We start from the raw sequence: 57671 nt of genomic DNA, 5'->3' as shown, positions 1-57671 counted from the left end.
GCGGGCGCTTGCGGTGGTAACCGCGCGCCAGGAAGTGCCTACGAGCCGGCCAGTGGGTCAACCATCATGGGTTACACCGGCATTTGCGATGAGCAGGATCTGCAAGCCAATTCCGACCCTTATTTTCATATCCATTCTCTGGACCAAATGAACCGCTATGCGCGGCTATCATCGGGTAAAAACTGTGGGGTTCATACTGAACGCAGCAACGTCAAACCACAAGTGAACGCCGGCGCAGATCGCACTATTCCGGCGCGCACGCCTTTTACTTTAAGCGGGACTGCTACAGACAAAGAACAAGATACGCTCAGCTACAGTTGGCATCAGTTTGACCTGGGCGAGGCGTCTGCGGACAAAGCCCAGGACAGTATTGATGATGGTAAAAGACCGCTGTTCAGGACTTTTAATCCAAACAACACGCCACAACGCACATTGCCAAAAATGGCAGATATCTTGTCAGGTCAACCAAGTTTTGGCGAAGCCTATGCCACCACGACCAGAGCGCTTAACTTTCGCCTGGTTGTCAGGGATGGTCAGGGTGGCGTGAGTGATGATGCGGTGAAAATCGCCGTCATTGGCAATGAGCAGGGATTTGCCGTGACCCTACCAGACGGGTCGAGCCAATGGCGTGGCAACACACAGATAGTGAAATGGCACACTGCCGACACAGAAAACGCCCCGGTATCGTGCGAAAATGTCGATATTTTACTTTCCGAAGACGGCGGCCAGACATTTGCAACCGAGTTGGCAAAGCAAGTACCTAATTCCGGTCAATATGAAGTGCAACTCGGCAATATCCGCACCGAGCAGGCCCGCATTCAGGTCAAATGCCATGACAACATCTTCTTCGCAATCAACCAGGGTAACTTCAGTATCAATAGCGAGTCTGCTGGTGACACAACGCCTGAGATCACAGGGCAAAAACCGCTTAGCCTCGACGAAGATGGCAGCTTGCAGATAAAACCGGATGATCTGATCCTGGCACAAACAATGACCATAGACGCAATCACTTTAGCCAGTGGCGCACACTACCAGGTCACGGGTACAACACTCACACCTGCTCCGCACTTTCATGGCAAACTCAGTGTGCCGGTAACGGTAACCAGCGGCACACTCACCAGTGCGCCTTACACACTCACCGTCACAGTAACACCAGTCAATGATGCCCCTGAGGCGAACAATGACACATACAGCGTTGACTTTGCATCGCAAAATAATGCGCTCACTGTAATCGAGAACGACCAGGATGTGGATGGTGATACGCTGAAGATAAGTAGCGTGGATTATCGTGGTGCAGGCCAGGTGACCATCAGCAATAATCGGTTAGTGTATACACCACAAGATGATTTTTCCGGCACTGAAGTCTTTCGTTATGATATCGAAGACGGACAAGGAGGCAGCGACTATGCAACCGTAACGGTGACTGTTAAAGCCAATCCCAATCCCGACGATGGCGGTGATGACGATAAAGACGACAACAGCTCAGGCTCGTTCGGCCCATGGGCAATGCTGAGTGGATTGTGCTTGTTGCTACGCAGGCGACGCCGCTAAGCGATCAGGCCAGGGGTCGGCGTATTAAGCCTGCCACCTGGCCATAGTTATGAATCTGAGCGTTCGTTAAACCAGTCTGTCCAGAGCACGAGTCAGGTACTGACCCGATTGCACATCCGCTTTAACTCTTTGCACATTCTGCTTCATCTGGTCGATTTGTTCAGGTGTCAGCTCCGCAAGGCGCGTTTTGATGTCACGTAACGAGCTGACTTTAAAACCAATCCCCTGCTCCTCAACAAAGTCAGCCATGGCTGCCTTGTCCCAGATGATGATAGGCATGTCACACAACAAGTACAAAGACAGTTTATGTGGGTTATTGTACTTAAGGTACTGACCCGTCACGCCATCACAGGTATCGAGCGTGTTGCCATACCAAACCAGACCAAAGTCTCCGTCGATATGATCGATCACCTTGTCCGACGGGAAACACCCTTTATAGTCCAGTATCGTATTGTTGATGTTTTTGACTTTCTTCTCATCATAACCAACACCATACAGGTCAAACTTAAAGTTGCCGCGCTCCAGCCCATCCAGCTCATATACAAATGGACCCATGTTACCGGCAAACACCACCCGAATCTGATCATAGTCGGTTGGTGTACGCTGGGCATTCGGGTTATCGCTATGCAGATAGTCGAACGCTTCGATGTTGGTAATCTCAGCTTGGATGTTCTGCTCTTCAAACCAGGCGCGCATTTTGTCGTTATGCACAATCAACTGATCTGATTTATTGAGCATATTGATTTCTTTCTCTGAGTGGCCGTACTTACCTTTAAGGCTGCGCACGTCGTGCACCAGTGTCAGCACTTTACTGTTTTTCAGTTTTGCGCCCCATAAACAGTAACCGTAAAACTTGTTAAACGGGTACTGCAAACACACCGTACTGCCCGACTTCAGTCTCAACAGCGCCCAGCTTACGCCCAACGCACTGATCAGCGTACCCAGTATAGAGTTTGCAATCCAGGTCTGCTTAAAGCCGATATTTTGCCAGCCGTTATTCTGCAAAATAGTCTCACAGTCCATCTTTGCCTTACCGGCTGCATCAAACTTAGAGCGGTAATTTCTTGCGATATAAACTTTACGACTCATGATGTTATGCCAATTCCTTGCTCGTTAATGCCAGTGCTGCTTCTATGGTGTCGTCCATATCATAATATTTATAGTCGGCAAGACGACCACCAAAAATAAACTTATCAGCATACGGGGCTGTTTTTGCCAGCTCCTGATAACGTGCTAACAGTGCATTATTAGTTTCGTCGTTAATTGGGTAGTAAGGTTCGTTGTCTTTACTGAACTCATGCGGATATTCTTTGGTGACAACGGTTTTTTCCTGCGTACCAAACTCAAAGTGCTTATGCTCCAGAATACGCGTATACGGCACATCGCGCTCGGTGTAGTTCACCACTGCATTGCCCTGGTAGTTTTCCTCATCCAGCACCTCTGTTTCAAAATGCAGGCTGCGATATTCTAGCTTGCCAAACTGACAGTCAAAGAACTCATCAATTTTACCTGTGTACAATACTTTGTCTGCCAGCTTGTTGAGGTTTTCAGCATCTTCAAAGTAGTTCACACCCGTTCTGACTTCCACACCTTCAAACAAGGCGTCAGTCAGGGCATTGTAACCGCCGATCGGGATCCCCTGATAACGGTCGTTAAAGTAGTTGTTGTCGAAGGTAAACCTGAATGGCAGACGTTTGATAATAAATGCCGGGATTTCAGTGGCCGGTCGACCCCATTGCTTTTCGGTATACCCTTTGATGAGCTTTTCGTAGAGATCGCGACCACCCAAGTACAATGCCTGTTCTTCGAGGTTTTGCGGTGTCAGGTCAGCATACGGCGCACGCGCTTCAGCGATTTTCTCTTTTGCCTCTTTTGGTGTGGTCACGCCCCACAGCTGATAAAAGGTATTCATATTAAAAGGCAGGTTATAAAGCTTGTCTTCGTGTCTGGCAACCGGCGAGTTGACATAGTGATTGAATGTCACGTAACGATTTACGTAATCCCACACCTGCTGGTTGCTGGTATGAAAAATATGTGCACCGTACTTATGTACGTTAATCCCTTCAACCTGTTCACAGTAGATATTACCACCAGTATGGTCGCGCTTATCTATCACCAGGACTTTCTTACCCTGATCGGTTGCTTCTCTGGCGAATACAGCACCAAACAGGCCTGCACCGACAATCAGATAATCGTATTGAGCTTCATTCATTGAAATTTGCCTTTGTGAATCGTTCATGGCTCTATCGTAAGCGCAAAACTATATCAGAAAAAGTGAAGAAATGATTATTCATCATGCCGTAAAGCACAAAATAGTCCCCGAAATATGCGCAATTTAAGCTTTTTTTACACGCCCCGAAGGTAAGCCAAAAAGACAAGTAATTTTTTGTTATCAAGTCGAGGAATAAATGAACGGCATTTGCTCATAAATCGACTATCTGAGAAAACAACCAGCACGTCGGTTTCAACAAAAATAAGCGAAGCGGTTTAACGGATATCTTGTTAGCCTGGCTTTTGACGCGCAAGGATGTGTTTATCCAGGCCGACTGCCATCAGGATCCCCAGCGTATAACACACCAGATCACTGACTTTAAAGCCAAAGCCCAGCACCAGTGCGCCTAGGCGTGTATGACGGATATCGTTAAGCCATTGAGCCTGATAAAGCTGAGAAAACTCAATCGAAAAGGCAAACCCTACAGCCAGCAAAGCAACCACAGTGGTGCGTGCAGCTGGCCTCACGCAGCAACATAGCCAGAAAACCATCATTGCCCACAAGGTATCACCGGCATAAAGAGAGAGCAGCCTGGGCAACTCAATGAGCGAGGACCTGCTGAGCAGGCCGAGCAATATCGTGACTAAGACTAAGCCTGGATACAGAATAAGACTACGTCTGATAAAAACCATAGATGCCATACCTCTTCTAACAATATACGCTAGTATGCTTCGCGCGCTGTTAACTCGCTAAAGTCGCTCATAATTCAAAACGACCACCGAGTTCAATATGGGTATAACTTACCGCTAGCTCTTCGAGTAACCAGCGCACTTTCTGGACGTTAAATGACGTCATGCGGCCATACAGTTCCATGGCAATTCCTTGTTTTTATTATTAAGAAAGATGAATAAGAAACGCATTAGTTCCCATAGTGAAACCATGTAGTAATATCAGAAAACGATTTAACCGACAAAGCCCCTTAATCACCGCCCGTATACACCTGCAAACTAGCTGATGACACAATTCCATCCAATGACAATACTTAACGATCAAAACTAGACTAAAGTCTAAGCTGCTCCTCCCGTTTTTCCATTATGTTGGATAGGGTCTGTTGACAATTTTACAGGTTATTTATCAAAAAGCAGATCAACAGAGCCAACACATGTAAAGGAGCAAAATTATGAATTTTAAGCACTTAGTCGCTATTTCACTCACCGCCGGACTGGGAGTCAGCCAGGCTTATGCAGCAAGCTGTCAGGGAGTTAATACTTACCCCGACTGGACACAAACAGACTGGCAAGGCAATCCCAGCCACGCCAATACCAATGACAAAATGCAGCATCAGGGCAAACTTTATCGCGCAAACTGGTGGACCCGCTCAGAGCCTGGTAGCAGCTCAGCCTGGCAATATCTTGGCCGCTGCGATACCGGCAATCAAATCACACCGGTTGAACGTTATGGCAAACTCAGCGTATGCGGCACCGGACTGTGCAGTGAGCAACAACAACAAATTCAGCTACGTGGCATGAGCAGTCATGGCCTGCAATGGTATGGACTGAACAAATGTCTAACTGGTGCATCACTGGATGTACTGGCTCAGGACTGGCAAGCCGATATTGTTCGCCTCAGCCTGTACGTGCAGGAAGGCGGTTATGAAACCGATCCGGCCGGGTTTACCCAACAGATGAACACCCTGATCGACATGGCCAGTCAGCGTGGATTATATGTTCTGGTGGACTGGCATCAGCTAAATCCGGGCGACCCAAACTATAACCTTGACCTGGCTAAGCAGTTCTTTACTGACATAGTCACTGCCAACAAAAACCGCAACAACGTGATTTACGACATCGCCAATGAGCCCAACAATGTAAGCTGGCCTGAAGTGCGCCACTACAGCGAGCAAATCATCCCGGTTATCCGGGCTATCCAGCCTGACGCATTGATCCTGATCGGCACCCATGGCTGGTCTACGTTTGGCGCATCGACTGGCGGCAGTGTGCAGGAGGTACTGAACGATCCGGTACCGTTCGACAATATCATGTACACCTTCCACTTTTACGCGGCATCACACAAAGACTATCATCGCTCCGTACTCGATCAGGCCTCTGATGTACTACCCGTGTTTGTCAGTGAGTGGGGCACGCAAAACTACGATGGCGATGGCCCGAATGATCCAATCAGCTCACAGAAGTATATCGACCTGATGAAACGCAAAAAAATCAGCTGGACCAACTGGAATTATTCCGACGATTTCCGCAGCGGAGCAGTCTGGCAACGCGGTACCTGTAACACTCAGAACTTTGTCGACAGCCAGCTCAAAGAGGCCGGTACCTGGGTCAAAGGCTGGATCAGTGAAGGCAGATAATCATTAAACCAACGCAAAGGGCGCGCAAGCCGTGCCCTGATGATATTTAAGCTGCCACCGGCCCTGTGCCAACACCCAAATGGAGCAGCGCTTTGCAAACTCGCTGACTGCTCCATGTTGGCCAACCAATGCGCATTGATAACGCAACAGGTACACATCCGGTGCCAGCTTGTCACAACTGTAATTCTGCGCGTGTACACGCAGCTGAGTAGGCGATTCCTCGTCCATCATGGCAACAATGGAATCAAAGTTGTAGCTGGTGCCCGACATGCCAACTTCCGCAAAGTCAGCATGCAACAGACGCTCAATGGCATCACGATTTTGCCGGGTCTCATACTGATGTAGCTCAGTTTCTTGTGCTATCAAAACTTCCATTTTTACGCTCCTGAGTAATGTGCTGAACTTACAGCAACCTGAGCTAACTAAAGTAACGCTGTGAGCGGTATATAGTCAAAGCCCAGGTTGTACTGCGCCCAGGCTTTCATCAGTGTTTGATTGGCTCAATACCTTTAAGATGGCGTAAAAAATAATCCCAACGCAGACGCACAAAATGCGGATGCTCGTCGAGTACATGGCCCATATTGGGATAAATCATCAGGTCAAACTGCTTATCCGCTTTTATCAGCGCAGAGACCAGCTGCATGGTCGCAGCAGGATGTACATTGGTGTCCAACTCGCCGTGAGCCAATAACAGTTTCCCTTGCAGGTACTTTGCCCAGGTCAGATTAGACTGCTCATCCCACTCTGGTGTCACTGGATAACCCATCCAGATTTCATTCCAGCCCGCTTTATCGACCCGGAAATCATGATTTCCCGACGCCGCGACACCAACCTTAAAGAAATCCGGATATTTAAACAACGCATGCGCAGTATCATAACCACCGGCACTAAAACCAAAAATCCCGACCCGATCACTGTCTATGAAAGCATGTTGCTGTGCCAACTGACGAATGGCCGCCACATGATCGTCCGCGCCCCCACCGAGGTTCTTAAATGAATACTCATGGAATGCCCGGCCGCGTTTATTGGTGCCCCGCCCATCCATTTTGATCACCACAAAACCCAGTTCAGCCAGCGCATTGGCCTGACGTGAATAGGTATTAAAAGATTTAGGTGTAAAGAAGTTATGTGGTCCGGTATAAATGTCATCAATGACCGGATAACGCTTGTTGGGATCAAAGTTGGATGGCAAGTACATTAAGCCATACAGCGACGTTTTACCATCCGCAGCCAGCACCTCAAATGATTGCGGCGGACGCCAGCCTGTCGCCTGCAAATCACTGATATCCGCCCGTTGAATTTCTCTCACCACTTTCCCCGTGCGGCTATCTCGCAGCACAGTCACAGGTGCCTGTGACGCCGTCGAATAGGTGTCTATCACATAGTTAAAATCGGGAGACAATCGCGTATCATGTTCAGCAGGCTCTGGAGTGAGCAGAGTCAGGTCGCTGCCATCCAGGTTAACCCGGTATAAATGTCGGAAATAGGGATCCCTGTCAGGCTCTCTCCCGGACGCTTCAAAGTACAGCTGCTTGCGCTCGGTATCTATGCCTCGGATCACCCTTATCGTCATCTCACCTTGCGTGATCGGATTCAGTAATGCGCCGCTGCTGGCCTGGTACAAGTACAGGTGCTGATAACCACTGCGTTGCGAGCTCCAGATAAAAGCATCCAGCTCCGGCAATGCCCAATATGTTTGTACCCAGGGATCAATATATTTATCGTCACGCTCTTCAACCAAAACCCGCACCTTAGCCGTGTGCGGATCCACTTCGCGCATAAAATACTGACGATTGCCCCGGCGACGGTCATGATACACATAGCGACCATTGTCTTGCCACCAGCCCCACAGTGCGCTGCCATAGTAAGTCTGCATCACAGGCGGAGCATCCAGCTTGATAGCCTTTTTCTTATCGGTGTCCACCAGCACCAGGCTGGCTTGTGGTAACGTCTCTTGCCCGGCTGAAGGATAGTAATAACGGACCGTTTTCGGTCTCAAACTCGCCTCATGATCAGACTGAACCAAAGTGTATAAGTCAGTACCACTGCGATCCAGCTGATAAGTGATTAGATAGCGGCTATCTTTGGACCACGTCAGTGAGACGCCTTCACGCTGATAGTCTGTGCCTGCCTTAAAGCTGCGCGCCGGATTTGGGTGCGTTGCAGCATAAGGGCGCTTCTCAGTGCCGTCCCGGGTGAGTGCAGTGCGCTCCCCTGAATACTTATTGACCAATATCAGATTATGGTTTTCGACCACCACTTGCCACTGCCCATCAGGAGAGACGCCTTGTTCTGGTTCTTCGGTCTGTACACGCACCTGATGATCACAGGTATATGCAGGCAGGGTGCAGGACCATTGCGTCTGTTCAATAGTAAAAGCCAGCCGGGATCCGCTCAGCGTAATTTGCTTGAACGGTAGTCCCGCTGCTGACACCTCGGTCAGACCTTCTGCGCGCAATACATCGGCAATTTTCTGATGATCAAACGCCGCAGACTGTGTGTTCTTGCTCGGATCAACCAGCACAAAGCGGTGACCATGGCCGTGCTGCTGAACAAACCAAAAACGACTCCCTTCATCCAGCCAGTTTGCAGTCAATTTATCGTTTTTGACTAACGGGGCGAGATTGTGCGGCAAGAATTGTTCAGCCCGTAAATAGAGCTTCTGACTATCTCTTTGTTGCTCTGCCTGTGATTTCCCGACGGGAAGACTCTGACAGGCTGTCAGTATTAAGCTTGAGCTGAATAATAGTGCCAGTGTGCGCTGCAACATAAACGGTCTCCTAAACCAAAAAAAGCCCACTGCGCACAATGCGCAAGTGGGCTGGGGGAAATAAGGGATCAAAAACGAACTTTGGCCTGTAAGAAATACTCCATACCGACCGGGTTGTACTTATTGATATCGGCGAATGGCCACCACTTTTCAGATTCATGCTGGTGCGGCTTTTTATCGAACAGATTGACCACACTCAAAGACAGACTAATGTCTTCGGTCACGTCATAGCCCGCTTTCAGGTTCACTGTGGTCCAGGCCGGATAGCGCTCTGGTTGCTCTGCGTCTTCAACCGGCGAAGTACCCAGACGATTAATGAACAAAGAGGCTGACACTGCTTCTTTATGCCAACCCAATGTCAGGTTTGTTTTGGTCCGGAACGTGTTATTCCAGGGTAAATCACGAATGTCTTCCACCTCATCTTCAGGCAGGAACCGAAACGGCGATTCAAAAATATGGCTGTAGTCGAGCTTGGCTTTGAAAGTACCAAATTCATGGGTGTCAATTTTATAACTGGTACTGAAATCAACACCGGTTTGTTGGCGGAAACCAATGTTATACGGTATGGTCGACACACTGGTGACGCCGTCCTTTGGGCCGCCTCGCTGAACGCGCGACAGAGCATCCTGACACTTAGGTGAGTTTTTATCTATGTTGCTATCAAACTGACCAAAGCCCAGTAAGCACTCAGCCTCATAACGGAACAAACCATCCATAGTCATCACGCCAATCTGGTTTTCCAGATGAAGTTTGTAAAAATCCAGGGTCATTGACCAGTTATCTGTGATGTCTGCCACCATACCTATGCTGGCACTGTAACCCGTTTCTTCTTTGAGCGATAAGTCGCCTTCTGTGTATCGGCGAACACTGCCTGAGTTATAATCTTCAGAACAGAATTTCCACCCCTGTCCGGCGGTTAACCCTTCTTTGGTTGCACACTCATAAAAATCAGTGCCCGACGCGAAGGACGAACTGCGCTCAGCATTCATCACGTGCATATCCGGCGCACGAAAGCTGGTTGCATAGTTTGTGCGTAACATGAGCTCCTCCATTGGTCGCCAGGTCAGCCCTAGCTGATAGGTTGCAGCACCATTGACATCAGATTTATCGTCATAATGGTCATAGCGTGCGGCCAGTGTTGCATCCAGTTTGCCAGCACCACTGCTTTCATCCAGCAACGGGATAGCCAGCTCGAACCCGATGGCGTAGTGGTCACGATCTCCTTTACCCCGGATCCCACTCCAGCCGTAAATATCCCCATCTACCGTTGGCTGATCGGTGATAAACTCATAGCTTTCCTGAATAACTTCGGCCACAGTCGCGAACTGCAAAGGCCCGCTATCCAGCTCCATCAGGGTGCCCGACAACTCAAATGCCAGGTTATACATAGAAGAGTCCCCTTTACCGACTGAGGTGTGCGTAACGTCGTTAAACATGTCTGGCGTCAGCTCACCGAGAATGTCGAAATTTTTTGGGGTGTAGTCACTGTTAAGCTGGCTGGCGTTTACCGTTACCCAACGGCTGCCTTCCCAGGGCTGGTCCCAGTCTTTGCCTTTTTCGCCAAAAATTTTTGCCAGCATCTTTTGATCATCAAAACGCACGACACTGTCTTCATAATCATACTGACCGCCAGAAAAACTCACACTGTAATCATACTCGCCCGCGATCACACCGCGGATCCCGGTGATAAAAGTCAGAGATGTTTCATCAAAAACCTGATTGGACGTGGGTACTTCGTGGCTTCTGAAAGTGCGATAAAAATGACGGCTGCCCAGCCAGGAATCCCCATCGGCTAACTCACCTCGCACGTCGTAATCCGCTTTGAAGCTATATCGGTAAATCCCTGCCTCCCCCTCGGATTTCATCGCAATGATATCCGCATACAGAGATGTATCAGCATTCAAGTCATGATCCAGGTGCAAAAACATAGAACTGCGGTCCCTGTCATTCCTGACGGTGTAAGTCTCATAGGTATTATCACCACAGTAATGGGGCGTATCCGTGTCTGAGCCAGTTTGCTTGAACGGCGTGCGATTGACGTTGTACACCGCTTCATACCCGACTGCTGCGCACTTATCTTCAATGTCGATTAGCATGTAGGGGTCCGGCTGATATCGGGCCCAGTAAGACATAACCTGAGTAAGGCCATGGCGGGTTTCATCCGGGCCATCCGTTGGTTCATCAAACCAGCCCCTGTCATCACCATGAATGGGCTTTCGTTGGTCAAGTTCCAGACCCAGGGTAAAATTGGTATCACCAAAAGACCCACCGGTTGTAAAGCTCAGCTTGTTTGAAGCGCCCCCTCCATCTTTGGTATCGCCCCGACGATATGTTAAGGTGGATTCATCCACATCATCCTTTAAAATCACATTGACCACCCCGGTCACCGCATCCGAACCATAAATGGCAGAGGCACCACCGCTGAGAATTTCAATCCGCTTGACCGCATCGCTGGGAATTGTAGCCAAGTTTGTGACGTTGCCACTCACGGTGCCTGAGGGTTTAGGCAATACAGGAATGCGACGACCATTGATTAACACCAGGGAATAAGAGGAACCAAATCCCCGTAAATTGAGCGCCTGGGCATTGGCATTGAAGTTATTGGAATTAGCTTCACCAATGAAAATACCACTGTTTGACGAAATTGCGCTCAGCGCATCAAAGACATTGGCATGACCCTGCATCTGAATGTCTTCGGCCGTAATGGTCACCAAAGGAGACGCCCCTTCAAGATCTGCACGCTTTATCCGTGAGCCTGTTACTTCAACCACATCCATGTCCTGATTTTCAGATGCTTGCTGCTCGGCATAAACCGGAACAGCACAACCCATAGAAACGCACAGCGCCACCGCTGACTTACGAAAATTTAACATACCGAATTTCCTGTTGTTATTTATTGCTTTTTATTGAAGATCGGTACGACTATAGCTCAACGGTAAATTGTATACAATATTTAATATCCCATTATGAAAAATGTCATTTTTATCCAAATCAGTGACCACAGTGCTAGCAAAACTTCTTCGGCCAGGACAAATGGTCCGCATTCTTCCAGTCAGATAATCAGGAAAATCAGGTTTTTTACTCGAGACAATGGTTCATCAATCAAGCCAGCCATACATACACGTTTGACTGACATAAAAGGTTGAGTAGACTACAAAACCGAACAACACATTAATCCGATGCGTCGCGCATCGGAATGGTGATCAAAAAAGCCGTGCCCATGTTGTCTTCTGATTCCACCGTAAGCTCACCTCCTAATGCGGATTTAGTCAGGTTGTATACGACATTGAGCCCCAGGCCGGTGTTGCCGCTGCCGCGTTTAGTGGTGTAGAAGGGAATGAAAATCTGTTTCTGGATGTCGTCATTGATACCCACGCCATTATCTTTAAACATAATGGTTGCCTGGTTTTTTTGTGCACTCACCTGGATGTCAACACGCTTGTCCAGCGCTTCGGGCATGTCCGACTGATACTCAAAGGCATGAGCCACCACATTGTTGATTAAGCAGCCGATAATCTGACTGATAACCCCAGGGTCGGTCATCAGTTTTGGGTCATCTCCAAAGACTTCAATCGCTATGCTGTTTTGCGCCAGTGTGAACTCAAATGCCTGCATCAGCTCTTGCAGGTAGGTTTTAAGCTGGATCTCTCTGGGTTCCGATACGCTTTGCTCCGCAGACAGCTTTTTAAAGTCCTGGACCAGGCGCGAGCAGCGCTCCAGTGAGCTTTGTGTCAGAGATTCCGTCTCAAGGCTTAACTGCGCAAAATCGCTGATATCACATTTTCTGATCTTATTTTCTGCCAGTTTCTGCAAAATACTATTGGCGCCTGCCCCCAGTCCGGTTATCGCAGTTAAAGCAATCCCTAACGGCGTGTTAATCTCGTGCGCCACCCCGGTAACCACATGGGTTAATGAGGCGAGCTTTTCAGACTCTATCAGTCGCTCCTGCGCATTGATCAAATCGGCATGTGCCTGCGCATTTTCGATTGCCACAGCTGCATAGCTTGCGATTGTCGCCAGTGTTTGTAAATCAACGCTACGAAACGCTTTTTTACGATGGCTTTGCACGCTGAGACAGCCAATTACTTCATCTTGCAGCCAAAGTGGCATATAAATAATGGATTCAGTCGGGCTGCCAAACACCGGGGGTTTGAGAGACTGACCCAGCAACGCTTGCAGCGCGTCCTGACTGGGCACACATATCTCTTTTTTGTGTGTCACACACCAACAGGCCGGCCGCGACAAGTCGTCTAAAGGATAGGAAAAGCTTGCCTGACGTACACCATCTTCAAAACAACCTGCAACATGCAGTTCATCCTGCTCATGATCAACCACGGCAATTAAAAAGACATCACAATGCAGCAAACTGGTCACTTTTTCATGCATCATGCCCATCACTTCATCTAAGTCCAGCGATGTGGTGAGCTCTTTACCTATCTCCGCCAATTGTTCCAGCCGCCGGGTTTTGTCTTTCACCAACCTGTTCAGCAGATGTGTCTGCTGTTGTAAACGACGCACTCTGAACCTGACGATACCCCAGATACCTAATACCAACAGCAACACGCACCCCAGGTAGAATGCATGAGTCTGATACCAGGCAGGTAACTGCCTGACTTGCAGCAGTGTTTTCTCCTCTCCCCAATTACCAAGCGCATTGGTACTTTTCACCAGTAACTGATACTCCCCCGGCGGTAAATTGGTGTAGGTCGCACGGCGTTCTTTGGTATCCTGCCAATGCTCATCAAACCCCCGCAACTGATGCATATACTTCAGGTCCTCGGTTTGTTTGTAATCTAATGCACTGAACTGTATGGTAAAATTTTTAGACGCAGGTGGCAGGTCTAACTGTGTATCACTGATAATGCGCGTCTCACCATTCACCTCAGCGCTCGTAATCGCAATGTTGGGACGATACACCCAGGGCTGCCACTGCTGTGTATCAAACATGAGCACTCCGTCCGGGCAGCCAATCAGCAACAGGGTTTGAGCGACCAGATGCCCACCTTCGCCATAGCACAGCGCATAAATGCCCAAAGCTGAATTGATATTGTCCCAGCGCGATAACTTAGGGTAATAAATACTGCTGTCGTTCCAGATGCGCTGACGCTGATCAACCCAGATATTGGCACCCGCTCGCACATCGGCACGCTCAGACGGCAGCTGCTTGGCCTGAACAGGCCAGGTTTGAGTATCCAAATAGTAAAACCCCTGTAGTAGCTCATTGGTCACGATTAACTGGCCATTTGGATGAAATGCCACCCCGAAAGTCGCGGCTTTACTAATACCGCTGGCCGTCTGTGCTTCCTCATTAACCGCCAGCAAGGCCTGCGCTCCTTTACGCAGCACATACAAACCCGCTCGCGACGCAATCCACAAATTACCCTCGGAGTCTGTAAGTAACACATTTGAAAATGTTTTGTATGAGGCGGCCTCATTGCCAATTGTCTCAATTTTTTCTATTGAAAAGTCGTCCAGGCTGACGCGAAACAGATGGTCTGAGGTACTCAAAAATGCCTCATCTGTTGAAAACGCCATGCGTCTGACGGCGCTGCCAGCAAACTGCCACGGCATTTTAGTTGCTTTTTGTGTGGCCGGTTCAATCACAAACACCCCGACATTTGTGGCAGCCCACAACTGCCCGTCAGGCCCAGTGCGAATTGTAAATACAGTGGCCGCATCCAGCTCAGTGCCAGTTTTTAGCGGAGCAAAGTCATTATCCAGCCAGGAATACAAGGTGATACCCGCGCCCACGGTCCCAAACGCCAGATAGGCCTTATTGAGTGCAGCAATGGCACGAATGTTGTTGGTATTAAACGTTTTACTGAGAGAAGACCCCGCAACCAATCGCCTGATCGCAGTATGTACAGGGTCAAGCGTAAACACACCATCTCCCCATGTCGAAATCCAGATCACACCAGCGGCATCACGAAACAATGACTTTGGGTTAGTAGAAGCCAGAGCATGCGCAAACCCAGCTTCTGTATGAATAATGCTTTTGACCTGCAATGATTGTGCGTCTATCACCAAAATGCCCACACGCAGTGCAACAGCCCATATTTCCTGATCAGACACCTGCAACCAATCTTCAACATCCACAGGGGTTTCAGACACACTATCTGAAATTTGAGTTAGTGTATCCTCCGCTGTATTAAGGCGGTACATCCCCGCTGATGCCGTGCCAACCCAGACCATCCCGTTACCTGAAGTGAGTGATCTGACGGGCAGATCAGCCAGGGCTGCAATTTGCCGTGCTTGATATACCTTTGCTCTGCCTGGGATGGCGAGTTCACACAAACCAAAATCGCCCCCAACCCAGAGCGTTTGTGCATTTTGCCAGTGTAACGTATGTATGTATTGAGTACTAAACTCAGCACCGCACTCACCTTGCAGGGTGACGGCTTGCACACTAAACCCCTGACTGTCCTCGAAGATCAGGTCCAGCCCGGATGTGCTGGACACCGCAACGGTGCCCTGATTATTTCCCTCAATAGCAACCACACCATTACCAGCAAGGCCGTTTGGCGGCGTACTCGCAGCATTAATGCGAACAGCAGACTCGGTTAACGTGTTGAAGATACTGATCCCTTCTGAGGTGTGTGATAACCACAATCGGGACTGGCTGTCCATCCAGAAACCGTTAACCAGATTGCTGGCAATACTAGTCTGATCATCAACATCCAGATTGAAAGGTTTAAAGGTGTGTCCGTCGTACCGGTATATGCCCATATCTGTGGCGAACCAGATCAGGCCGCGTTCATCCTGCGCTATCTGGTAGACCCCCCACAGGGGCCACTTTTTAGTGTCTAACTTTTTAAAGTGACGTAAGCCTTTTTCAAATAAAGCGGTGTATTCGTGTTCTGGCGAGGCACCTGCAAACCCGACGCCCCCTGTCAGAAATAACACCACCACACCAATGAAAAAAAGCCTTTTCATTAGCTGAACTCTTCAGTCGATAACCCACAAAGCGTAGTCTGCTATGGGCCTCAGTGCAAAGTAACGCCCGGCATGACTAAACCCGTCCCTTATATTGCGTGGGTTCAAATCGGCCCTGAGATATATACTCAGGGCTCTAATTTGATTGCAGTTATGGTTAGCTACTCTTCAAAAACATGAATATAGCCATCCAAATCCGGCACGATCACTTTGCCATATCCGACCGCTGGCGCACCGTAAACACCACCATGAACAAAACCATTAATCTTCTCAGGCTGGTACTGCCATTGCTGCTCACCTGTGTGGCCATCTATCGCAAAAAAGCCTCTTTGGGTTGCAAACCAGCCTGGTTCATCATGGCCTGTTGCGCCGATGTACACAGTGCCATTTTGGGCAACTGGTTGGCCCCAGCTCCATCCTCCGGTTTCGAATTGCCAGATCAGGTCACCGCTCTGGGCGTGATATTTATTGAGTAAATTGGAATCTGAACTGCCGATGTAAAAATGTTCACCATCCGCAGCCGCTGTTGCCGACGACTCCACCCAGGAGCCACCCGGATAAGCCTGCTTCCACAGTAATTCACCATTGAGTGGATCAAGCCCATATAAATGGGTGTCACGGGAGCCAATCACCAGTACGCCATCGACAATGGCCGGGCTGGACGTCAATGCCCCCTGCGTATCATATTGCCAAACCCGTTCACCTGTATTCGCATCCAGCGCATAGACAGATCCATCCCAGCTGCTGATAAATACAAGCCCCTGGTGATGCACAGGTGTAGCGCGAATTTTACCTTCCGTTTTAAAGCGCCACAGCACCTTACCGGACGATCTGGCGATGGCATAAAGGTGACCATCACCACTGCCAATAAAGACTTTGTTACCCTGAACCAAAGCACTGGATTTACTGTAGTCAAATTCCCACGGTGCATGGTTAGCAGGCAAAATGCGCTGTACGTCCGCATCATTCAGACTGGTGCGCCATAACAACTTACCCTGCCAACGATTGAGTGCATATAAATAGCCATCATCGCTACTAAAGAAGATCTGATGATGTTTTATCGTAGGCTTAGATCTCACCAAACCGTCGGTTTTATAAGACCAGGCCAGCTTAGGCTGATCCACATTCAACGCATACAGATGGCCATCATCACTACCAAAATACGCGGTATGATCGCGCAGTGTTATGCCACCCCAATTTTCTCCTTTAACCTGATAACTAAACAGATAATCGCCACTGGCAGCAAATGCCGTCCGAGCGGCATCATAACTGAGCCCGACTGCCAACATGCTGATTAGTCCAAACTGTTTGAGTGTTTTAGTTGAGTTCATGGTGTTCTCCTTATGTAATTTGTCATCACAGTGGCGCAAACTACGCTTAAAGGTCCTGAAAACACTCTGAAACCTTCTTAAAGATCCTTAATGACGGCTTCACACCTTCATTTCAATCAACAAAAAACCATTAACCCAATGATTTAATTACTTTTAATATTAAACACGGTATTGAGCTCACACTTTTAGTGACAAAAATATGAAATAATTTATGCAGCTCCACATTCTTTGCGCATTTCCTTTCTAGCTTTAAAAGAAGCAAAGCGAACGAGCGCTTTGGCAACATTTTGGCACCGTTTCACGACACATTAGACCAGATGAGGCAGTTCTGGCAGCAGTGACTAAACGGCCAAGGCCACAGAAGGAAATTTGAAATGAACGAGTTAACCACCAAACAACAGGCATTGAACGCGTTTAAATCTCGCGTTGTCTCACAACTGGGCTGTCACGAGCTGGTGCATGAACAGTTACAAATCGCCACCGACAGCGCCCTGAACCCCGACACCCTGAAATACCACATCGGAGGCCTGTTTCATTTGCAGGGTGATCTCTGTGCCCGGGATCTGATCAGGCAGGTGACCTTAGTGTTTAACCACCTGTGCGGTCAAAGTGAGCTGGACTTAGATATGGCCCCGGAGCTTACGAGCCTGACACAGGCCAGAGCGTTCGCCGAGCAGTGCAAGCAACAACCGTTTGATTTAAAGCACGGTGCCCTGATCCGCATAGCACTGCGGCGAGCCGCACAGGGCGGGTACTACCTGGTCTTGATTGCGCACCACATTCTGCTCGATGGGCTGAGCCTGTACCGATTGTTTTGCAAAGCGCTGGCCATGTTGTCTATGTCTGTCGAGGAGATCACCACTGAGCTGGCACAGATGCGCTACGACAATACCCACAAACACGCTGCCCGCCACCTGACATTCTGGCAAACATACTTGCAAGACTTACCTGATTTTATGTTTGACTATATCCCACCAGCACAAGCGAGTAAGCATACTCTGAGCACACACTTTTCGGTGCCCAATGCTCAGATAGATGCCCTGGTCGATCTCTGCCAGCAACACAAAGTGGGCTTTCACGTTTACATTGCCCATCTACTGGGGGAGTTTTATCAGCATCACTTTAAACAGTCGGTGGTCGTTGGATACGCACTGAATCATCAACGCCGTGATCAGTACAGTTATGGCATGTCATCTAAAGTACTGCCACAAATAGTGCCGCCTGCCGCAGACACTTTTGTTGAGTCGGTAAAATCGCTGCAAGCCGACTTCAATCAGTTGTTCAGAAAAAGTCAGGTGCCAATTGGCGAAATTAATCAATGCGCTGCGGTATCGGCCAGTGCCCGCACTCTGGTATACGATGTGATGATCAACTACCTCAACCCCGGTGCTTTACTCAACATAGAAGACGTGCACCTGGCCAGTGAGATGCTGGTGCAATCCGACCATGATCATCCCATATCAGTCAATCTGGTTTACAACGAGCACAGTACAATGGAAGTGATGCTGAGTGCCAACCCCGCGTACATTACGTCTGCACACTTACAACAGCTTAGCGAATTACTGTCGCATGCGCTGCATCAGGGAGCACAACAAACTTTGCAATTTAACCGGGCTAAAGAAATCCACTCTCAGCCGGAGTGGCATATTATGCGAGGTAAATCACAGCCGTTGACTCCCGCAGATCTGCCCGCCCGGATAATTGATACCGTGATCGGAGAAACACCTGAAAACATCGCTATCCGTGATCACCAAGGTCGCACGTTCAGTTATCTGTGGTTGCAAAAACGCCAGCAAAGTATTGCTCGCTGGCTGCGCGCAAACACCTTACCACAACACAATGTGGCGGTCCTGATGGAGCACACTGCTGAAATGGTCGCAACCATGCTGGCCTGCTTACACACAGGCCGAGTGATAGTCCCCCTGAATGCCGACGCCGAAGCCAGCTATGCCCAAGACATACTCACCCGAGCCAAAGCGGACTGTGTCCTTGTCGACGACCCACACTGGGCCAGTGCGCTCAGCCAGTTTAAGGTTGTCACCACAGAGTCTGTTAGTAATGTGTCCCACCACCCGTCTGACGACACAGATGGCCATACTGTGTGCCTGGATTCACTGGCTTATCTGGTGTTTAGCTCAGGGACTACGGGTGTACCCAAAGGCATTATGCTGGCACAACGCACCCTGGCAAACTTGTGTTTGCATCACCGTCTGGACCCCAATTTATCTGCGCCGGCACAGGTGCTGAACACCACAGCACTCGGGTTTGATGTGGCTATCCAGACCATACTCATCACCTTGTGTTGTGGCGGCACCCTACATCTCACCACATCTAATGTGCGCAAAGAAGCGGCCAATATTCTCGATAATGTCGTCACCAATCGAATTTCAAGGCTCATAGTCACTCCCAGCCTGCTGCACATTCTGGCAGCGCAGGCCAGCTTTAGCGAGCATGCATTTAGCACTTTGCAACAGGTGATTGTTTCCGGCGAACAAATGGTGATGAGCGAGCAGGTACGCACATTTTTAGACCGCTCAGGCGCGACTTTAATCAACCAATATGGTCCTGCCGAGACACATGTGGTTACGCAACACAGCGTCCATGATTTGGCCTCACTGGCCAATGGCGATGCAGTGCCCATCGGTCGGCCCATATGCAATGTCAAACTGGCGATCCGCCAAAATAGAGCGCTGAGCGGAGATAACCTGGGAACCCTTTATATTGGCGGGTCCAGCGTGGCACTCGAATATATTCAGGCACCACAACTCAGTGCAGAACGTTTTGTGCACTTACCAGCGTCCGCCAGCTCTGGCTTGTTTTTCAACAGCCGGGATCGTATCGCCACGTTGACCAATGGCAGACTGCTTTTCAGTGGCCGGGAAGATGACTCAGTCAAAGTTCGCGGCCGCTTTGTTAACCTTAAAACAGTAGAAAAGCTGCTTATGGCCATCGATGGTGTGGCAGATGCCTGTGCGACCACGTACCGCAGCCACGGTGTTATGCGTTTACTGGCCTTTGTCACCTTATCTGGCCATCGAGCTAATCTGAGTTCACTGAATGTCAGGCAAACCTTGCTCGATGACGCCCCAAACTGGCTGGTCCCGGACACTCTGGTACCACTCGACAGTTTTCCAAGAACCGCCAACGGTAAGGTCGATACCAGAGCGCTGCTGGCCGAGTTTGAGCAAATGCAGCAGATCTGCGCGCCTGAACAGGATAATCATGCTCATCAGAGAAGTCAGGTTGAGCAGAAGGTTTTGCAAGTACTGGCGCAAAAATGTGGTGTTCACCCCCGCACCCTGGATGAGGACCTGCGCACTTGCGGCATGGATTCGCTGAGTATCATTATTTATCTGACCCATCTGTCCGAAACCTTTGGTCTGCAACTGAATACCGATGATTTTATTGCTAACCCCAGCGTAACGACTATTGCCGCCTTTATTCAGGCCGGACAGAGCTCGTCTTCAATGCCTGCCGCTCCGGGTCAGAAAGTCAGAAAACTGGGCAAAACCAGTGCGCCAGCAACCTTCACACAAAGTAATATTTTTCGACAGTGGCAACAGGGCAATCTGTACAATATGTTTCAGTGCTTTGTTGTACAGGGCGCCGTTTGTCCAAACCGCATGCGTCAGGCCTTTGCGCAACTGGTGTCAGGCACTGAGCTATTTAACAGCCGCTTTGAGATGCGCGATGATACGCTGTGGTGTTGCAGCAATGACGTCGACGTGAGCAATCCATTTGAGCACATCGATCTGAGCGATCTGGACCAACAAGCAGCACTTGATGAGCTTGAATTACTCTGTAGTGCACAAAAAAGTCATCGTTTTGCGCTCGAACAGGGTGAGCTTATCCGTGTACAGCTACTCACCTTAGGACACCAGCAGCAGTATCTGCTGTTAAACATTCATCACATCATCACCGATGCCGTTTCCAACATTAATATCATAAGTGAGCTAAAGCGGTATTATGATCAGCATGCAGACAATACGCCCGACGCACAATCGGTGGACTTTTTTGACTATGCCTGGGAGGAACAGCGTTTCTTCGCATCAACTGAGGGTAAGCAAATTGTCAGTGACTATCAGGCCGAGTTTAAGCGCCATTCACCTTATCCCAGGTTCAAACACCTGAACGGTGCCCTCTGGACACCCTCGCTTTACCATACCCAGTCTTGCACGCTGGCAGGATTCTTTGAGCAATCCGCCACACAAACCGGGGTCAGCCAGATCCAGTCACTGATCGGCGCCCTGTGTCAGGTATTTTCAGCACACCTGATAACACCCGAGATCCTGATGGCGGTGACCTTCACCGGCCGTACTTCCCGGGAAACCCGTGACATGATAGGGCCGCTATATAAAGTTGCCCCTTTGCTGGTTAAGCCCGATGAAACGCTTGATTTCAGTGCCTCAGTCGCCTCAGGCGTGGCCAAAATCTACAATGAATGTGTGCCCGAGTTCACCCAGGTTATTGACCAGCCCTCGCTAACCGAATATCTGCCCTACTTCAAACTCAATTACATTACCAACAGTAATCAACTGCTGGCGCTCGATTTTGATGGCTTTACGCTGCAACCCGAAGACCACGGTGATCAGGAAGATGTGATAAAAAATATGGGGGTTTCACGTCGGGTGCCACTCAATATCGTGGCAGTGCAATCTGGTGAGAACCTGGTGATGAACTGGCATTATGTCGAAGGCGCTTTGTCTGACGCTATGATAACCACCATGGTAACCCGTTTTTCAGCGCTACTCAGCCCAACTGAACAGGACGGCGCATTGCGGTGCTATGGGGACTAACTGACCCAGCGAAGTGCGCTAATTTCAAAGCGCACTTCGCAGCACACTGACCGCCTGGTCAGTGTGTTTTTGTCAACTTGTGCTATCGCGAAACCACCGAAACAAGTATCTGATCCCGACTAAAGAAATGGCAATAATGTTAAGTTAATGCTGACACAATATTACAAACCATAATAAGTTGAAGTAGCAATCATTGATCTTTTGGTGTTTGCATCACCTTCCTGCATCACGCTGGATGGTGTTTAATTTTGCAAAACAAGATGCTGCCGCCTGGTCTCAGCAAGCTTTACTTTGGCAGTGCCCAGGGTGGCAAACTAATTGAGATTTAAAGGAATTAAAACAATGAAATTAAAGCTGAACAAAAACCATATCAAGGTCCTGTCCGGAAACTCTAAAACCCTGCCAATAATGCAGACGCCCAATGTGGCAGGTGGCAAGTACATGCAAATTACAGACGAAAAAAATACTGTGGCACTAACGCTGAAAACAATGCTTGTACCGGTGCTGGTTGCAGCAACGAAGTCTGATCGCTTCCAATAGCGCTCATCCTTTTTAGTACCACTTTAAACGGCCTTCGATGCACTGATAAATCAGTCAGGGGCCGTTTTCTTTTGCCTTTTGCCTGCTTCCAGATCCAAACCACAACCAGAATCGCAGGGCATGACTGTCATTCTGTCCTTACTTATCAAGCCAAAAGCGCTAAGAATTTAACGGAGCGACTGCATGTTGCAGCCGCTCTGGCTCATTACACGTCAGACACTGTGCGAGGGGTGGCTTTTAGCTTAAGTTCGGCCACTTTATAAAACGCCAGGGCCGCGAAGGAGGTGAGCGTTGTCAGCACAAATAACATTACCCCGCTCGATAAATCCAGCACCAGGCCGCCTAAAATGGGCGCAAACGCATACCCTAATGAACACAAACCTGCCGCACCAAAATAGCTTGCCTTCAGGTTATCAGGCGCCAGCCTGTCTACATACACATTGATATTGCTGAACATAATCGCTTCGCTCAGGCTCAGCACAATCATCGCCGTTATCCAGCCCCAGGTATTGTGCACATCATTCAGGGCCATCATCACTTGCGAGACTACCAGGATCGCGCCGCCCAGATACAGCCTGTGCTCTATGCGCCAGTTGCGCATCAGGTGTAACAGCGGAAACTGGCAAACAATGATCACGGTGGAATTAGTAATGATCACCGCCGAGATCAACCAGGCAAGCTCAGGGACCTCAGCGCGGGTAAGGTATTGCACCAGGCTGGTATCACACTGCGCATAAACAAAGTACACCAGCGTCGTTGCCACTAATACCACCAAAAAGGTACTGTCTTTATTGAGTATTTTCAGCCATTGAGAGAACTTAGGCGCAGACTGAGTAGCCTGCACGGTACTGCCACTCTTAGGCCGGAAATACACCAGCGCCACCAGCAGCCCCAGATAAGACACCGCAGTATAAATAAAACTAAACTGCTCACCATTGAGGCCCGCCCACAGGCCATAAAGCGGGCCCAGCGCAGCCCCTACATTGACCAAAAAGTACAGTAAATGCAGTGCCAGCTCCCGGTCTTTGGGGTTAGCCAGCTCCTCAGTTAGCAAAGCTTTGCTCGGTGCTTCCCATAATGTACGTGGCATACAAGCCAGAAACACCGCGACGGCAAACAGCCATAACGCATTAGCCAGGGCCAGCAGGGTAAAAGACCCCACCCCTACCAGCACTGCCACATAGAGCATTTTAGTGCGGCCAAATCGATCTGCCAGATTGCCAGTATAAAACCCCAAAAACACGGCCAGTGTGGCTGAACCCGTTAACAACAGCCCGACCTCAGTGGCACTCAGGCCATAACTTTCATACAACATCACCGCCAGAAACGGCCACACCATATAGTAACTGGCGCGAACAAAAAAATTGCCAATCAACATCACCCAGACTAAAGGCGTAAAGCGCGAAAACTGCATTGGTAAACTACTTATATCCATATTTTTCCCTAGTATCGTTATTTTTATTGCGGCCAGACTAATTCCTCAAGTTAAGTTTAGGTCAAACTTAATTTAGTCTTTTTTAATATTGTCATCATACCATCACGCAAAATTGTGCAAATAATAATAAAGACTCTGGGTATCAAGTTTCGAAATCAAAAATGCGGCTGTTGTGGCCGCATAATCAGGCTCTCATAAACAACTGGATGACCCAATCTTAAAGAGCGCGGGATGCATTCAGCGCTGTGGCCACCCATTGGGCTTTACTCAGGCCCTGCTGAGCAACCTCAGTATCCGGTTGTACTGGTGTCATTTGTTTTTTACCTGACGGACGGTCCAGGATAAAGCGCGGTGCAACGGCACGTATCCCGGTATGCTTGAGCGTCAGAAACTGGATCCCGCCACTTTGCGAGCTGCGACCACCGGTTGGCGTGCCCACCAAAGTCGCCAGGCCATAGTCCTGAATGGTGTTTGCAAACAGTACGGATGATGAGTAGGTCAAAGGTCCGGTCAACACACTCACCTTACCTTTAAAGTGCACACTTTTATCCTCTTCTGGCTGCGTCATCTTGGTCAACTCCCCTGACACGACGGAGCCGACAACCTCACCCGGATCACGATACTTCTGCAGAATTCGCACCTGATAGGTCGAGCCATGACGGTAAGGTTGAGTGGCGATATATTTCAGTACGCCCTGTTTCCAGAAAATATCATCCCCGCCGGTATTGTCAGAAATATCTATCATCAGATGCTGAGTCTGCGCTTGGTTCAACTGAGCAAATGTGTCCGCCATAAAGCGAAAATAGGTATCCGGGTCGTCCCAGCCAAACTGCTTAATGGTTAAAATGGCCTGCTGATTGTCGAGCAGTTTGAGGTTAAAGTTTTCTTCGAATGTGCGTTGCCTGATACTTTTGGGCGCCTTATTCAGTGCGGCAACCTGCACCGTCTGGCCCGTGCCGAGCGTTAGTGTAAATGCGTCTGCAGCACCGTACATCAGCCGGTAGGTCATAGCAAATCGGCGTGCCAGTAAGGCACCGCGAAACGCCAGGTTATCACCTTCAATCCGCTCCAGCAAAGTTGCCACCACTTCAGTCGCCGGTACGCCATTAATTTCGGTGATGTATTTTCCGTCATGAGCCGATGGGGCACCACCCAGTTCACTGACAACGCTCAGACCATGCTCACTCACAGAAACCTCAAACGGAAACAAGTTTATCCCCTGCGTGACCCACTTTCGCCACTGTGCATTGGTACCATCTCCAATGCTCAGGTGGCCATCCGCCATCATACCGTTGAGGCTGGCAAACTCACGCCATACCTGTTCACCGGTCATCGGTTTGTCCAGCGTGTCACGCAATGCGTCCAGCCGGGCATAAAACGCATCAATATCATGAATACTGTGCGTCAGGTTCGGGTGTGTGGCATGCACCCAGTGCGTCCATTGATCAATATCCGCCTGAATTTGTTCTGCACTGTATCGCTCAGAGAAATGCCCCAGTGTCTCTTGTGCCTGAACAACCTGGGTACCAAGCATCAGCACCACGGCTTTAACCAGTGAAGAACTTAACCGGCGTCGGAACCAGGCAACTACGCCCTTAGTGTGCTGTTCAGGAGCCTGGGCAGAAATGGGCGCGGTATTCGTATACATATCGGTATCCTTTGTATTGTATTTGTTGTTTGTCGTCATGGTTACTGATTGCAGTTTACATACCAAAATTAACCACAATAAAATCAATGCATTATAAAAATCATATCAATCCCGGACGGACAGCGGACAGTCCGCGGACGCTTCTTGCTTGTACCCATTTTGGTTGATGTTATCTTTTCATACTGTAATATGGTGTGGAATTTTTTATGGAGAAATAAAATGCAGTATTTCGCGGTTGGCATGCTAAGCATGCTGGGTATGATAGGAACAACCCACGCAAACCTAGATATCAGTCAGCTCAGTGCCTATAAAGTAGCTGAGCATGAATACGTGACTTACGAGGGGTCTATTGGTGTCTCAAAACTTGCAGGCACAACCCTGTTTGATGAAGGTACTGAAGGCATTTCGCTTTACCACGTCGACAACCAGGGCATTACCTTTAAACGCCAATACCCAAAATCACATTTCGTTGAACCGACAAACATTGTTGTTGAATATGAGCTATCTGACGATGGTAACAAACTACTGTCAATTGACAGACATAATGAAATTGCAAAAATCTGGCAGATCAACACAGACTTTTCACTTGCGCTCATAACAGAGATCAACTTCAATACGCCACCCGAAGCAATGACATTTGTCGAACTTGATTTTCAGGATGGCCATTATATTTTGTATGGTCAGACAGAGGAAAACACCTTTGTTCGCACCGTATTTTACTGGGATCAAGCCAACGACCGCTTTTCGCAACAAAGCCGCTCAACCCTCAACAACCCAACCCCACCTCACGAAATCGCATTTCACAGCTACCCAGAGCAGGAACTGATAATCGCGATATCACCACAAACCCTCTTTGTATATAAACAAAGTGCACAAGGGTTTGAACTCACGCTACAACAGGACTTTGATTTTGGCAGTCAAGACCGCATAATGAGCAAGCTGGACACCATTAATCATCGCCTGCTGGTACATAACTGGACAGAAACCATCGCGTTAGACCTGGATGCAGATAATAACGTCAGTGACGTCACCCTCCTTGCGAATGCGTCTATGTTTGGACTTAATATCACGGCTCATAATGTACATCCGACTGCGGATCACATCATTGCCCGTACTTTGCACTGCTTACATACCCTGAATTTAAACGACACCAATACCTATACGGCCACGCCATTGCTGTGTAACTCTGCCATCGACACAATCAACGATATCAACCCGGACGGCAACAGGCTGCTTGTTTCTGGCGGAGATATCAGTGTTGTTGATCTCTCAAATATCAATGACGTTGAGATCATCACTCGGCCAATAGAGCAAGGGCGCGTAAAAACAGCAGGCAATGGCAATGTGAACCTGCCTTTAGGAGAGCACAGCAGTCTGAATTACAATCGCACACTGCTGACACACACCCATTTAACCCCTGAGCTTGGCCAGACTTTCGTGTCTGAAAGCCCGCTGACATTAGATACAACCGCTGAATGCAGATTCGCTTGTCAGGCCTGGTTCGCACTGGGCAAAGAAGTGGTGGCGCTGAATGAAGACCAATTTATTCGTTACAGTGTAGAGGGCGATGAGGAAACCCTGCATTCGACCAGCGGCACGCTGACTTTGGCTGACAAACTCCCTCTTGAGCGCTGGTATAAAGCCATTGCACTGAATGATACAGACTTTATACTCATTGACGGCACCTCTATGTTTGTCTTCACCAGAACGGAAGCGGGCTTTGCACATAAGTTTACTCAACCGCTGGAAACGCCAATTGATTTTAGGTTCTTTGGTGATAGCGGGGCCGACTTTATCTCTAAAAATAACCAGCTGCATATCTTCGACAGAGACAACAAGCAATTGGCACACTATGAATACACTGGTAATGAACTCGCTTACACCGCCACACCTTTTGGCCCACTTGACTCGGGCGCCCTTTTTGAACGTAACCTGGCGGCTTACATGCTCAACGATCGCCTGATTGTGGAAACTGTCCGCGGCTATCTGGACACAAAAACCATTAAACTATTCAAAATTGAAGACAATACACTGATTGAAGAAGCCAGTCTGCCAGGTGCACTACTCGCACCGCCACACTCACTCAGTGCCGAGCAGATGGTCCTTTTTGTCGATCAAAGGGACGATAAGGTCTTTGTATTCGATGCATCGGTTGACGACAGCCTGATTGAAGTGGGTGACTATACTGGCTACGATGGAAGTTACACAGCAAAAGACCAGCTGCTGCATTTTTATGGTCAGGGCAGTGTCTTTATCGGTGAAGCACTTAAACCACTTTCCGGTACACTGGACATTACCACCTTGCAGGGTGTTGAAGCAGAATTTGACCTCAATGAGCTGTTTAACGCCGCACTCCAGGGCAAACTGACGTTTGCAGCGGAGAATTTACCACTAGGACTGACCTTATCTGAACAAGGCATTATGCACTTTGACGGCACTGAGCTGTACGACACGACGATTGCGGTTGATGTCATGGATATCCATCAGAGAAGCGTTACTTTTTCTGTGCTCAATAGCTATGTCCCGGGTCCCCAGGCCATAGACAGCTTGCTGATTGAAGTCACGCAGAATGAAGCACACACCGTGGATCTGAAAACCCTGGTTACCGACGCTCTGGCAGTCGCAGTCAATGACGTTGTGGGAGACATGACTTTGTCTGACTCGACTCTTACCATAACATTCACAGAGCCCGGTGAGTATCAACTGCCTTTCAGTGCAGTCAACGTGCAAGGCGCCATCACAACCCACATTCTGCAATTTGATGTGTCAGAGCAAGCCAGCGATCAGGGCGACGACTCAGATGCTGAAAAAAATCCAGACGATGGGGAACAGGATAGTGGCAACGGTGACAGTGAGGGTGGAGAAACGGAAACTAAAACCGACGAAAACACCACATCAAACACTGGCAATGCCAGCAGCACGACCAACACCGCCAGCACTGCAAAAAGTGAGGGTGGCTCAGGTGGTAGTATGGCCTGGTTACTGATGGCAATGGCTCTGCTGTTACCAGCTCGCAGTCGCACCAGATTAATGCGTTAAACCACACTGCTTAGGCAAAAAAGGCGCCATCGGGCGCTTTTTTTATACCAATTTGCTAAATTAAGTGGTCTATTTTGAGGCGAGAAAATAGGGTCGATAACAAGGCAAAAATTTTGCTATTTAGTTGCTCTAAATGAGAAATTTTTAACGCTGTTAGCGTCCTATTTGCTCCTTCAAATAGACCAGGTATTAAGTGAAATTGGTATTATGTGTTTAATGGGCAATGATCCCCAGTCGCTGGACGAACTGCTGATACGGGGGGTACTCATGCAATGGCGTAAACACCGGATCCACCGCTGCCCACAGTACGGCGTACTGACGCGCCTCAAAAGCCTGATTCAGGTAATTCACAGCGATTTCAGGCTCACCCGCCATGACCGCGTAACGTGCCAGGGAAATGGGCGGCGTGTAATGACCAATCTCTGCACGCAGGGGATCTTCGGTTAGCAACCAACGATACACACCGGGCAAACCCTCACGCCTGAATACCGACTCAACCTGCAACATGAGCTGTGAGCTGTAACCTGCGTCTTGCATAACCCATTTCATCTGCGCAAATGCGTCATCATGCTCTCCGAGTTGTTCGTACACAGTACGTAAACACGTGTGATAAAAGCGATTGCTGTCGCTGTAAGGCTGTAATTTCAGCAGTGCATCCAATGCGGCTTCGTGACGCTGGCTCATGGTATAGACCCAGGCTACACTCTCACTGGAATACCCGTTTGGCTCCAGCAACCGATACTGCTCAATGTGTTCCAGCGCGCCCTGAAAATCCCCTCTCGCCAATAGGTATTGCCCGTACCAGTGATGCCCTTCGGCATGGGGTAAAGCAGCCCTGAAGTAACGCCTTGCAGCGTGCGGGTCAAAGTCGATCAGCATGACCAGTTGAGCCATCAGCAAATTGGCTTTCAGATGTTCAGGTGACTTGGCCAGCACTGCTTGGAGCAAGGCATTGGCACGATTACGATTACGGGCATGGCGTTGCGGGTCGTCCAGTAGCTGACGTAAATAGGCATCTGCCAGCCACACTTGCGGCTCCGTCAGATCAGTGCGCCTGAGTGTCAGTTGCTGTAACAAAGCGATACTCTGGTCAATGGCAGCGGGATCGTGATTCAGTAAATAGCGTGCTTTTTTAAATTGCTCTGCCTGTTCGGGCGACATGGGCTCAGGTGTCGACAATTGGCGAAACTGGCTGGCCAACAGCACCACGCCCAGCAAGCAAATGGCGGCCAGGATCATCACAGCCCCTGAGAACAAGGGCTTGTCTTCGCCTATATTTGGGCCCACCCAGCGGTAGCCAACTCCTGACACCGTTTTAATGTACATGGGCTGTTTAACGCTGTCGCCCAGTAACTTACGCAGACCATTCACAGTGACATAAATGGCGTCTTCACTCACTACCCGACCCGGCCACAAAGTATTAAAGATCTGCTCTTTCGTCACATCCTGACTGGCATGTGTCATGAGCAATGTCAGCAGCGCATATTGCTTATCATCCAGCGAGATAACACGCTGACCACTATGCAACTGCTGATGCTGATGGTTGAGCACCCACTCTGGTTTTGGAATGATGTTGACCGTCGCCATCCCGGCAGCCTCTGATAGAACCCTTTCTGACCACCGATAATAAAGTAAATTTTTTGTAAAGTCTCGTACCGATTTATCGAAATATTAATCACTGTTACGCTCAGCGGGTATATCACTCATATATTCAACAAATTCCACTTCAAATCCTGCCGGGTCAATAAAGTACACATTCTTGCGATGCGGATGCTGGGTCCCCTGTTTATCTACGGCATACCCGGCTTGGACCAGGCGCGCAACCACCCTGTCAACCGACTGTACCACATAGGCAAAATGCGCCAGCCCCAGCGAATGACCACTCAGCTCCCGATTACTGCCCTCACCGTGATCGCTCAAGGCAAGATAGTGATAATCATCGCCAAAATGTAACCAGTTTCTGGGTTTGCCGTGCCAACTGCCGCTTCCTTCGCTACGTACACGCCAATGCGGAAAAGCAGCCTGATAAAAATTTAACATCTGCTCGATATCGTCAACAACCAGATTTACGTGTTCCAGATACATAATATGTCTCCTTATTTATTTTGCATTGTGCCATTGAACAACCGCAGTACCTGCGCGCTAAACGATAAATGATTAACCGTGAACTGTTTCATGTCCTGACTCCTTTATTGATGTGCAGCCAAGATAAAATCTCAAGCTAGGTTGAGGTAAAGCATTTTTTGATTTTCTTTTTCCCGGGTCGTTACCGTGCTGACAAACATCAAAGAGCACTTGAATATTGTATAAAATATAATATATTTATTCCTCTTCTGTTTATTTTACATACAGAAGACACAGGTTTGGATCCGCACACGTGCTAAAGCATTTATTTATCCAATTGTTTATTAAGGATTAAATGTAAATTCGAGCGCAGCATGTCCGGGCCACTCAAAACCGCATACATGCGGTTAATACAACAACTGTAAAGGAAAAAACGATGAATCTGGTTAAACACTCGTGGTGCATACCACTGCTTGTTTCGCTCAATGGCCCGGCTATCGCAGCCCAGCTGGAAGATAAATGCGCCACTTCAGCCCCCTTCACCGGCAGGACGTTGCAAGATGGAGAAACCGTCTGTCTGCCAACCAGCTCACGCACCTACCTGAGCGTGGCGAATTTGGACAACTATGACAACGTTGCCATCAGTACCGCTTACGGCACTGGTGACCTCAACCTGTATGCCCGCAGCGGTGGCTGGCCCAGGCTGGACGGCAGCGATCCCAACTCCTCCACATCTGGCAACAAGGAATGTATTGTGCTGAAACGCCCCGCTTCGTATTGGGGCTATATCACACTGGATGGCAGCCACAGTGGTAGCTCTATTGTGGTCGATCTGGGCGCTACTTCCTGTCGAACCACAGATACCACAGAGCCGCCAACAGAGCCCCCGGGTGGCAACGACGGGTACCCATACGATCATGTCAATATTCAGGTATATCGCTTTCAGTTTAGCGATACCTCACTGACATGGCCGACTATGGAAAGTGACTTACAAGGTGTCACCACTTACTACGATCAGCAGTCTTATGGCCGTTTTAATGTCACTTACGACACCAGTACGCCCATCATTCACATCAATCAGCCTAAGAGCACCTATGACAACGACTTCCATGGCTGGACCGCCCTGTGGAAAAGCCAGATCAGAGCACTGGGTGTTGACCCGGATGCCCCGGGCAATGCCCAGGTGGTGATGATGGTGGCACCCCAGGTAGGCAACTTTAACTCCAGTGCCGCGCCACCGAGTATTTCGCTTTACCACCACACAACAGGTGTGATTGCGCACGAACTGGGACACGCACTGGGACTGCGCCATGCCAAAGCGCTGGAAGCAGGTCCGGGTAAAGTCATCGGCGTGGGTGATTACGACACAGAGAGCCTGAACTATGGCAATGTGTACAGCATGATGGGCATGGGCGCTCACTCTTTACAGGCATACAACTTGTTGTACAAACACTTTTTTGGCTGGCTAACCGACAGTGAAGTGCCGGTGATTAATGCCTCGGGTACCTACCGTATTTATGCTTTTGACCAGGCCGCAAATAACCAGGGATACATTGGCCTGCGCTTAAAGTCTGGCAATGGCAAATACACTTACTGGCTGGAATACCGTACCTCCCACGACCGGTATACCGATACGCAAAACGGCGTGCTGATCAACTTACAAGGCTATTTTGAAAATGAAACTGATGAGCGATTCTGGAAAACCACTTCCTATCTGCTGGATATGACCCCGGGCTCCAAAACACCCGGCTGGTGGGGCGATGACCAAACCGACTCTGAGTTGATCATAGGTCAGAGCTATACCGATCACTGGGGCGGATTTACTATCACACCGACCCGCAAAGGCGGCACTGTCGGTACGCCCGACGCATGGATAGAAGTACAGATAGAGCTCAAATAAAGCAAATACTTAGCGAACGCATTGTCATACCAACAAGATAGCAGGGCCCCTCCTGCTATCTTATTTTAATGTACACCCTCGCATTACAGTTCCACAATGGTAACGATTCCACAGGACCTGAGCCCATAAGCCGTTAAACACACAAGCTAAGTGGATACCGAAAGCCTGAATTAAACAGGCAAGTGTTCTTAAACACGACGATAAAATAGGGAGACAAAACAGAACTGGCAGAAGGAAAGCTAAACGCAGACAGCCAGGTGTTCATGAGAAAAGCGGATACCCAAGGAAAAGCAAGGTCAGCGCAACATGGCTGACCTCATTTGATAAGCAATTAAAATGCGTACTGCAGGTTTACACCCCAGTTGCGATACTCATCCACATAGCGATATTCCGTGTTCACAGACCAGGCTTCATTGAAGTGATAGCCCACAGCCAGCAAACCGTACAGACTATTAGGCGCTTCGCCTGACAAATGTTCGTAGCCCACTGCGGCTTTGAACGCCAAATTTTCAAAAAAGACTTTCTGATATTGAACACGCAGGTCCCAAAAATCTACATCTCTGGAGCTACTGGCATAACGCAAGTCCGAGTTTGAACCATCGCTGCGCTTGGTCCAATATTCAGAGCGGTAATCAAGCTCCAGTTTACCAAGCAACAAACCCACATCAATCGTTGAGGCAGTGTCCAGGTCGAAGATAAAGCCACCACCCAGACGATACTGATTCAGTTCATACTCGTCATTTGAATACATGGTGCCAAAGCCTTCAAAAAGGTCAACTTCAGGACCGCTTCTTTCAAACTGCTCTGCATTTAGTTCGAAGTAAAACTCGTTGACGCGTTTACTGAGGGTGAGTTGCATACCACCAAGGGACAAGTCCGAGCTTTCACTGTGACGTTTATAACCCGCCTCAACATAATCATAATTTACCGCCTGAGCTTGCTCTGCCATGGCACTCGTACCACACAACAACAAAGCCAAACCGGCCAAAGAAGGTAACTGCTTCATATCAATCCTAAATATGTACCTAAAAATGAGCGCGACATTGTATTGATTTTTCGGCAAATAGCCAGTTATTTAATAAAACCCCTAAAAATACACTAGAAGTAAGCAAAACAGCGCCTTGCAGGGGGAAAATGCTTAGCAAAACCCTTAACCCCGTATGTACGGGGAATACGCAACGACATTTTACGCCTCTGCTGAGAAGGTCGGTTTAGCCCCGTGCGTACGGGGAACACTTATCAGATCTCTCAAGTCTTCGAGATTTTTGCGGTTTAGCCCCGTGCGTACGGGGAATACGGCCGCGTCCAGTTTGGCCTGCAATGCCTTCTCGGTTTCGCCCCGTGCGTACGGGGAATACGCCCGCCCGCACCCCGACTTTGCGCGGCAAGACGGTTTAGCCCCGTGCGTACGGGGAATACCAGCCTGGCACGGTGCGCCAGCATTTTCAGGTCGGTTTAGCCCCGTGCGTACGGGGAATACACTGATGCTGCGGTTTGCCCCAACGATATAACCGGTTTAGCCCCGTGCGTACGGGGAATACTAAAACCACCTGTTTTTTCTTTAACTGAAAGACGGTTTAGCCCCGTGCGTACGGGGAATACGTGACAACATTATCAAATCAATGGTTAACCTACGGTTTAGCCCCGTGCGTACGGGGAATACCGGTTTACCTCTACTATTTGACTGACAGTGTACGGTTTAGCCCCGTGCGTACGGGGAATACTTGGCTAAATCCAGTCCGATGGTTGATGTTTGCGGTTTAGCCCCGTGCGTACGGGGAATACAGGTGACGGGCTTCAATGCTGTCACTGACAATCGGTTTAGCCCCGTGCGTACGGGGAATACGAGTTGCACAAACTATCTGCAACGCAATCGACCGGTTTAGCCCCGTGCGTACGGGGAATACGATGGTGTGCTGCCATGCACTCCCCAGCAGCGCGGTTTAGCCCCGTGCGTACGGGGAATACGTCATCTTATGTCCTTTTCTTAATCACGGTTGCGGTTTAGCCCCGTGCGTACGGGGAATACTAAATTTTGCATAAATGCAAATATACACCACACGGTTTAGCCCCGTGCGTACGGGGAATACGAACGGCGCATTTCAATGATTTGCTCATAACACGGTTTAGCCCCGTGCGTACGGGGAATACCCAATGGTGAAATCCCGCATTTGGCGCGACACCGGTTTAGCCCCGTGCGTACGGGGAATACCTTTTCGTGCGAAAATTGAAGATAAACCATGGCGGTTTAGCCCCGTGCGTACGGGGAATACGCAATAGCCCCTTCGCTTGTACTTATAGTTACCGGTTTAGCCCCGTGCGTACGGGGAATACGACACTGTTGGCTCTATCAGCAACATTCGTCACGGTTTAGCCCCGTGCGTACGGGGAATACAGACGATGACAGCGCAGGTACCAGGCACCCGACGGTTTAGCCCCGTGCGTACGGGGAATACGAGCGGTGAAAGGTGTGATGTTTACATTAATGCGGTTTAGCCCCGTGCGTACGGGGAATACATCATTGCGTATTCAAGCAGAGATGAATATTTCGGTTTAGCCCCGTGCGTACGGGGAATACCCCTGGAGAAAGGTTAAAATAGCTTTTTACATCGGTTTAGCCCCGTGCGTACGGGGAATACGCATACGACGCGTTGGGCGGGATGGCCAATACCGGTTTAGCCCCGTGCGTACGGGGAATACTGTTGGTTCGATAGTCATTATAAGCATCTCCACGGTTTAGCCCCGTGCGTACGGGGAATACTCACAGAGTCACGGCCCAGTCTATCGATATCGCGGTTTAGCCCCGTGCGTACGGGGAATACTCCACAATCTCTGTGCTGCCGGTGAGCATCCACGGTTTAGCCCCGTGCGTACGGGGAATACCAATACTATCAGGTCAGGTACATTACCAATCGCGGTTTAGCCCCGTGCGTACGGGGAATACTCTAAAATTATATACTTGTTTTTCATAAAGAAAAATCACCTACCAAAAGTTACCAAAAATTTGGGGTACAAACGTACCTCTCTTTATGAGGTAAAAATCTGAATCACCAAGTTATTAAAGAGCAATAAATCACAGATAGAATGGCAGGAATAATTCGTTAGTCCCCTCCCTGACTGTCATCAGCTCTTGGGGTGTACTTCACCAGTCTCAGCCCCTGAAAATCCACCGGCATTCGGGCATTCTCACCATAAGTGATAAAATCAAAACCCGACTCGGTGTTGGTTGCCCAGGCCATAACTGCATTGCCGTCTTCAGCCAATTCACTCACCTGAAACCAGATCATTTCGCGAACACGCTTGCTCACGTCACCAACATACACACCAGCGCGGATTTCCAGCAACCAAACTGCAAGGCGACCTCTTAGCCTGGGCGGCACTGCCTCCGTCACAACCATGCACATACTCATAGTGGGCCTCCGCTGCGATGACCCTCATCACCTATCGACTCAGGTTCCGGGAGTGCGGGTGGCTGTGCATCAGCATAAGGCTCGGGTGGCGTGATCTCACCGGCGGCGAGCACTTCTTCAATCAGCGGGATTAGCCGGGGCAACACCTTGTCTTTTCGGAACGCTTCGCGACAGGCAAGCCGAACCTCTCGATCCGGTGATTGTGGCCGTCGTTTGGCAACTTTAAACGCCACAGGTACAACGGTATCGAATTTAATAATGTCAGCGATATCATAAACAAAGGATAATGGTTTACCTGTGTGTAAAAAGCCAATGGCCGGGGCATAGCCAGCAGCCAACACAGCGGCTTCGGTAACACCATACAGGCAAGACGTAGCAGCGCTGATACACTGATTAATCACATCACCCTTCGCCCAGTCTTTGGGATCGTAGCGTCGGCCCTGCCAGCTGACCTGATACTGCTTGGCAAGCAGTTCATAGGTTTTGCGTACACGCGTGCCTTCAATACCCCGCAACTGATCAACCGAACGTCGCTCCGGTGCCGGTTCGCCAAAGCGTAGTTCAAACATTTTGCGTACCACTTTGAGCCGCAAGTTCTCATCAAGTGCCAGCTTGGCCTGATAGAGCAGCTTATCGGAGCGTGCACCACCGGGCTGCCCTGCCGAATAAAGCCTGACGCCCGCTTCGCCCACCCAGATAAGCAAAGTGCCCGTGGTCGCTGCCAGCTTCACCGCTGCATGACTCACCCGCGTACCCGGCTCCAGCATAATACACACCACAGAGCCCACCGGAATAAGCATTCGCTCACCATTTACTTCATCAATCACAGCAAATGCGCCGTCGCGCATATCAATACGCCCCATACCGATGAAAATCATTGAGTTACGATCTTTGATTGGAATAGGCTTTAAAGGAAGAAATGCCATTCCCTGCACTCCTGAATTGAATAAAAAATTAGTGAAGAAAGAAGGCGAGTCGCCCCGCCTTATAAATTTGGTTACAACGGTTTAATCAACATCAGTCCGCAGCCAAAGGCTTTGGAACGACCAATGCCGTTGAATAATGCCTGCTCCAGTTTTTGCACATCGGTGATTTTCGCCACACCAAAATAATCGAGCGAACTCAACTGGATGGGCCTTGCCCCGTCTTTTTTAACCACTTTGTGCTGCTTGTAATTGCTGAACTCAATACACTGAGTAAGCAACTCCAGACCACCCTTTTGTAGTTTTTTGTCAAGCCAGGCTTTTGCAGCAATATCTACAGCTTCATTTACATCGCTATTTGCTTTTTGAGCCTGTTTTTTGGCATGCATCAAAACATCGTGACGGCGAGTTTTCTCTCCTTTTGGCGTAATATCTACCGTCGGGTTAGCTCGCAATGAGAACTGAACCAGCCCTTCCTCTTTGAGCTGCTCCGGCTGTGTTTGAGTGACTATTTTCCAGCTTTTAATCGCTTTTTTTAGCTGACGTTTTGAGCGAATAAATACTGTTGGCACTGGCAGCGCCATATCCACGCGAAACATAAAATCAGCCTGAGTCAGCTCGCTGTCAACAAAACAACGCCACACCCACTGATGCTGCTTATAAAGATCATCGGGGTGTAAAAACCCAAGATCTTCTCCCGCCTGGTCAGAATCAAAATACAATCGGCTTTCATACCAAAGAGTGTCAGACATATAGCACTTCCTCCGTATCCACCAAGCCCCAGCTACTTTTAACACTTCTGAACGTAAAGGCTCTGTGGTTTATCTCAAAGCTCAGCGGTACGTCATGTCGTTGTTCTGTGCCTTCATGTGCCTCACTGTCGATGATGTATTTCACTGGTGTCCCGGCTACCTTTTCATGCTCGGCTTGCATTCTTGGTGCTTGTTGCAACGCCAGATCCAAAGGTAATTCCAAACACGCATCGTGGGGATCAACTAAAGGAATGCCCGGCAAATATGACTTACGCCCTAAAAACTGCGGCCAGATCGGGTTTAGCAAAGCATGATGCAGTTTTTTAAGCAAAACCGCGTCGCCTTCAAAGCCTACCCAAAAGGCGGCATCTGCGAGATAAACACGATGTGACAGCTGTGTATCCGGTTTTCCACCGTCAGCCTTTGCCACATTCAGCGCCGTCTGGTAATCAAATGCCAGATCGCCTGGTTTATCTATGCGCACGCCCATTCGCAATGCTGTGAGGTCATTCAGAGGCTCATTTCGCTCACGTCCTAGCGATGCACACAGCAAACCGATCACACCACTTTTTGTCGGATCAAGCTGAGTATTGCGCAGTTCAAAGGCACTTTTTAGCCCCCATGACTGCATTGGTCCGGCTAGTCGGATCAACAAAGTGCTCATTGACACTCCAAAGTACCTTGCAGTGCATCCAGCATCTGAGCTTCCAGTTGTGCAATGGTGCCACTGTCCTTGTCCTGATACTCTTCCAGATTGTCGATGTAAGTGCTGCGGCCCTCAAAAATAAAGCCAGATTCACCATACATAGCCGTCAGCTTCTTGGCGAACATTTCCAGCTTTTGTGCTGACTGGTGCTCAAGCTCCGCTTCATCAGGCTTTTCTATCATTACAGCCTGAGTAAATGCGTTGCTCAGAGACCAAGGCGCACCATCTTTACGCACATTTACTTTGATATAGCTTGGCGGGTTTTGCGCTGCAAAACTGTTTTGTTTACCCGAAGGCACTGCCTGAACTAACGCCCGGAAAAACCCTTTTACCGCGCCAATCACCTGTTCCTTATCCTGCCCAAGATTAGCCGCCAGTTTATCAATATTGATCTGGGCATAGCGGTAATAACAGGCACTGTTAAAGTAAACACCACCCATCATGCCAGAGCCTTGCTCACCCGCCTGCAATTCATCATCCACAGCAGTGAAAAAGTCCATGGCTGGCGTAACAATATTAGTTGAAATTGCATGAGCCACCTGGCACGCCGCATCAACATTGATATTGTTGTTGTCCGCGACCATACGGCCGAATAGTGCTATATCTGCGGCGAAAGCCTGTTGATGCTTACCAAATACTTCACCCACTAGTTTTGCGAGCTTTTTATCTAACTTCTTTTTGTCCTTCTGGTTTAGCTCATCGAAATTTTCAAGCGCAATATTCTTAAGCGCTTCTACCTCATTCAACCCTAGGTAAAGCAAGTATTCAGTTTTGAACTTGTGTTTTTCTTCTTTTTGCACCAACTTCAGCTCAGCAAGGCCAAGTAAATTTTCACAGACTATATTACTTGCCTCTTCAGGTTTGCCATTGGCAACCAAGAAATCTCTAATCTTAAAAGCTAGCTTACGAGTGCGTACCGCGCGGTCGCCCTGATGCTCTATCACTGCATCGTTAAATGCCCCATGCGTGCGGATCGCACGCTTCTGACACTGGCTTGAGATACGCGCCCGTTGTGAACCACCAAATACACAAGATTTAGGGGTGTTAGTATCGTCACGATTTAAGTTGCTGGGGGCAAAGTTCTGTAATACATGAAATTCGATAAAAGACATAAGGTAACTCCTTTTTAATTTGTCGCGTCTGCTGAGTTTGTAGACTCATCGGATTGAATTGGTTTGGCCCAGTAATCTCTGGCCCATTTAAGTTGAATGCGTTTGTCGTCGCTATCCCAGTGATAGAGATCTTCCATCAGGGTTCGGTAATCAATGGCAATGTCTTTGCTTTTTAGAATTTGTACCATCTGGCGCAGCGTTTGTTTTAACTGCTCACCTTTAGCCTCCAGCAGGCACTCAAAGCGAAAGCTCATGCCGGGGCGTTGATCTTTATCCGCCTGATACCAAATGTGACCAAAACTGCTATGTTGTGCTTCTTGATACACTTTGGCGTGACTTGCAAATAAACCAGCAACAAAAGCCTGCACTTTGGAGCGTTCATCCTCACTGGAAAGTAATGGCCCTAAGTAAGATATCGCCGTCAGTTGAGAGCCTTTTTGCAGATCCAGAGACTTCCTAAGCGCAGCCAGAATATCCCTTTTGGGGTAATCTGGATTACCCCACTGATATAACTGCCTGATGATTTCCTGAGTATCCTGACTCCAGTAAACGTGACGCTGCCACGTTCTTCCGTATAGCGATTCTTCTAGCTGTTGTTTAGCGATGCTCAAGCCCTTTTGTGCTCTAACTCCACTATAGCACCAGCTATGTGTTGCACCTTCGAATGCAGCAAATGCAGTTTCCTGGCACACTTTACGCCAACTAAATTTGGCCTCTTCACTGTTATTACTTAATGCCCAAATAAATTGTTCAAACGGTTCATTAAGCTTAGGCCAGTAGAAACGTGCAGGGTTGATCGACTCAACCTTTGTTGAAATATCTTGTGTCCTGGCGCCATCTGGTAGCAGATAAGAAGCAAAGGTTCTTACTGCACTCAATAGCTGTCGGTGAATTATTTCAGCCCTCTGTATACCTTTTAGTAAAATCAGGCCATCTCGGCTTGGTTGTGTAGGGTCTTTTTCGACCAAATTAAGTGGTAATGGCAAACGCTCTTCAAACCAAGCTAAAGGGTTAGCTTTCTTGTTCTCTAAGCCCATTAACTGGCAATTAAGTTTTAGTTTATCGATAAGCTCGTTATCCTCAGCGGCTAACAACTGGATACCCGCTGGCCTTAAATCTTCAGGATCTATACCCACTTTAGATGACTTCGCATATTGCAACAAACTCGCAGTATTCAGCCAAAATGCTCGTTCGAAGCTTAATCTGACAGGTAATTTTTTATCTTCTTTGTTGAAGTAATACGCGAAATAAGGCTCCTGCTCCATTTCTTTTGGATTAGGCAAACCCTGAGCAAAAAACATACGGGCAACGCTGCCATCTTTCTGAGACAGTAAACGCACATGACGAGCACGCCAAGTGAGATAATCACTCAACCCTCGCATTTCACGAGCCTGAGGCTGCTCTGGCTCATTTTGCTCCCATACAGGCAGGTCCGTTTTGCGCTCGAGCCACTCTTCATTTTTAGGCATATGCAAATTAAGCATTAAAGTTTGGAACAGGTTTTCGCCCTCCACCATCACAACTGCACCGCCAACTAATGGGGCATTGGTCAGGTTTGGGTGCTTACCAAATTGTACCGAACTGCCACTCACCCCACCGCCCAAGCTAAAATACTGACAAACAAGTAACTGAAGTGCGGCTTCATTTGCCGGTAGTGAGAACTCATGATTATCAGCAATATGATTGAATAGGGTTTTATTGTTACCGCTCGCCAGATCAGGAGAGAGCTTTTTAACCGATGTTGTTACGCCCTTTTCTTTCGTGAAGTTTGCCGTTTGAAAGAAGGGGTTTGTTTCTGAAAAAAGGTCAAACCGCTCTACGCACTTAGGCGAGCCAAGATAGCTGGAGACTTGCTCATCGAACTCTCCAGCTGCAAAAACCTCATCCCACTCGTCCGGTTCCAGGTAGCCATAACTGCGATACAAGATTGCCAGTAATAAGCGTTGTACCGATGTCACTACAAGCGGCTTTTCGTGCACTATCCGCTTTAACTTTGGGGCTGCCTCAAGCAAAGATAGTATTGAGTATTCGTTGGTTACCCCCTGTAAATCCTGGGCTGGTATCCAGCTTTCAGTTAATAAATCGTATTTCATATTCCCTCACTCTCTGTAAGTAAACCAATTATTGCTTACCAATTTCATTAATTTTGGACAAAGCTTCACAGTGTTACTGCCACCTTTAACAAAACCGGAAACTCCACTTTTAAACTTTTCTTCTATCCACTTTAAGCCCAAATTTAGGATCTAACCTGAGCACTCCCAACTCACTATTGGAGTAAGATAAGTCTTGACCCAACACAACTGGAATACAGTTAAACAGTGTTGGCGAACGTCGCCAGGTTTCTTTAGCAATAAAACCAAATGGCCAGTACTCTTCTTGCTCCTTAAAGTGCGTCACCCACTTGGCGTGGCTCAGTGATATTTGTGCCTGCTTTAAACGGGCAATATCTGCTTTTTTAAGCCTTTCTGCAACTCGCCAATCAATCGCTTCTGATTCTACATATTCCTTTGTCCCTTGGTTAAGCGCTTGCACATTTTGTGTATAGGACGGAAACTCTGTGACCGGAACAAGCATTCCTTCTCCGTTATCAACAAGAAAAATCAGTTGAACGCTGACACTGGTTAAACGCGTACTGAGGACAATATCATCGTTTTCAATTTCACTATTCTTAAACTTTAATAGAGCTCTGACGCTCGACTTATCCGCATCAAACATCATCTCTTTAGCTAAAGTATATTGCGTCCGCTTGTCCAGCCTGAATTCAAATGCTTTGTCGTATTCCTGCTCGAGCCAGGTTATTTGTTGGTCAACATCGGCATAAACTTTATTGATCCATGTATCCATATCGTTATTAATATGAATGTCAAAGCCGCCCCCACCAACTTCCTCATTCTTCTCCCAAAGCAAGCGAGTTGTTACAGCCAGTAGATGTGAGGGGTAGATAAATACTTCACCGTGACCAAACCATTCTCCATAGTCCTCGGGAATTTTATCCATTGATGGCAGGTAGATATTTAACGTAGGTGTTTTGATAAACTTAGAGCGAGCAGTGTTATTAATTTGATGACGCCAAACACGGCCAACTCTTTGCAAAAGCAGATCAATTGGTGCAATTTGGGTAAACATCTCGCATGCATCATAATCCAGACTTTGTTCCAGGACCTGACTCCCTATTAGGATCAAACATTTATCCTTCACTGGTCGGTTAGGGTTGATGCTACGATGATCCTCAGGATGTTTGCCAACCTGATATTCAATCATCTCCTCAATGGACAAACGTGTGGCTAATGGATACTTTGCATGGAAAGTTAGATACTCAACTCGACCATCACTTTCGCTGCAATGTTTTGCAATGAGCCTGGACATTTCCTGAACTTTATCAACGGTATTCAAAATACAAACAAACACACCACAACCTGCTTTATTAGCTGTTGTTAGAACATCATTTGCCATATTACTGATACACAACTTTGGAAACGTTGAGTGCAGCTTTATCTTGTAGGTTCCGGGAGGGCTGGTTAGGTCTTCTTTTTTACTATCACTCTCAGTTTCTATAATTGTGTGAGACTTCGCCAGAGCACCTGAGCTGTATGTGGTGATCCTTGGGTAGGGTTTATCTTCTACTTCAATCTCTGTTTCTGATGCTTGCCCATACGCCTGAACCAGGTCAACCAACATAGTGCGGGGCAAAGTTGCAGAAAGAATGATGACTCTGACATTAAGCTTGGCCATCCAATGCAATGTATTTTTAAGCAAATCTAGCTGAAAACTCTGTAAGGAATGCACCTCGTCCAGTATCAGAACTTTATTTGAGAGCCCAAATAATCTGACAAAATTATGCTTATAGCGCATTGCAGCCATTAGCAACTGGTCAATAGTCCCTACACATGCACCAGCCAGTAAGCCATGCTTTTTTGATGTGAACCATTGATTTGCTACCACTGAGGAAGTGGTGTTTTGTTGATGCTGATAGTCGATACTTTTTAACTTTAATGCTTCATATTGCGGCTCAAAATCTGCGTTGCTGTGTTTTAAGTGGGTTTCAATATTCTGATATCCAAGCACATCTTTTTTGAGTAGCCGTAAAGTCCGTTTGAACAACTGATTTGCTGTCGCTTGTGATGGCATGGCCACATACAAACCCGAGTGACCAAGGTGGCGAGTGAAATGATCGGCTAAAACCTGCGCCGCTTCTGTTTTACCACTCCCCATACCGCTTTCAATAATCGAGAGCCAGGGCAGCTCATTGAGCTTGATAAACTCTAATACCTTTAATTGCAAAGCATTAGGCTTGAAGCCAAAAACATCTATGAAATCTGCATTGTTATTTGAAGCGGTGACATGCTTAATATTTAAAAAGCTCACAAGCGCATTGGCAATATCCACTCTTTGCACAGCATTGTAGTCACTGGCTGTACAATACCTAAACTGGGATTCATCTGAACCAATCCAATCTGCAACCGAACAAAGCCCAGCCATATAAGAATACCAGGCTGGCGTTAAGGTTTGAGCTGCAAGCTGGTTAAATAGATAAAGGTCAATGGAAAAGTAATCGGCTAACCATTCTATAGCATTGATCTGCACAAGGCTCCATTGCTCATCGCCGCACAAGCCACATTGTTTTTTATTCGCTACAAATACACCATGATGACTGGCAACCGCAGAAAATAGTACTCTCGCAACACTCTTATCTACACCATACTGTCCACAAAAGTAGTCATGCAAAATAACAAATCCTGAATTGCCATGTTTGGTCTCCGCGTCTCCACACACCTTAAATTTGTTAATGTCGAATAAGCCCTTTACCCGGTCCTGCAACTTATACTGAAAACCCGGTGTGATCTTGCCAAGATCATGCAGGGCAATAAGCAACACTACCATAGCAATCGCGGTATCCTCATCAACGCCTTCAATAGTTAAAAACGGCTTGAGTAAAATAGCCCGCTCCTGAGCTGCCAGCTTGAGAATAATCGCCCGGGCCACAAAGGCAACATCCAGCATATGACACACTGCGGGTAGCGTATTGTGCTCGTCGGCCTTGCCCCAGAACTGAAAAATATCGCTGTTAAAATCACTCACACTATTACTTCCTTGCTTTCAATACACTCAGCTTACGACGCGAATAAAATGCCAACAATCCTGCGATTGCAACCAGTAAAAAATTTACTAGGTCTGGTGCGTTTGTTCAGCTGTTCCATAGCAGCCCCCTAGCCCTCAGCTCCTGATAGCAAGTCGGTTCCATGACTATTTGTTGGGCTTCTGGGTGCGGATGCTGAACGTCTAGCCTCAGGATGCTGATCAGATAATTGATCAGCGCAGCGTTGGTTTTAATTTGCTTTTGGTGATTGTGCATATCAAAGTCGTGGGCGATGACTTGCTGGGCGTACTCGCTGAGTCTTGGGTCGGGGATAATGGTTAAAGTGACTTCCTGCTGCCAGGCTTCGTCGTCTTTTTTGTATTTTTGCGCTTTGCTGATAAATTCCGGGGAGGCAGACACGATACGCGATAATGAGAAATCCCTGAAACCTTTTGCGTGTTCACAGTAAGCTCTCAGATGATAACGCAAGCCGGAGTTGATAAGGGTATGAGGTCGGATCACGCGCTCGGTTTCACCGCCTTCTTTTATTGACTGATAGCGAATATCCAGCACGCTTTGTCGCCGACATGCATTCAATATGGGACGCAAAATGGTTGGATTAAGCTTTCGGTGTGGTAATGCCAGCGCCGTAATGGTGGAGGTGCTCAGGTTATGAACGTACTGTTCTCCGGTCAGGCTGGCGTATTCAGCAAAATCCTGAGAGATATAATTAGGTGTAAAGGGGCTTGCCAGTACATAGGCTTTCTCAGACTCATTGTAGCTTGCTGCAATCTGGTAACGCTCGATAAAGTCGGTGACATAACGCCTCGCACTGGGCCTTGAAAGCTTAAATTTATCCTGAAATGTGCCAGTCTGGATTTCGCCTTGCCAAAACAACACCGCTTCAATGTACCTAAAATATTGCTCTTCCTTAGCCTGCATAAAACACTTTGGTAAAATTATCGTGAAATAAATGTATCAACAAAAGAACTGTAAGTCATTGACCTGCGACAAACTGTTAGTTTGTGGTTTAGCAATAGCAGGTTTTGTGCGGCTGACTATGCATATTTGAACTAGTGCAACAACATTCAAAAGTAAAGTTACGGTCAGACAGTATAGTGACAAGCTTTTTTAATTTGTAAGACATTGCCCATAGACGAACATTAAACTGGGTTGTAAGGTTTACATGTCAGTAAGCACATCACTTGCAAATAGACATTTGACATAAGGTCACGCATGCCCTTGACTATAAAATGTACATAGTTAAAATGCGCATCCGCTAATTGGATAATGGAGGGGAGTATGTCAGGCATCATTGAGTCAGTTACTAACTTTTTTGCTCCCGGACTTGAAGAAAGTCAAAAAGCGCAAATTAAAGTTGTCGCAAAGGGAGACGGAACCTTTAAGGTTCCCATGGAGTCGCTCAAAAACAGCGACGAAGTGAAAAATCAAATAGCTCATATTCGAGCAGAAAAAAAGGGAGCATGAGGCTCCCTTTTTGATTTCTTAATAAGAAGGAATTGCATGATAAAGCCCACCGTTATCTTAGTGCTGGTTTTCACCATTGTTGGCTATATTTTTTGCCAGAGGCACTACGTGACCAAACCAACATTTCAGAAAACAAGCGGTTATCATACGTTTATTTTGTCAGCCTCGTGGGGGTTTGCGCTGTATATGGTAGCCATATTTATATTTGGTATCAGTGCATGGGTTTTAGAGTTGTCTGGCTTCCCTCAGGGGGTAATAGCGCCAACTTTGAAGCACACGGTTGAGCTGCTTTTTCCGGGTTTAATTTTTCCCTCATACAGCATTCACTGTATTCTGATTTCCGCAATTGCGCTGATATTGTCGGTATTTGGCCCAAATATGATACTAAACATCACCGCCAAACAGAAAAATGTTACCCCGGAAGATTTAAAAAATGCGGTGTACTTTAGCTTGTCTGGTACAGATGATACGCCAGAGTTTACAGGTATACTCCACAACAGCATGCTCAAGGGGCTTCCCATTGCTTTTACGCTGTCAAACCGCAAGGTTTATATTGGCTATGTGATTAACCTGGGCTATCACATGAACGATTTTATGGTACTTCCGCTCAAGAGCGGTTACAGGTGTAAAGACGAATTACGCCTGGAATTGGTCACCAATTATGCCTCTGCCTGGTCAGATATTGAAGCCAGCAACAAGGACAACCCAGAAGCAAACCAATCAGATGAAGAGGAATTAGACTTAGAAAAATTCCTCATCAACATCCCCGTCAGAGAGGTTGTCCACGCTAACTTGCATGACTTTGAGTATAAAGAACATTTTGAAAAACACGAAAAGCCCAGATCTGCTTCCAGACCATCAAAAAGTACAGATTCGGCCCAATCAGATAACTCAATCACCCTGTGATATCGAAGCCATACAACCCATAACCTACTCAAGCCAAGTTTAACCCCGTTTCTGCGGGGAACACCACCTGCACACGCTGGGAATGGCAAAAGAAACCGGTTTAGCCCCGTGCGTACGGGGAACACTTACTCCGCGTGCCATGGCTACTCCCATACCTCGGTTTAGCCCCGTGCGTACGGGGAACACGGCAAATAGTGCCGCAGGCGCAACCAGAAAATGCGGTTTAGCCCCGTGCGTACGGGGAACACGATTGGTAAAAGAAGTTTTTAGTATTAAGTTTCGGTTTAGCCCCGTGCGTACGGGGAACACTGCCAGCGTTTGTTCTGCAAGGGGTTTAGGAACGGTTTAGCCCCGTGCGTACGGGGAACACGCCTGAATTTCTGCTCGCTGCCTATCTAAAAGCGGTTTAGCCCCGTGCGTACGGGGAACACTGATGTGGGCCGCCACTAACGCAAAGTGCCCCCCGGTTTAGCCCCGTGCGTACGGGGAACACCTCTATTATACGCTGAGTGAGGTTGTTGGATTCGGTTTAGCCCCGTGCGTACGGGGAACACTCTAAAATTATATACTTGTTTTTATTAAAGAAAAATTGATATACAAAAGTTACCAAAAATATTGGGTACAAGATCAGGTCAGATCTTGCCTTTTATTAATTCGCTATTTAGTCACTTTGTTAAAGAGCATCTGTTTAATGTAGCAACACAGCAGGCAGGAAAAAATACCTGCTGCCAGGATCATGAATAAAAAGAATAAGATCAGGCCTAGTGGTATCGCAGCTAAAAATGCAACCAATGGAGAGATAAGCAAGAGCATCCAGTCGGCCTCTATAACAGCAAAGCACACCGTGGTAAAAAAACCCATTAGGTAGAGGCAGTAACCATCAAGCCAAAACTCGCCTTTGTCGTACACAGTTTGTAACCACATACAAACCCTGCACTCTTCCACCTTACCTAAGCCCCATTATTCCTGCTGGTGCCAAACACATAACCCAGTAATGCGGTGAGGGTTGGGAAGAGCACATTGAGTATGATCAGCTGGAGCGTATCGAACCAGAATGCGCGGAAGGTGGCGCGTTGGCTGGCAAGTAGCTCAAGTTTGGCCTGCATTTGTTCGGCGCTGAGTGTGTTGTTTGGGTGGCTGGTGATGGCGTTAAAAAAGCGGATTTCGCCCCACACAAAAATGCTGAGAATAATGAGCAGGAAGCCGATTAAAACCGCAATGATCCCCCAGGTGAGGTTCACGCCGGCTTTTTCTTTGCCTGTCAGTGGCTCCGGATCGGATACCGGGGCTTCCATGGGCGACGAGTCCTGGGCGGAGCTTAAATCCAGGTTTTGCCATGGTGATGGTGTGTGGTGTTGGTCGCTGTCCTGTGCGTTACCTGTCATCCTGTGTACCTAGTGTTGTGCGCTCGGCTTTGATTTATTAATATTATTGAGTTCGGGCATGACCAGCCGATGTACATCTTTGCCTTGTTTGTCTGCCGATAAAATGGCCCTGTCATGCACCACTTCGTCAGACGCCCAGTCCAGCAGCGTAAGTGCAACTTTGGTCAGATCGCTGGATTTTTTTAATCCTAAGCGTTGTTGTAGCTGCGCCAGATAGTCTGCATCGACGGAAAAGCGTACTTCAGTTTTTTTACTGTCTGCCATATTTACTCCAAAAAGTTTCCGGATTTCTTCCAATATTAGTGGAATAAGGAGGGGGGTGCAAACAAAACAATGTACAACTCTCTCATTGTTGAAGATCAAAAAAGGCCAGTCAAATGGCTGCCCCTCTACTTATACTTGTAATACGCGATTTAGAAGCTGTATCTAAAATTAACGTCCAGCGTATTGTAGTCGTCAACGTTGCGATATTCTGTGTTTACCGAGAACATGCTGTTAAAGTGATAGCCTGCACCTACAAAGAAAAGTGGACTGCTATCGCCGTCTTCGCCGGTGGTTTTTTCGTAGCCTAACCCTGCTTTTAATTCAATATTTTCCAGCACTCGTGTCTGATATTGACCACGCAAACGATAGATAGTGGCATCGTCCTCAGCAGACGCGTCCGATGGTCTGACCGACACATTATCGTCCTGGTAAACAATCGTCAGCGTACTATCCAACGATAGATCAACTCGACCAACATGCAGGCTCACATCAAAAATAGACGTTTCGTCAAGAGTGTGGATATAGCCTGCACCCACTGTATATTGCTGAATTTCAAATTCAGTGTCCAAGGTCCAGAACTTTGGATTTGTAGGCCGCAAAAACGGATCGCTTTGGCTTACGCGAAGATCATCGCTCACATTGTAGTAACGACCTTCTATATACAGGTTATCAAAGCGCTTGCTCACTGCCAGATTAATGCCTGCCAAAACATCAAGTGGCTCAAGATCTTTGTCATCGATTGCAAAACGTTTGTAGCCCACTTCTACATTATCAAGGTTAATCGTGTGAGCCGCCGCAGGCGCACCAGCCAAAAGTGTGGCTAATCCAGCCACAAGAGATAACTGCTTCATCGTTTTCCTTATTACTCTATCTCAAAACATACCGCCTACCGGACATATTTTGGCCCGAATATAGCTGCGCGCATTATAAATATTTGATCTAAAATGTACAGGATATATGCATTAAATGCATGATAAGTAGTCAGAAAGGGAATAAACTTACTCTTCTTCAGGCAGGATCTGGGCCTGCTGCGATGCAGGCCCAGCGTTAATAATTACTCACACTGCGCCGCAGGGAAGGTATCAACCTCATCGGTAATGTGTGCATTATAGCTATTATTGGTAATCGCGGTGGTGCCGTAATGACCCGCATCCGGACCGATCGTGTAGCTATTTTGTGCCCCCAATCCCGCGCGGATAAAGGCTTCGGCGTCGGTTTTTGCATTACCATACGCACGCACTATGTTCAGGCCTTGCGATTGTAACTGCTGGATCTGCTCAATCTTATACTCCACCGTTCTGAACAAGCTGGTTTCATTGCTTAAAGAAGTACGTAAAAAACCGCGAGGTAAGCCCATCCAATTTAACCAGTCACGGGTGCCTTTAGCATACCAGTATACACGCGCCGTCAGGTAAACAGGCTGATAACCCAGGTCCAGGTATCGGCGTACCAGGCTATACGCACCTTCTTTTTCATCGGCGCGGTCAATCCCTGTGTAGTCGCCAATTTGCTCGGCGTCGGATTCGGTCAAAGTACCATCAATATCGAACAGGACCGCCTGCGTGTTTGGCTGAATAACGGTCACAAAACCTTCGGTACCGGTGCCATCCGCAGGCACCGCAGCGTAAATGCGATACTGCCCGGCGTTCATTGCCGGCAGTGTCACACTGGCTTTACCGTCGCTGTTGGTCACGGCCTCACCGAGATAGCGCCAGTCACTGTCTTGTTGAGCGCGCAAATAAAAACGTACCGTTTCAAACTCGAGATCTTTGTGGGCAATCGCGCCGTAATCAAACTTTGCTGTTACAGTAACACTGTTGCCTTCGGCCACCACTTCATCGTGGATCATATGAAAACTGGGCAACCAGGTAATAAAGCGGTTAAGACCATTACGATAGCCCCCACTGGGCACATCCGGTTTAGCATAATTTTGTTCAATCCAGCTTGGATCAGGACACTTTGGCAATGCTTGTGCGCCAAATGTGCATGCAACGGCCGCAATTGCAACCGCTTTAGCTGTGATATGAGTCAACCTTGATAACTTCATACATACTCCCGTCGTTTAATTCGAGGCAAGAATATATACTCTAGATTACATTTTTATTAACGCAAACTTTTCACATTAACAAACATTCTAACAACAAGGCATATTTCCGTTGTCAACGGGTAAAGATGACTTTGGGTTTTGCAGGCTCTGCGGTGCTGTCTGGCTGGGGTTTTGCGGGCGCCTGGCTATGCGCAGATAGGCTTTTTAACGGGGTTGAGTGGATATTGCGCTTTGCGGCGACCCAGGCATATTGCCCATAAGATTCAAAAATATAATTGCCGCTGGGAAGCTGGATCTGGCCATAGATCACGTCGTCAGTCAGGGTCAGATAGACATAAGACCGCGTATCTGGCTGTTTACCCACCTGACCTGTGAGTCGCTTTTCCTGCTCAGTATCGGTGATATCTATGATTTCCGCGCAGATCTTTTCCTGAGTCTGCGGGATCAAAAACTCAAAACTATCACCCATCTCAAGAGTACGGATGCTCTTTACGTCCAGCTCCACATACGCTTCGTCATACAATTCATAAGGAACCATGGTACCCGATTTGAAGAATGCTCTGGCATGTTGTGACTCTTTATTGATGGTGTAATAAGTACTTTGTAATTCATGCTGTGGCAGCCTCACGCCGCTATTATGCTGGGCAGCCGTCATCACTGCTGGCTCATGCGTGATGGCCAGTTGCAGTTCGGTCACGTTCAGCGGCGCGCTCACCCGCTCGCCCGACGTGCCCAGACCGTCAGGGGAAATATGCTCATTGCCATAAAACAGCAACAAAACGCATAACACCAACCCAATGACGCTCATTAATATGTAAGTGAACACTTTTAACATATCAATAAATTAACAAATGAAGTACTAATGGGAACATTAATTGCTCTGTCAGTATTTATCAAGTGAGATTAATAACAGTGTCGGCTGTCAGCGCCGCCCCTATACATAAATAAACTAATATCAATATGTTAAAAGAGAAACACTATTTACCTTTGTTTACATTGACCAAACTGCCAATACGCTGAATTCTTTACTGAAAGGCCTAAATTTCATACAAATGATGCGCATCTGAGCCCGCTGGTGCTATGCTTGAAGCTAAAGAAAGTCTGATAATACGCCTGAACACACGCACCAAAGTGCAGGCAGCAACCGGGGTACACATAGGTCGATTTAATGCAGGTTCATGATCTTACACTGATGCTGTCGCTGTGGATTGCGTCTCTTACAGGTGCGACTTTGCTGTTTGTGATCTCGAAAATGACCCAGACCATCACTGGTACCCGGGTTTGGTCATTGGCTATGTTGCTCCTTTCCTTTGCCTATTTATCACAACTAAGCATGCAAAGTTTAGATGTGCAGTGGCGGGTTTTAACTTTTAATACCTTTCTTATACTGGGGCATTCAGCCTGGCTGATCGGCACCTGGCAATTTGTCGAGCGTACCCCTTCAAAGCAAAAAATCGCCTGGCTGATCGTGCCTGTATTGCTTATCTCCTGGCTGACTGCTACCGTCTTTCCAGAACGGGAACTACGCATCACGCTGATCGGCATCTGGCTGATAGCTGTACGTTGTCATTATGCCTGGGTGCTATACAAGCACGCACGTCAGGACAGAAATGAGTTTCTGGCCGCCAGGATCGCTATCGGGATCGTATGTCTGGAGGTCTTTTTCTCAATTATGTATACCCTGCAAGGCGCACTGGGCAACCTGCCACAAATCGGAGAAGCCTTTAACTGGGTGGCTGGCTATACCTGGGTTGCCGCTTTGTTGGGGATCCTTGCCGGTGCTCCCATATTGTTGTTGCTCAGTGCCGGACGCTTTGTAAAAGCACTGGAATTTGCCGCTAATCACGACCTACTGACCGGGCTGCTTAATCGCCGCGGGCTGGCCAGGCAACTCAACGAGCTACTACCGCTGAGCAAAAGAAAGTGCGATTCACTCACCGTCATGATGATAGATCTGGACCACTTTAAACGCGTCAACGATTTGTACGGTCACCAGAGCGGTGACCGCGCGATTGTCTGCATTGCCGATGTACTCAAAGCGCACTTTCGTCGCGCCGATCTGCTGGCGCGCTGGGGCGGAGAAGAGTTTTGTCTGGTACTCTTTGATATGCAACCGGACATGGCGGCAACCTGTGCAAACAAACTACAAAACGCCTTTGCGCAACAAAGTCTGCAACTGGGGTTAGGTGATACTCCTTTGACCATCAGCATTGGTATTGCCTGTAGCCGCGAGATCAGTCAACAAGGTTTTGAGACCACCCAGAACCAGGCGGACAGCGCCCTGTACGATGCCAAACATGCCGGACGAAACTGCGTGAAGGTGGCCAGCATGGCACTAAGCCTGCTCGAAGAAACACCCTGATCTGCCGTTAATCACTCAGCTGGCGGGTCAGGCTGTCTAGCATAGGCGTAGTTGGTCGACCTATCAGGCGGCTCAATGTGCCGCTATTGTCATACAGCCAGCCCGCATTCGCCTGAACTTCGGCATCGGCCAGTAACGCTGCAAATCCGGCCGGTAAGCCCAACTGCACCAAAAAATCTGTATAGTGTTGTTCAGACACATAGTTTGTCTGTACGGTCTTGCCACTGAGCTCGGTGGCCAGCGCAGCCAGTGCCTGTAACGTAAAGCTCTGATCGCCAGCCAGCTCATAAGTTTTGCCTACATGGCCCGGCTCGGTCAGTGCTATCGCTGCTGCCTCGGCATAATCCCACCTTGCTGCGCTGGCAATTCGCCCTTCATGCATCGCGCCAACAATGGCACCTGCGGCGATACTGCCAGCAATCCCCGCGCTGTAGTTTTCGTTATACCAGCCGTTACGCAACACCACATAAGGCACACCCGACGCCTTAATCAATTGTTCGGTATCCCTATGCTCATCACTGAGTTGCATAGGTGACTTGTCGGCATACAAAATGCTTGTATAAGCCAGCAGTGTCACACCCGCCTGTTTTGCTGCATGAATAACCGCACTGTGCTGACGTACTCGCTGGCCAATCATATTGCCAGATATAAGTAATAACTTACTTACGCCCTTTAATGCATTGGACAAGGTTTCCGGTTGATCGTAATCTGCGGTTCTGAGTGTTACCCCAAGATGATTTAACGCCTCGGCTTGCTCAGGGTCACGTACCAGTGCTACAACCTGCGATGCTGGCACACGCTTTAATAAAGCCGCGATCACCAGCTGACCCAACTGACCATTTGCACCTGTTACTGCAATCATAATCTCTCTCCACTGTTTGTGTTTTATGTTGATGGGCTTATTGTCTGGCAAAATGACTGTTACCATAAGACAGCTATTACAAAATGAAGTGTTCTGAAAATGATTACAATCAATCATAACTCGCTGAAGCTGCTAGCCATCTTTGCAACGGTGATCGACAGTGGCAGTTTTGCAGCCGCCGCACGACGTTTACACTCCAGCCGCTCACGAGTAAGTGAACAGGTTTCTCAGTTAGAGTCGCAGCTGAATGTGCGCTTGTTGCAGCGCAGTACACGCCAATTAAAGTTGACCCAGGAAGGAGAAAAAGTACTGCAACATGCCCGCCAGCTAGGCGGAATATTACAACATATAGAAGCGGAACTGACGGATACCGAGCCCAGTGGCCGGGTCACGCTAACCATGAATCACGATATTGCGCATAAATTTATTCTGCCCAAACTCGACAAACTGACACAGCGCTATCCGCAGATCAGCCTGGATTTGATTATCGATGATGACCCGCTCGACCTGATTGAACAGCAAATTGACCTGGCCATTCGAATTGGCTTTATTCGTGATGAGTCCTTGGTTGCGCGCATTCTTCATCAGGAGCGCTTTGCCCTGTTTGCCAGCCCCACATTGCTGGCACTGTATGGTATGCCCGAAACACTTGCTGAGCTGGAGGCTATGCCCTGGCTGATGCTCAAACAAACTGCCGAGCAGGGTGCACAAATGCTATTTGACAATGGGGAGCCGGTGGTGATCCAACCCCAGAGGCATCACAGTTGTAATTCTCCTTACCTGTTGCAGCAAATGGTCGTGAGCGGGCTAGGCGTAGCAACTTTACTGCCTTCTACCGTGCAGCAAGAGATCAGCGACGGCAAGTTGGTCACACTCTGTGAGTTTTTACATAGCGAACAGCTGGTGTTTTCTCTGGTTTACCCGTCTCGTCGTCAGGTGCCACAACGGACCCGGGCCGTCATTGACTTTTTACTCTCGGAGTCGTTGTTTCAATTTTAAATTCGATTTTAAAGAACAATTAACGCGATTTTTAGAAATTTTAAAAACTAAAAACGAATTTATACTGTTTCATATCGGCTGAGGGGAAAACAACGAAGTACGTTTCCCACAAGCCCTGGCTTAAATATTACACACTTGAGGAAACGGTAATGACTAAATTAATTCAACTATTCGACCAAAACACAACGCTGTCTCATATTGCTGCATTGCTTGCACGCATTGGCTTGTCGGCCATCTTTATTCTCGCAGCGATGAACAAGATCCAGTATTTTGACGGCAACGCACAGTATATGGCATCAAGCGGCCTGCCTGGCGAGTTACTGCCACTGGTCATTGCCTTTGAGTTAATCGGTGGTCTGATGATACTCGGTGGCCTGCTCACTCGTCTGACAGCCATTGCATTCGCAGGGTTTAGTCTGGTTAGTGCGCTGTTGTTCCACTTTGACCTGGCAGATCAAATGCAGTTTATTATGTTCTTCAAAAATGTTGCGATGGCGGGTGGTTTTCTGGCGCTGGCGGCCTATGGTGCGGGTAAATTCAGTATCGACCAAAAAATTCTGGCATCTCAGCCTGTGGTAACAGGTAAACTAGCTTAATACATGAAAAAATCATGAACACGCGCGGTAGCTTAGCACACCGCGCGTGTTTGTATTTATTCTGACGCCATAACACGCTTACCATTGGCATCAACCACCAACAGATACGACTGACCAAAATCGCCGTTACACAAATCAATGGCATTGCCCGCAACCTCAAGCCCGTCAGCGCAGCTGCTGACTTCATAATAGGCGGTTACCTGACCTTTTTCGGTGGTGGTGACTTTTTCGCCTCCAATCATCACGTCATAGCTGCCATTGGCAAACAAACGTACGTTGAAAACATCGGCCTTATTTTCCTGCTTTTTGCCGACCACAGACAAACTGCGTTCACCGTCCGACTCCCAGGCAATCACCCATAGATTGGCACCATCTTTTAGTGTGGTATTCATGCGCTCTTGCTTTTCGCCACTGTTACTTTCTTTAACACCCAGGTTGATCATGTTGTTAATGGCTTTGTAGCTGTAGCTATATGTCTTGCCCACCTCTTTTGCAGGTACATCCGCTGACACCACACTGCCGCTGTCAAATAAACCGCTGTAACCTGAACTGATAGACCTTCTTTTAGCGTGAAAATCGGCCATGTAGTCCAGAGAGTTAACAAAAGACATTTTCGCATCATGGCTCAGCTGCTCATCCAGCTCGTCACTGCCTTCACCACATCCAGTCAGGGCTGCTGATAAGCCCAGCAACACTGCAAGCCCTAATCCTTTGTTGACGTTGTTCATAATCATCTCCGTAAATCCATACAATAAAGAATAATACTGCCAGGCAACGTTTTGCCTGAGTTAAGTCATCAACACCATTCAGGCTGTAAACTTACAGCGATACCAAACAGTGCTGTTTATTTGTGTTTGCTTATTTCAATGAGAAGGATATTAACATGTTTATTACCTTCTCCAAGGTTGATAAATGTGCACAATTGTTTAATTCTGTAAGCTAGGTGACAGCATTGTCATAAATACGCTACCACTTGCAGAGAAATATAAAAACCCAATATCAATCAAACATTAAATAAGAATAATCTTGAGAGGAAAAATAGAATAAATTTATGAAAAGTGCGTGACACAGGTGCTCAAAAAACCGCTACGCCTGATAATAGAGTGAAAATTAACCGCAACTTAAAACACAAAAAATTCACAAAACCATAAAGATGCAAGCAACCCGGAGACTATCCCCGGGTTGCCTTAAAGGGCTCAGATCTCCAGCACCTCTTCGTCCTCATCAATATCGCTATCATCAAAGGCCGAGCGTAAAGCTACTTCGCCGTGGATCAGCTCAGCAACCTCGCCAAGGTACTGGCATTCAAAGACCTCAGCCACACTCAACTCAATCTGCCAGTGCGCTTTAATCTCACTAAGTAGTCGCATCATCAATAAAGAGTGCCCGCCCAGGTCGAAGAAATTCGCTGACATACTAATGGAATCGGACTCCACCTCCAGCAAGCGTGCCACCACGTCCACCAGTTGTTGCTCCAGCGCGGTTTGCGGTGCGACATACTCATCAGTCATGGCAGTTAGCGCAATGTCTGGCAGTGCTTTTCTGTCTATTTTGCCATTGGCAGTCAGCGGCCAGGCCGTAATTAATTGCCAGGCCGAAGGCACCATATAAGGCGGTAAACTGGCAGACAGACTGGCCATGAGCTGCTCGGTTAAGTCGTCAGTCTGCTGCTGAGAGTGTGGCTCAACATAAGCAACTATCAGGCCTCGCGCTTTATTCACCATAACCAGAGACTGTGCAACCCGCTCATCCGCATTCAGTGCAGCCTCGATTTCGCCCAGCTCTACCCGGAAACCCCGGATCTTAATCTGGTCGTCAATACGGCCCACATATTCCACTAAACCATCGGGCTTAAAGCGCACCAAATCACCGGTTCGATACAACTCAGCTGCTTGCCCCGGCTCAGAAAAATAGGGGTTTGTAATAAACCGTTCTTTACTCAGCTGAGGCTGATTCAGATAACCCAATGCCAGACCATCTCCCCCCACACAGAGCTCCCCCACCACACCTTGAGGCAATTGACGCCCTTGCGGGCTCAGGACCAAAATATGATCCCCCTGCACACCTCGACCAATGGGCACACCGGCACTGATATCCTGATCAGCCGGGACCGGATAGCAACAGGTAAAGGTGGTATTTTCGGTGGGACCATACCCATTAATCACGGTGACCTGAGGCAGGCATGCCTGCACAGCGGT

At 48.1% G+C, this 57671-nt stretch carries 42 protein-coding genes and 2 CRISPR repeat arrays (2 of these 44 running past the window's edge); of the genes, 11 read left to right on the top strand and 31 right to left on the bottom strand.

Annotated elements, in window-relative coordinates:
• Positions 1-1551 carry the 3' portion of a reprolysin-like metallopeptidase gene (locus PRUB_RS22730; protein WP_010379969.1) on the top strand. 1026 nt of this gene lie to the left of the window's left edge, so the window shows 1551 of its 2577 coding nt (coding positions 1027-2577); the start codon falls outside the window, past its left edge; its stop codon occupies positions 1549-1551.
• 66 nt (positions 1552-1617) lie between these two features.
• On the opposite strand, the gene PRUB_RS22725 is transcribed toward PRUB_RS22730, so the two are convergent.
• The 4 genes from PRUB_RS22725 to PRUB_RS22710 all read right to left on the bottom strand — a co-directional run bounded on the left by PRUB_RS22725 (position 1618) and on the right by PRUB_RS22710 (position 4636).
• Positions 1618-2640 carry a glycosyltransferase gene (locus tag PRUB_RS22725; RefSeq protein WP_010379968.1) on the bottom strand — a complete coding sequence of 341 codons (1023 nt, stop codon included), beginning with the start codon at positions 2638-2640 and terminating at the stop codon, positions 1618-1620.
• A 4-nt stretch (positions 2641-2644) separates the two neighbouring features.
• Positions 2645-3763, bottom strand: coding sequence for a UDP-galactopyranose mutase (gene glf / locus PRUB_RS22720; RefSeq protein WP_010379967.1), 1119 nt, complete (start codon positions 3761-3763; stop codon positions 2645-2647).
• 290 nt (positions 3764-4053) lie between these two features.
• On the bottom strand, positions 4054-4455 hold the full coding sequence (locus PRUB_RS22715; RefSeq protein WP_010379966.1) for a ribosomal maturation YjgA family protein: 402 nt from the start codon (positions 4453-4455) through the stop codon (positions 4054-4056).
• Between the two features lie 67 nt (positions 4456-4522).
• Positions 4523-4636 carry a glutathione S-transferase N-terminal domain-containing protein gene (locus PRUB_RS22710; protein ID WP_010379965.1) on the bottom strand — a complete coding sequence of 38 codons (114 nt, stop codon included), beginning with the start codon at positions 4634-4636 and terminating at the stop codon, positions 4523-4525.
• A 307-nt stretch (positions 4637-4943) separates the two neighbouring features.
• Between PRUB_RS22710 and PRUB_RS22705 the strand changes: the two genes are divergently transcribed.
• Positions 4944-6128, top strand: coding sequence for a cellulase family glycosylhydrolase (locus PRUB_RS22705; RefSeq protein ID WP_010379964.1), 1185 nt, complete (start codon positions 4944-4946; stop codon positions 6126-6128).
• A gap of 3 nt (positions 6129-6131) precedes the next feature.
• Here PRUB_RS22705 and PRUB_RS22700 read toward each other — a convergent pair whose 3' ends face one another.
• The 5 genes from PRUB_RS22700 to PRUB_RS22680 all read right to left on the bottom strand — a co-directional run bounded on the left by PRUB_RS22700 (position 6132) and on the right by PRUB_RS22680 (position 17162).
• Positions 6132-6503, bottom strand: coding sequence for a nuclear transport factor 2 family protein (locus PRUB_RS22700; RefSeq protein WP_010379963.1), 372 nt, complete (start codon positions 6501-6503; stop codon positions 6132-6134).
• 109 nt (positions 6504-6612) lie between these two features.
• Complete coding sequence (locus PRUB_RS22695) at positions 6613-8898, bottom strand: S9 family peptidase (RefSeq protein WP_021032674.1); 2286 nt, start codon at positions 8896-8898, stop codon at positions 6613-6615.
• Positions 8899-8966: 68 nt separating this feature from the next.
• Positions 8967-11771 carry a TonB-dependent receptor plug domain-containing protein gene (locus tag PRUB_RS22690; RefSeq protein ID WP_010379960.1) on the bottom strand — a complete coding sequence of 935 codons (2805 nt, stop codon included), beginning with the start codon at positions 11769-11771 and terminating at the stop codon, positions 8967-8969.
• Positions 11772-12069: 298 nt separating this feature from the next.
• Positions 12070-15831 (bottom strand): ATP-binding protein, encoded by a 3762-nt coding sequence (locus PRUB_RS22685; protein WP_010379958.1) that lies wholly within the window; start codon positions 15829-15831, stop codon positions 12070-12072.
• 161 nt (positions 15832-15992) lie between these two features.
• A complete protein-coding gene (locus PRUB_RS22680) occupies positions 15993-17162 on the bottom strand; it encodes a PQQ-binding-like beta-propeller repeat protein (protein ID WP_010379956.1) in 1170 nt (389 codons plus the stop codon).
• A 374-nt stretch (positions 17163-17536) separates the two neighbouring features.
• Here PRUB_RS22680 and PRUB_RS22675 point away from each other — a divergent pair, with 374 nt between their 5' ends.
• Positions 17537-21958 carry an AMP-binding protein gene (locus PRUB_RS22675; RefSeq protein ID WP_010379954.1) on the top strand — a complete coding sequence of 1474 codons (4422 nt, stop codon included), beginning with the start codon at positions 17537-17539 and terminating at the stop codon, positions 21956-21958.
• A gap of 342 nt (positions 21959-22300) precedes the next feature.
• Complete coding sequence (locus PRUB_RS22670; RefSeq protein ID WP_010379952.1) at positions 22301-22498, top strand: hypothetical protein; 198 nt, start codon at positions 22301-22303, stop codon at positions 22496-22498.
• A gap of 205 nt (positions 22499-22703) precedes the next feature.
• On the opposite strand, the gene PRUB_RS22665 is transcribed toward PRUB_RS22670, so the two are convergent.
• Positions 22704-23933, bottom strand: a complete 1230-nt coding sequence (locus PRUB_RS22665; protein ID WP_040644422.1) for an MFS transporter — start codon at positions 23931-23933, stop codon at positions 22704-22706.
• A gap of 217 nt (positions 23934-24150) precedes the next feature.
• The gene (locus PRUB_RS22660) at positions 24151-25581 is read right to left on the bottom strand and encodes a S41 family peptidase (protein WP_010379949.1); all 1431 of its coding nucleotides are present in this window, start codon (positions 25579-25581) and stop codon (positions 24151-24153) included.
• Between the two features lie 219 nt (positions 25582-25800).
• Here PRUB_RS22660 and PRUB_RS22655 point away from each other — a divergent pair, with 219 nt between their 5' ends.
• Positions 25801-28620: a hypothetical protein gene (locus tag PRUB_RS22655; RefSeq protein ID WP_010379946.1), complete on the top strand. Its 2820-nt coding sequence runs from the start codon at positions 25801-25803 to the stop codon at positions 28618-28620.
• Positions 28621-28833: 213 nt separating this feature from the next.
• Here PRUB_RS22655 and PRUB_RS22650 read toward each other — a convergent pair whose 3' ends face one another.
• Together PRUB_RS22650 and PRUB_RS22645 are read right to left on the bottom strand one after the other, a co-directional pair.
• Positions 28834-30207, bottom strand: a complete 1374-nt coding sequence (locus PRUB_RS22650) for a winged helix-turn-helix domain-containing protein (protein ID WP_010379943.1) — start codon at positions 30205-30207, stop codon at positions 28834-28836.
• A gap of 84 nt (positions 30208-30291) precedes the next feature.
• Positions 30292-30705 carry a VOC family protein gene (locus PRUB_RS22645; RefSeq protein ID WP_010379941.1) on the bottom strand — a complete coding sequence of 138 codons (414 nt, stop codon included), beginning with the start codon at positions 30703-30705 and terminating at the stop codon, positions 30292-30294.
• Positions 30706-31120: 415 nt separating this feature from the next.
• On the opposite strand from PRUB_RS22645, the gene PRUB_RS22640 reads away from it, so the two are divergent.
• Complete coding sequence (locus PRUB_RS22640; RefSeq protein ID WP_010379939.1) at positions 31121-32584, top strand: metallopeptidase domain-containing protein; 1464 nt, start codon at positions 31121-31123, stop codon at positions 32582-32584.
• Between the two features lie 331 nt (positions 32585-32915).
• Here PRUB_RS22640 and PRUB_RS22635 read toward each other — a convergent pair whose 3' ends face one another.
• From PRUB_RS22635 to PRUB_RS22595, 9 genes are all read right to left on the bottom strand, one after another.
• The gene (locus tag PRUB_RS22635) at positions 32916-33590 is read right to left on the bottom strand and encodes a hypothetical protein (RefSeq protein WP_010379937.1); all 675 of its coding nucleotides are present in this window, start codon (positions 33588-33590) and stop codon (positions 32916-32918) included.
• Between the two features lie 201 nt (positions 33591-33791).
• Positions 33792-35528: direct repeats of the CRISPR family, unit length 29 nt; unit sequence CGGTTTAGCCCCGTGCGTACGGGGAATAC.
• 157 nt (positions 35529-35685) lie between these two features.
• On the bottom strand, positions 35686-35994 hold the full coding sequence (cas2e, locus tag PRUB_RS22630; protein WP_010379935.1) for a type I-E CRISPR-associated endoribonuclease Cas2e: 309 nt from the start codon (positions 35992-35994) through the stop codon (positions 35686-35688).
• Entirely contained in the window at positions 35991-36920 is a 930-nt protein-coding gene (cas1e, locus tag PRUB_RS22625) for a type I-E CRISPR-associated endonuclease Cas1e (protein WP_010379932.1), read from the bottom strand. Before cas1e ends, cas2e begins: the two co-directional genes overlap by 4 nt.
• A gap of 71 nt (positions 36921-36991) precedes the next feature.
• A complete protein-coding gene (cas6e, locus tag PRUB_RS22620) occupies positions 36992-37669 on the bottom strand; it encodes a type I-E CRISPR-associated protein Cas6/Cse3/CasE (RefSeq protein WP_010379931.1) in 678 nt (225 codons plus the stop codon).
• Complete coding sequence (cas5e, locus tag PRUB_RS22615) at positions 37662-38333, bottom strand: type I-E CRISPR-associated protein Cas5/CasD (protein WP_010379930.1); 672 nt, start codon at positions 38331-38333, stop codon at positions 37662-37664. The genes cas6e and cas5e overlap by 8 nt, the downstream gene beginning before the upstream one ends.
• On the bottom strand, positions 38330-39487 hold the full coding sequence (cas7e, locus tag PRUB_RS22610; protein WP_010379929.1) for a type I-E CRISPR-associated protein Cas7/Cse4/CasC: 1158 nt from the start codon (positions 39485-39487) through the stop codon (positions 38330-38332). The genes cas5e and cas7e overlap by 4 nt, the downstream gene beginning before the upstream one ends.
• Before the next feature lie 14 nt (positions 39488-39501).
• Positions 39502-41580 (bottom strand): type I-E CRISPR-associated protein Cse1/CasA, encoded by a 2079-nt coding sequence (gene casA / locus PRUB_RS22605; protein WP_198452416.1) that lies wholly within the window; start codon positions 41578-41580, stop codon positions 39502-39504.
• Between the two features lie 109 nt (positions 41581-41689).
• A complete protein-coding gene (locus PRUB_RS22600; RefSeq protein WP_010379927.1) occupies positions 41690-44566 on the bottom strand; it encodes a CRISPR-associated helicase/endonuclease Cas3 in 2877 nt (958 codons plus the stop codon).
• 106 nt (positions 44567-44672) lie between these two features.
• Positions 44673-45506: a WYL domain-containing transcriptional regulator gene (locus PRUB_RS22595; protein WP_010379926.1), complete on the bottom strand. Its 834-nt coding sequence runs from the start codon at positions 45504-45506 to the stop codon at positions 44673-44675.
• Between the two features lie 360 nt (positions 45507-45866).
• Here PRUB_RS22595 and PRUB_RS22590 point away from each other — a divergent pair, with 360 nt between their 5' ends.
• Positions 45867-46052, top strand: coding sequence for a hypothetical protein (locus PRUB_RS22590; RefSeq protein ID WP_010379925.1), 186 nt, complete (start codon positions 45867-45869; stop codon positions 46050-46052).
• 378 nt (positions 46053-46430) lie between these two features.
• On the top strand, positions 46431-46958 hold the full coding sequence (locus PRUB_RS22585; protein ID WP_198452415.1) for a hypothetical protein: 528 nt from the start codon (positions 46431-46433) through the stop codon (positions 46956-46958).
• Positions 46959-47054: 96 nt separating this feature from the next.
• Positions 47055-47512: direct repeats of the CRISPR family, unit length 29 nt; unit sequence CGGTTTAGCCCCGTGCGTACGGGGAACAC.
• A gap of 103 nt (positions 47513-47615) precedes the next feature.
• On the opposite strand, the gene PRUB_RS22580 is transcribed toward PRUB_RS22585, so the two are convergent.
• From PRUB_RS22580 to PRUB_RS22555, 6 genes are all read right to left on the bottom strand, one after another.
• The gene (locus tag PRUB_RS22580; RefSeq protein ID WP_010379923.1) at positions 47616-47882 is read right to left on the bottom strand and encodes a hypothetical protein; all 267 of its coding nucleotides are present in this window, start codon (positions 47880-47882) and stop codon (positions 47616-47618) included.
• 26 nt (positions 47883-47908) lie between these two features.
• The gene (locus PRUB_RS22575; RefSeq protein WP_010379921.1) at positions 47909-48343 is read right to left on the bottom strand and encodes a hypothetical protein; all 435 of its coding nucleotides are present in this window, start codon (positions 48341-48343) and stop codon (positions 47909-47911) included.
• A gap of 9 nt (positions 48344-48352) precedes the next feature.
• Complete coding sequence (locus PRUB_RS22570) at positions 48353-48607, bottom strand: hypothetical protein (RefSeq protein WP_010379919.1); 255 nt, start codon at positions 48605-48607, stop codon at positions 48353-48355.
• 149 nt (positions 48608-48756) lie between these two features.
• On the bottom strand, positions 48757-49458 hold the full coding sequence (locus PRUB_RS22565; RefSeq protein ID WP_010379917.1) for a hypothetical protein: 702 nt from the start codon (positions 49456-49458) through the stop codon (positions 48757-48759).
• Positions 49459-49661: 203 nt separating this feature from the next.
• Positions 49662-50654, bottom strand: coding sequence for an LNS2 domain-containing protein (locus PRUB_RS22560; protein ID WP_010379916.1), 993 nt, complete (start codon positions 50652-50654; stop codon positions 49662-49664).
• Between the two features lie 112 nt (positions 50655-50766).
• Complete coding sequence (locus tag PRUB_RS22555) at positions 50767-51489, bottom strand: hypothetical protein (RefSeq protein ID WP_155946179.1); 723 nt, start codon at positions 51487-51489, stop codon at positions 50767-50769.
• Between the two features lie 333 nt (positions 51490-51822).
• On the opposite strand from PRUB_RS22555, the gene PRUB_RS22550 reads away from it, so the two are divergent.
• Positions 51823-53016 carry a GGDEF domain-containing protein gene (locus tag PRUB_RS22550; protein ID WP_010379912.1) on the top strand — a complete coding sequence of 398 codons (1194 nt, stop codon included), beginning with the start codon at positions 51823-51825 and terminating at the stop codon, positions 53014-53016.
• A gap of 7 nt (positions 53017-53023) precedes the next feature.
• Here the strand turns inward: PRUB_RS22550 and PRUB_RS22545 are convergent, their stop codons facing one another.
• The gene (locus tag PRUB_RS22545; RefSeq protein ID WP_010379910.1) at positions 53024-53878 is read right to left on the bottom strand and encodes an SDR family oxidoreductase; all 855 of its coding nucleotides are present in this window, start codon (positions 53876-53878) and stop codon (positions 53024-53026) included.
• Between the two features lie 99 nt (positions 53879-53977).
• On the opposite strand from PRUB_RS22545, the gene PRUB_RS22540 reads away from it, so the two are divergent.
• Complete coding sequence (locus PRUB_RS22540; protein WP_010379908.1) at positions 53978-54877, top strand: LysR family transcriptional regulator; 900 nt, start codon at positions 53978-53980, stop codon at positions 54875-54877.
• Between the two features lie 149 nt (positions 54878-55026).
• Positions 55027-55473, top strand: a complete 447-nt coding sequence (locus tag PRUB_RS22535; RefSeq protein ID WP_010379906.1) for a DoxX family protein — start codon at positions 55027-55029, stop codon at positions 55471-55473.
• A 56-nt stretch (positions 55474-55529) separates the two neighbouring features.
• On the opposite strand, the gene PRUB_RS22530 is transcribed toward PRUB_RS22535, so the two are convergent.
• Both PRUB_RS22530 and PRUB_RS22525 read right to left on the bottom strand, forming a co-directional pair.
• Positions 55530-56201, bottom strand: a complete 672-nt coding sequence (locus PRUB_RS22530; protein WP_010379904.1) for a hypothetical protein — start codon at positions 56199-56201, stop codon at positions 55530-55532.
• Positions 56202-56669: 468 nt separating this feature from the next.
• Positions 56670-57671: the 3' end of a non-ribosomal peptide synthetase gene (locus tag PRUB_RS22525; protein WP_198452414.1), read on the bottom strand. 8994 nt of this gene lie beyond the right edge of the window; only the last 1002 of its 9996 coding nucleotides appear in the window; the start codon falls outside the window, past its right edge; the stop codon is at positions 56670-56672.

Origin of the sequence: Pseudoalteromonas rubra (genome assembly GCF_000238295.3) — a bacterium.
GTDB classification, from domain to species: Bacteria; Pseudomonadota; Gammaproteobacteria; order Enterobacterales; family Alteromonadaceae; genus Pseudoalteromonas; species Pseudoalteromonas rubra.
The sequence above is the reverse complement of the archived record's forward strand: the minus strand, read 5'-3'. Positions and strand labels throughout refer to the sequence as shown.

Excerpts from the sequence above, each read along its gene's own strand:
- PRUB_RS22725 (WP_010379968.1), bottom strand. The coding sequence starts at position 2,640 with ATGAGTCGTAAAGTTTATATCGCAAGAAATTACCGCTCTAAGTTTGAT.
- glf (WP_010379967.1), bottom strand. The coding sequence starts at position 3,763 with ATGAATGAAGCTCAATACGATTATCTGATTGTCGGTGCAGGCCTGTTT.
- PRUB_RS22715 (WP_010379966.1), bottom strand. The coding sequence starts at position 4,455 with ATGGTTTTTATCAGACGTAGTCTTATTCTGTATCCAGGCTTAGTCTTA.
- PRUB_RS22710 (WP_010379965.1), bottom strand. The coding sequence starts at position 4,636 with ATGGAACTGTATGGCCGCATGACGTCATTTAACGTCCAGAAAGTGCGC.
- PRUB_RS22705 (WP_010379964.1), top strand. The coding sequence starts at position 4,944 with ATGAATTTTAAGCACTTAGTCGCTATTTCACTCACCGCCGGACTGGGA.
- PRUB_RS22700 (WP_010379963.1), bottom strand. The coding sequence starts at position 6,503 with ATGGAAGTTTTGATAGCACAAGAAACTGAGCTACATCAGTATGAGACC.
- PRUB_RS22695 (WP_021032674.1), bottom strand. The coding sequence starts at position 8,898 with ATGTTGCAGCGCACACTGGCACTATTATTCAGCTCAAGCTTAATACTG.
- PRUB_RS22690 (WP_010379960.1), bottom strand. The coding sequence starts at position 11,771 with ATGTTAAATTTTCGTAAGTCAGCGGTGGCGCTGTGCGTTTCTATGGGT.
- PRUB_RS22685 (WP_010379958.1), bottom strand. The coding sequence starts at position 15,831 with ATGAAAAGGCTTTTTTTCATTGGTGTGGTGGTGTTATTTCTGACAGGG.
- PRUB_RS22680 (WP_010379956.1), bottom strand. The coding sequence starts at position 17,162 with ATGAACTCAACTAAAACACTCAAACAGTTTGGACTAATCAGCATGTTG.
- PRUB_RS22675 (WP_010379954.1), top strand. The coding sequence starts at position 17,537 with ATGAACGAGTTAACCACCAAACAACAGGCATTGAACGCGTTTAAATCT.
- PRUB_RS22670 (WP_010379952.1), top strand. The coding sequence starts at position 22,301 with ATGAAATTAAAGCTGAACAAAAACCATATCAAGGTCCTGTCCGGAAAC.
- PRUB_RS22665 (WP_040644422.1), bottom strand. The coding sequence starts at position 23,933 with ATGGATATAAGTAGTTTACCAATGCAGTTTTCGCGCTTTACGCCTTTA.
- PRUB_RS22660 (WP_010379949.1), bottom strand. The coding sequence starts at position 25,581 with ATGTATACGAATACCGCGCCCATTTCTGCCCAGGCTCCTGAACAGCAC.
- PRUB_RS22655 (WP_010379946.1), top strand. The coding sequence starts at position 25,801 with ATGCAGTATTTCGCGGTTGGCATGCTAAGCATGCTGGGTATGATAGGA.
- PRUB_RS22650 (WP_010379943.1), bottom strand. The coding sequence starts at position 30,207 with ATGGCGACGGTCAACATCATTCCAAAACCAGAGTGGGTGCTCAACCAT.
- PRUB_RS22645 (WP_010379941.1), bottom strand. The coding sequence starts at position 30,705 with ATGTATCTGGAACACGTAAATCTGGTTGTTGACGATATCGAGCAGATG.
- PRUB_RS22640 (WP_010379939.1), top strand. The coding sequence starts at position 31,121 with ATGAATCTGGTTAAACACTCGTGGTGCATACCACTGCTTGTTTCGCTC.
- PRUB_RS22635 (WP_010379937.1), bottom strand. The coding sequence starts at position 33,590 with ATGAAGCAGTTACCTTCTTTGGCCGGTTTGGCTTTGTTGTTGTGTGGT.
- cas2e (WP_010379935.1), bottom strand. The coding sequence starts at position 35,994 with ATGAGTATGTGCATGGTTGTGACGGAGGCAGTGCCGCCCAGGCTAAGA.
- cas1e (WP_010379932.1), bottom strand. The coding sequence starts at position 36,920 with ATGGCATTTCTTCCTTTAAAGCCTATTCCAATCAAAGATCGTAACTCA.
- cas6e (WP_010379931.1), bottom strand. The coding sequence starts at position 37,669 with ATGTCTGACACTCTTTGGTATGAAAGCCGATTGTATTTTGATTCTGAC.
- cas5e (WP_010379930.1), bottom strand. The coding sequence starts at position 38,333 with ATGAGCACTTTGTTGATCCGACTAGCCGGACCAATGCAGTCATGGGGG.
- cas7e (WP_010379929.1), bottom strand. The coding sequence starts at position 39,487 with ATGTCTTTTATCGAATTTCATGTATTACAGAACTTTGCCCCCAGCAAC.
- casA (WP_198452416.1), bottom strand. The coding sequence starts at position 41,580 with ATGAAATACGATTTATTAACTGAAAGCTGGATACCAGCCCAGGATTTA.
- PRUB_RS22595 (WP_010379926.1), bottom strand. The coding sequence starts at position 45,506 with ATGCAGGCTAAGGAAGAGCAATATTTTAGGTACATTGAAGCGGTGTTG.
- PRUB_RS22590 (WP_010379925.1), top strand. The coding sequence starts at position 45,867 with ATGTCAGGCATCATTGAGTCAGTTACTAACTTTTTTGCTCCCGGACTT.
- PRUB_RS22585 (WP_198452415.1), top strand. The coding sequence starts at position 46,431 with ATGATACTAAACATCACCGCCAAACAGAAAAATGTTACCCCGGAAGAT.
- PRUB_RS22580 (WP_010379923.1), bottom strand. The coding sequence starts at position 47,882 with ATGTGGTTACAAACTGTGTACGACAAAGGCGAGTTTTGGCTTGATGGT.
- PRUB_RS22575 (WP_010379921.1), bottom strand. The coding sequence starts at position 48,343 with ATGACAGGTAACGCACAGGACAGCGACCAACACCACACACCATCACCA.
- PRUB_RS22570 (WP_010379919.1), bottom strand. The coding sequence starts at position 48,607 with ATGGCAGACAGTAAAAAAACTGAAGTACGCTTTTCCGTCGATGCAGAC.
- PRUB_RS22565 (WP_010379917.1), bottom strand. The coding sequence starts at position 49,458 with ATGAAGCAGTTATCTCTTGTGGCTGGATTAGCCACACTTTTGGCTGGT.
- PRUB_RS22560 (WP_010379916.1), bottom strand. The coding sequence starts at position 50,654 with ATGAAGTTATCAAGGTTGACTCATATCACAGCTAAAGCGGTTGCAATT.
- PRUB_RS22555 (WP_155946179.1), bottom strand. The coding sequence starts at position 51,489 with ATGTTAAAAGTGTTCACTTACATATTAATGAGCGTCATTGGGTTGGTG.
- PRUB_RS22550 (WP_010379912.1), top strand. The coding sequence starts at position 51,823 with ATGCAGGTTCATGATCTTACACTGATGCTGTCGCTGTGGATTGCGTCT.
- PRUB_RS22545 (WP_010379910.1), bottom strand. The coding sequence starts at position 53,878 with ATGATTGCAGTAACAGGTGCAAATGGTCAGTTGGGTCAGCTGGTGATC.
- PRUB_RS22540 (WP_010379908.1), top strand. The coding sequence starts at position 53,978 with ATGATTACAATCAATCATAACTCGCTGAAGCTGCTAGCCATCTTTGCA.
- PRUB_RS22535 (WP_010379906.1), top strand. The coding sequence starts at position 55,027 with ATGACTAAATTAATTCAACTATTCGACCAAAACACAACGCTGTCTCAT.
- PRUB_RS22530 (WP_010379904.1), bottom strand. The coding sequence starts at position 56,201 with ATGAACAACGTCAACAAAGGATTAGGGCTTGCAGTGTTGCTGGGCTTA.